General features: G+C 65.0%; 58 protein-coding genes (2 of these 58 cut by a window edge). 21 read left to right on the top strand and 37 right to left on the bottom strand.

What is annotated here, in order from left to right; all coding sequences use genetic code 11:
• On the bottom strand, positions 1-623 hold the start of the coding sequence (locus tag RH950_RS18200) for a phosphodiester glycosidase family protein (RefSeq protein WP_350059154.1). It extends 646 nt beyond the left edge of the window; only the first 623 of its 1,269 coding nucleotides appear in the window; its start codon is at positions 621-623; its stop codon lies off the left edge, out of view.
• Positions 617-1,048 carry a hypothetical protein gene (locus RH950_RS18195; RefSeq protein WP_350059153.1) on the bottom strand — a complete coding sequence of 144 codons (432 nt, stop codon included), beginning with the start codon at positions 1,046-1,048 and terminating at the stop codon, positions 617-619. The genes RH950_RS18200 and RH950_RS18195 overlap by 7 nt, the downstream gene beginning before the upstream one ends.
• A 246-nt stretch (positions 1,049-1,294) precedes the next feature.
• Between RH950_RS18195 and RH950_RS18190 the strand changes: the two genes are divergently transcribed.
• Positions 1,295-1,834, top strand: coding sequence for an MAPEG family protein (locus RH950_RS18190; RefSeq protein ID WP_350059152.1), 540 nt, complete (start codon positions 1,295-1,297; stop codon positions 1,832-1,834).
• A gap of 213 nt (positions 1,835-2,047) precedes the next feature.
• Here the strand turns inward: RH950_RS18190 and RH950_RS18185 are convergent, their stop codons facing one another.
• Positions 2,048-4,768, bottom strand: a complete 2,721-nt coding sequence (locus RH950_RS18185; protein WP_350059151.1) for a cation-transporting P-type ATPase — start codon at positions 4,766-4,768, stop codon at positions 2,048-2,050.
• Positions 4,769-4,887: 119 nt separating this feature from the next.
• On the opposite strand from RH950_RS18185, the gene RH950_RS18180 reads away from it, so the two are divergent.
• Complete coding sequence (locus RH950_RS18180; RefSeq protein ID WP_350059150.1) at positions 4,888-5,727, top strand: M23 family metallopeptidase; 840 nt, start codon at positions 4,888-4,890, stop codon at positions 5,725-5,727.
• An 85-nt stretch (positions 5,728-5,812) separates the two neighbouring features.
• On the opposite strand, the gene RH950_RS18175 is transcribed toward RH950_RS18180, so the two are convergent.
• Positions 5,813-6,868, bottom strand: a complete 1,056-nt coding sequence (locus RH950_RS18175; RefSeq protein ID WP_350059149.1) for a Gfo/Idh/MocA family protein — start codon at positions 6,866-6,868, stop codon at positions 5,813-5,815.
• A gap of 223 nt (positions 6,869-7,091) precedes the next feature.
• Between RH950_RS18175 and RH950_RS18170 the strand changes: the two genes are divergently transcribed.
• Complete coding sequence (locus tag RH950_RS18170) at positions 7,092-7,982, top strand: hypothetical protein (protein ID WP_350059148.1); 891 nt, start codon at positions 7,092-7,094, stop codon at positions 7,980-7,982.
• A 144-nt stretch (positions 7,983-8,126) separates the two neighbouring features.
• Here RH950_RS18170 and RH950_RS18165 read toward each other — a convergent pair whose 3' ends face one another.
• The 3 genes from RH950_RS18165 to RH950_RS18155 are packed head-to-tail and all read right to left on the bottom strand — an operon-like array spanning position 8,127 to position 10,096.
• Positions 8,127-8,423: a YciI family protein gene (locus tag RH950_RS18165; protein ID WP_350059147.1), complete on the bottom strand. Its 297-nt coding sequence runs from the start codon at positions 8,421-8,423 to the stop codon at positions 8,127-8,129.
• Positions 8,424-8,452: 29 nt separating this feature from the next.
• Positions 8,453-9,322, bottom strand: a complete 870-nt coding sequence (locus tag RH950_RS18160) for a prephenate dehydratase (RefSeq protein WP_350059146.1) — start codon at positions 9,320-9,322, stop codon at positions 8,453-8,455.
• A gap of 18 nt (positions 9,323-9,340) precedes the next feature.
• Positions 9,341-10,096: a 3-deoxy-manno-octulosonate cytidylyltransferase gene (locus tag RH950_RS18155; protein ID WP_350059175.1), complete on the bottom strand. Its 756-nt coding sequence runs from the start codon at positions 10,094-10,096 to the stop codon at positions 9,341-9,343.
• A 267-nt stretch (positions 10,097-10,363) separates the two neighbouring features.
• Here RH950_RS18155 and RH950_RS18150 point away from each other — a divergent pair, with 267 nt between their 5' ends.
• Both RH950_RS18150 and hisN read left to right on the top strand, forming a co-directional pair.
• The gene (locus tag RH950_RS18150; RefSeq protein ID WP_350059145.1) at positions 10,364-10,963 is read left to right on the top strand and encodes a c-type cytochrome; all 600 of its coding nucleotides are present in this window, start codon (positions 10,364-10,366) and stop codon (positions 10,961-10,963) included.
• 90 nt (positions 10,964-11,053) lie between these two features.
• Complete coding sequence (gene hisN, locus RH950_RS18145; protein ID WP_350059144.1) at positions 11,054-11,830, top strand: histidinol-phosphatase; 777 nt, start codon at positions 11,054-11,056, stop codon at positions 11,828-11,830.
• A gap of 501 nt (positions 11,831-12,331) precedes the next feature.
• Here the strand turns inward: hisN and RH950_RS18140 are convergent.
• Both RH950_RS18140 and RH950_RS18135 read right to left on the bottom strand, forming a co-directional pair.
• Complete coding sequence (locus RH950_RS18140; protein WP_350059143.1) at positions 12,332-12,526, bottom strand: type II toxin-antitoxin system HicA family toxin; 195 nt, start codon at positions 12,524-12,526, stop codon at positions 12,332-12,334.
• Positions 12,523-12,771 (bottom strand): DUF1902 domain-containing protein, encoded by a 249-nt coding sequence (locus RH950_RS18135; protein ID WP_350059142.1) that lies wholly within the window; start codon positions 12,769-12,771, stop codon positions 12,523-12,525. The genes RH950_RS18140 and RH950_RS18135 overlap by 4 nt, the downstream gene beginning before the upstream one ends.
• A 525-nt stretch (positions 12,772-13,296) precedes the next feature.
• Between RH950_RS18135 and RH950_RS18130 the strand changes: the two genes are divergently transcribed.
• Positions 13,297-14,148, top strand: coding sequence for a DUF8453 domain-containing protein (locus RH950_RS18130; protein ID WP_350059141.1), 852 nt, complete (start codon positions 13,297-13,299; stop codon positions 14,146-14,148).
• Between the two features lie 248 nt (positions 14,149-14,396).
• Positions 14,397-15,329 (top strand): 2-hydroxyacid dehydrogenase, encoded by a 933-nt coding sequence (locus RH950_RS18125; RefSeq protein ID WP_350059140.1) that lies wholly within the window; start codon positions 14,397-14,399, stop codon positions 15,327-15,329.
• Between the two features lie 26 nt (positions 15,330-15,355).
• On the opposite strand, the gene RH950_RS18120 is transcribed toward RH950_RS18125, so the two are convergent.
• Together RH950_RS18120 and RH950_RS18115 are read right to left on the bottom strand one after the other, a co-directional pair.
• On the bottom strand, positions 15,356-15,718 hold the full coding sequence (locus RH950_RS18120; RefSeq protein WP_350059139.1) for a MarR family transcriptional regulator: 363 nt from the start codon (positions 15,716-15,718) through the stop codon (positions 15,356-15,358).
• Between the two features lie 108 nt (positions 15,719-15,826).
• Positions 15,827-17,215 (bottom strand): leucyl aminopeptidase family protein, encoded by a 1,389-nt coding sequence (locus RH950_RS18115; protein ID WP_350059138.1) that lies wholly within the window; start codon positions 17,213-17,215, stop codon positions 15,827-15,829.
• 177 nt (positions 17,216-17,392) lie between these two features.
• Here RH950_RS18115 and RH950_RS18110 point away from each other — a divergent pair, with 177 nt between their 5' ends.
• Positions 17,393-18,052 carry a glutathione S-transferase family protein gene (locus RH950_RS18110; RefSeq protein ID WP_350059137.1) on the top strand — a complete coding sequence of 220 codons (660 nt, stop codon included), beginning with the start codon at positions 17,393-17,395 and terminating at the stop codon, positions 18,050-18,052.
• Positions 18,053-18,070: 18 nt separating this feature from the next.
• Here RH950_RS18110 and RH950_RS18105 read toward each other — a convergent pair whose 3' ends face one another.
• Both RH950_RS18105 and cbiB read right to left on the bottom strand, forming a co-directional pair.
• On the bottom strand, positions 18,071-19,387 hold the full coding sequence (locus RH950_RS18105; RefSeq protein ID WP_350059136.1) for an MATE family efflux transporter: 1,317 nt from the start codon (positions 19,385-19,387) through the stop codon (positions 18,071-18,073).
• Positions 19,388-19,511: 124 nt separating this feature from the next.
• Complete coding sequence (gene cbiB / locus RH950_RS18100; protein ID WP_350059135.1) at positions 19,512-20,492, bottom strand: adenosylcobinamide-phosphate synthase CbiB; 981 nt, start codon at positions 20,490-20,492, stop codon at positions 19,512-19,514.
• 290 nt (positions 20,493-20,782) lie between these two features.
• Here cbiB and RH950_RS18095 point away from each other — a divergent pair, with 290 nt between their 5' ends.
• Positions 20,783-21,016, top strand: coding sequence for a hypothetical protein (locus RH950_RS18095; protein WP_350059134.1), 234 nt, complete (start codon positions 20,783-20,785; stop codon positions 21,014-21,016).
• Between the two features lie 12 nt (positions 21,017-21,028).
• Here RH950_RS18095 and cobU read toward each other — a convergent pair whose 3' ends face one another.
• Complete coding sequence (gene cobU / locus RH950_RS18090) at positions 21,029-21,559, bottom strand: bifunctional adenosylcobinamide kinase/adenosylcobinamide-phosphate guanylyltransferase (protein ID WP_350059133.1); 531 nt, start codon at positions 21,557-21,559, stop codon at positions 21,029-21,031.
• 99 nt (positions 21,560-21,658) lie between these two features.
• Between cobU and RH950_RS18085 the strand changes: the two genes are divergently transcribed.
• Positions 21,659-21,862: a hypothetical protein gene (locus RH950_RS18085; RefSeq protein ID WP_350059132.1), complete on the top strand. Its 204-nt coding sequence runs from the start codon at positions 21,659-21,661 to the stop codon at positions 21,860-21,862.
• Positions 21,863-21,869: 7 nt separating this feature from the next.
• On the opposite strand, the gene RH950_RS18080 is transcribed toward RH950_RS18085, so the two are convergent.
• A complete protein-coding gene (locus RH950_RS18080) occupies positions 21,870-23,390 on the bottom strand; it encodes a gamma-glutamyltransferase family protein (protein ID WP_350059131.1) in 1,521 nt (506 codons plus the stop codon).
• A gap of 221 nt (positions 23,391-23,611) precedes the next feature.
• Between RH950_RS18080 and RH950_RS18075 the strand changes: the two genes are divergently transcribed.
• On the top strand, positions 23,612-24,610 hold the full coding sequence (locus RH950_RS18075; RefSeq protein ID WP_350059130.1) for a 2-hydroxyacid dehydrogenase: 999 nt from the start codon (positions 23,612-23,614) through the stop codon (positions 24,608-24,610).
• Between the two features lie 222 nt (positions 24,611-24,832).
• On the opposite strand, the gene RH950_RS18070 is transcribed toward RH950_RS18075, so the two are convergent.
• Positions 24,833-25,699, bottom strand: coding sequence for a LysR family transcriptional regulator (locus RH950_RS18070; RefSeq protein ID WP_350059129.1), 867 nt, complete (start codon positions 25,697-25,699; stop codon positions 24,833-24,835).
• Between the two features lie 154 nt (positions 25,700-25,853).
• Between RH950_RS18070 and acdA the strand changes: the two genes are divergently transcribed.
• Both acdA and RH950_RS18060 read left to right on the top strand, forming a co-directional pair.
• Entirely contained in the window at positions 25,854-27,089 is a 1,236-nt protein-coding gene (gene acdA / locus RH950_RS18065) for a 3-sulfinopropanoyl-CoA desulfinase (RefSeq protein ID WP_350059128.1), read from the top strand.
• A 24-nt stretch (positions 27,090-27,113) separates the two neighbouring features.
• Complete coding sequence (locus RH950_RS18060; protein WP_350059127.1) at positions 27,114-28,721, top strand: thiamine pyrophosphate-binding protein; 1,608 nt, start codon at positions 27,114-27,116, stop codon at positions 28,719-28,721.
• A 124-nt stretch (positions 28,722-28,845) separates the two neighbouring features.
• Here the strand turns inward: RH950_RS18060 and RH950_RS18055 are convergent, their stop codons facing one another.
• The 4 genes from RH950_RS18055 to ftsE form a co-directional block, all read right to left on the bottom strand.
• Positions 28,846-31,176: an adenosylcobalamin-dependent ribonucleoside-diphosphate reductase gene (locus tag RH950_RS18055; protein WP_350059126.1), complete on the bottom strand. Its 2,331-nt coding sequence runs from the start codon at positions 31,174-31,176 to the stop codon at positions 28,846-28,848.
• Between the two features lie 130 nt (positions 31,177-31,306).
• Positions 31,307-31,966, bottom strand: coding sequence for a YdcF family protein (locus tag RH950_RS18050; RefSeq protein ID WP_350059125.1), 660 nt, complete (start codon positions 31,964-31,966; stop codon positions 31,307-31,309).
• Positions 31,963-32,868, bottom strand: a complete 906-nt coding sequence (locus tag RH950_RS18045) for a cell division protein FtsX (protein WP_350059124.1) — start codon at positions 32,866-32,868, stop codon at positions 31,963-31,965. The genes RH950_RS18050 and RH950_RS18045 overlap by 4 nt, the downstream gene beginning before the upstream one ends.
• 4 nt (positions 32,869-32,872) lie before the next feature.
• Positions 32,873-33,613, bottom strand: coding sequence for a cell division ATP-binding protein FtsE (gene ftsE, locus RH950_RS18040; RefSeq protein ID WP_350059123.1), 741 nt, complete (start codon positions 33,611-33,613; stop codon positions 32,873-32,875).
• 202 nt (positions 33,614-33,815) lie between these two features.
• Here ftsE and RH950_RS18035 point away from each other — a divergent pair, with 202 nt between their 5' ends.
• A complete protein-coding gene (locus RH950_RS18035; protein ID WP_350059122.1) occupies positions 33,816-34,634 on the top strand; it encodes a zinc-ribbon domain-containing protein in 819 nt (272 codons plus the stop codon).
• Here the strand turns inward: RH950_RS18035 and RH950_RS18030 are convergent, their stop codons facing one another.
• From RH950_RS18030 to argH, 4 genes are all read right to left on the bottom strand, one after another.
• Positions 34,635-37,295: a TIGR02302 family protein gene (locus RH950_RS18030; protein WP_350059121.1), complete on the bottom strand. Its 2,661-nt coding sequence runs from the start codon at positions 37,293-37,295 to the stop codon at positions 34,635-34,637.
• Positions 37,296-37,462: 167 nt separating this feature from the next.
• Positions 37,463-38,710, bottom strand: a complete 1,248-nt coding sequence (gene lysA, locus RH950_RS18025; protein WP_350059120.1) for a diaminopimelate decarboxylase — start codon at positions 38,708-38,710, stop codon at positions 37,463-37,465.
• Between the two features lie 42 nt (positions 38,711-38,752).
• Positions 38,753-38,899 carry a hypothetical protein gene (locus tag RH950_RS18020; RefSeq protein ID WP_350059119.1) on the bottom strand — a complete coding sequence of 49 codons (147 nt, stop codon included), beginning with the start codon at positions 38,897-38,899 and terminating at the stop codon, positions 38,753-38,755.
• A gap of 23 nt (positions 38,900-38,922) precedes the next feature.
• Positions 38,923-40,338, bottom strand: coding sequence for an argininosuccinate lyase (gene argH / locus RH950_RS18015; protein ID WP_350059118.1), 1,416 nt, complete (start codon positions 40,336-40,338; stop codon positions 38,923-38,925).
• A 16-nt stretch (positions 40,339-40,354) separates the two neighbouring features.
• Here argH and RH950_RS18010 point away from each other — a divergent pair, with 16 nt between their 5' ends.
• On the top strand, positions 40,355-40,921 hold the full coding sequence (locus tag RH950_RS18010) for a TlpA disulfide reductase family protein (protein ID WP_350059117.1): 567 nt from the start codon (positions 40,355-40,357) through the stop codon (positions 40,919-40,921).
• A 52-nt stretch (positions 40,922-40,973) separates the two neighbouring features.
• On the top strand, positions 40,974-42,008 hold the full coding sequence (locus RH950_RS18005; RefSeq protein WP_350059116.1) for a TAXI family TRAP transporter solute-binding subunit: 1,035 nt from the start codon (positions 40,974-40,976) through the stop codon (positions 42,006-42,008).
• An 89-nt stretch (positions 42,009-42,097) separates the two neighbouring features.
• Here the strand turns inward: RH950_RS18005 and RH950_RS18000 are convergent, their stop codons facing one another.
• The 6 genes from RH950_RS18000 to RH950_RS17975 all read right to left on the bottom strand — a co-directional run bounded on the left by RH950_RS18000 (position 42,098) and on the right by RH950_RS17975 (position 46,110).
• Positions 42,098-42,325 carry a hypothetical protein gene (locus tag RH950_RS18000; RefSeq protein WP_350059115.1) on the bottom strand — a complete coding sequence of 76 codons (228 nt, stop codon included), beginning with the start codon at positions 42,323-42,325 and terminating at the stop codon, positions 42,098-42,100.
• A 138-nt stretch (positions 42,326-42,463) separates the two neighbouring features.
• Entirely contained in the window at positions 42,464-43,339 is an 876-nt protein-coding gene (locus RH950_RS17995; RefSeq protein ID WP_350059114.1) for a 3-hydroxybutyryl-CoA dehydrogenase, read from the bottom strand.
• Between the two features lie 91 nt (positions 43,340-43,430).
• Positions 43,431-44,366, bottom strand: coding sequence for an FAD-binding protein (locus RH950_RS17990; protein WP_350059113.1), 936 nt, complete (start codon positions 44,364-44,366; stop codon positions 43,431-43,433).
• Complete coding sequence (locus RH950_RS17985) at positions 44,366-45,115, bottom strand: electron transfer flavoprotein subunit beta/FixA family protein (RefSeq protein ID WP_350059112.1); 750 nt, start codon at positions 45,113-45,115, stop codon at positions 44,366-44,368. The genes RH950_RS17990 and RH950_RS17985 overlap by 1 nt, the downstream gene beginning before the upstream one ends.
• 125 nt (positions 45,116-45,240) lie before the next feature.
• On the bottom strand, positions 45,241-45,810 hold the full coding sequence (locus RH950_RS17980) for a cob(I)yrinic acid a,c-diamide adenosyltransferase (RefSeq protein WP_350059111.1): 570 nt from the start codon (positions 45,808-45,810) through the stop codon (positions 45,241-45,243).
• Between the two features lie 39 nt (positions 45,811-45,849).
• Positions 45,850-46,110, bottom strand: coding sequence for a twin transmembrane helix small protein (locus RH950_RS17975; protein ID WP_350059110.1), 261 nt, complete (start codon positions 46,108-46,110; stop codon positions 45,850-45,852).
• A gap of 373 nt (positions 46,111-46,483) precedes the next feature.
• On the opposite strand from RH950_RS17975, the gene RH950_RS17970 reads away from it, so the two are divergent.
• The 3 genes from RH950_RS17970 to RH950_RS17960 all read left to right on the top strand — a co-directional run bounded on the left by RH950_RS17970 (position 46,484) and on the right by RH950_RS17960 (position 48,397).
• On the top strand, positions 46,484-47,041 hold the full coding sequence (locus tag RH950_RS17970; RefSeq protein WP_350059109.1) for a J domain-containing protein: 558 nt from the start codon (positions 46,484-46,486) through the stop codon (positions 47,039-47,041).
• Between the two features lie 161 nt (positions 47,042-47,202).
• Positions 47,203-47,520: an ACT-like domain-containing protein gene (locus RH950_RS17965; protein WP_350059108.1), complete on the top strand. Its 318-nt coding sequence runs from the start codon at positions 47,203-47,205 to the stop codon at positions 47,518-47,520.
• A 28-nt stretch (positions 47,521-47,548) separates the two neighbouring features.
• On the top strand, positions 47,549-48,397 hold the full coding sequence (locus RH950_RS17960) for an NUDIX hydrolase (RefSeq protein WP_350059107.1): 849 nt from the start codon (positions 47,549-47,551) through the stop codon (positions 48,395-48,397).
• Here RH950_RS17960 and RH950_RS17955 read toward each other — a convergent pair whose 3' ends face one another.
• The gene (locus RH950_RS17955) at positions 48,398-49,102 is read right to left on the bottom strand and encodes an SDR family oxidoreductase (protein WP_350059106.1); all 705 of its coding nucleotides are present in this window, start codon (positions 49,100-49,102) and stop codon (positions 48,398-48,400) included.
• A 101-nt stretch (positions 49,103-49,203) separates the two neighbouring features.
• Between RH950_RS17955 and RH950_RS17950 the strand changes: the two genes are divergently transcribed.
• Positions 49,204-50,097 carry a LysR substrate-binding domain-containing protein gene (locus tag RH950_RS17950; protein ID WP_350059105.1) on the top strand — a complete coding sequence of 298 codons (894 nt, stop codon included), beginning with the start codon at positions 49,204-49,206 and terminating at the stop codon, positions 50,095-50,097.
• Positions 50,098-50,112: 15 nt separating this feature from the next.
• Here RH950_RS17950 and RH950_RS17945 read toward each other — a convergent pair whose 3' ends face one another.
• Positions 50,113-50,739 carry a gamma-glutamylcyclotransferase gene (locus tag RH950_RS17945; protein ID WP_350059104.1) on the bottom strand — a complete coding sequence of 209 codons (627 nt, stop codon included), beginning with the start codon at positions 50,737-50,739 and terminating at the stop codon, positions 50,113-50,115.
• Between the two features lie 34 nt (positions 50,740-50,773).
• Here RH950_RS17945 and RH950_RS17940 point away from each other — a divergent pair, with 34 nt between their 5' ends.
• Positions 50,774-51,859, top strand: coding sequence for a DUF2125 domain-containing protein (locus tag RH950_RS17940; protein ID WP_350059103.1), 1,086 nt, complete (start codon positions 50,774-50,776; stop codon positions 51,857-51,859).
• Here the strand turns inward: RH950_RS17940 and RH950_RS17935 are convergent.
• From RH950_RS17935 to RH950_RS17915, 5 genes are all read right to left on the bottom strand, one after another.
• On the bottom strand, positions 51,836-52,804 hold the full coding sequence (locus RH950_RS17935; RefSeq protein WP_502889812.1) for a prephenate/arogenate dehydrogenase family protein: 969 nt from the start codon (positions 52,802-52,804) through the stop codon (positions 51,836-51,838). The genes RH950_RS17940 and RH950_RS17935 overlap by 24 nt on opposite strands.
• A gap of 2 nt (positions 52,805-52,806) precedes the next feature.
• A complete protein-coding gene (hisC, locus tag RH950_RS17930; protein ID WP_350059101.1) occupies positions 52,807-53,931 on the bottom strand; it encodes a histidinol-phosphate transaminase in 1,125 nt (374 codons plus the stop codon).
• Between the two features lie 63 nt (positions 53,932-53,994).
• A complete protein-coding gene (locus RH950_RS17925; protein ID WP_350059100.1) occupies positions 53,995-54,786 on the bottom strand; it encodes a chorismate mutase in 792 nt (263 codons plus the stop codon).
• Between the two features lie 215 nt (positions 54,787-55,001).
• Entirely contained in the window at positions 55,002-55,286 is a 285-nt protein-coding gene (locus tag RH950_RS17920) for a putative quinol monooxygenase (RefSeq protein WP_350059099.1), read from the bottom strand.
• A protein-coding gene (locus tag RH950_RS17915) for a class I SAM-dependent methyltransferase (protein ID WP_350059098.1) crosses the window boundary here: on the bottom strand, positions 55,283-55,718 show its 3' portion. Its footprint extends 347 nt past the window's final position; the window shows 436 of its 783 coding nt (coding positions 348-783); its start codon lies beyond the right edge, outside the window; its stop codon occupies positions 55,283-55,285. Before RH950_RS17915 ends, RH950_RS17920 begins: the two co-directional genes overlap by 4 nt.

Below are 55,718 nucleotides of genomic sequence, written 5' to 3'. Positions count from 1 at the left end.
TCAAAGAAACTCCCGTTAACGGCAAAGCTTGAGCGGTAATATGAAGATTCCGCCCAGTCCGCAACCGTGGGCGCATTCTGATCCTGCGCGACGGTTCGCAACGTGTTCGGGAAATTCGCAATCCGGCTGCAGGTTGCCGGATAATCGAGGTTTGGCACCACGACGTCAGCCAACCGCAAGTCTATTTTCACGTAATAGCCCTCAGTCACGCGGTGCGTACCATCCATGAAATCGACCGTTGCCGGCCGTGAAATGTGAGAGGTTGGTTTGTGGCACTGGAGGTCGCGGCCAACAAAATTGTCGTCGTCGCATTGATCTGCCGTGTAATAGCAGCCGCCGCAGAACGAACCCCAGCAGCCATAGCACGGGGACCTGACTTTCTCGACTTTGCAGGGCACCTGCCCGTCGCCGCCGCACTTCGCATGGGCCGGTGTCGCCGCTGCAAGCGTGCCTGCGGTCGCCACGAAAAGAACGACCAGTATCCGGGCGAGTATCGAGCCGGCCAACCGGGAGACCGGCAGCAGCCGATCCGAAAGCTTACTTTGAGCGGGCATCGTGGCCTCCGGGAAAATATCTCGTTTCTGCCTGGTCCCTGACGAAGCGATCAGAGGAGCGCTCAACATCTCGGAGGCCCGTCACCAACCACGACCTGCGAGCCGCCAGAGGCCGCGACAAAGCTCGGGTTTCCCTGTGCATCGATGGTGACATCGACAAGCCCGCCGCCATCATAAAAAAATCCCCAGACCTGCTTCTTGAAGGTTATTTTCACACCCCAATAGGGCCGCGAACACGGCGTGTTGTGCCCTTTGTCCTCGAAATAGATGACCCCCGACCCGGGAACAACGATGGCAAGATCGCCTCTTCGGGCCAGCATTTCCCCAACCGGCGAATAAGACCCGGATCCAACCGGGAGAGTGAACGTTATTGTCTCTCCCCAATTATTGGTCAGCTTCCCAATCGACCAGAGAGCCCAACTGGGCGTGGGAACCGCCAACACGGCGATGAACGCAAGAAGCCCGACACATGGCCGGAGAAATTTTGTTTGCATTACAAGTCGCTCCTGAAAAACACTACTTATGCTTGAATTGATTATTTATAAAATAAAATCATAAATGAGTCCTAATAGAAAATAAAATTTTAGGGTGAAAATATTTGCGACATACACTTTTATTGTCCGTCGCAAGCGTATCGGCTTTTAGATACTGTCGTCACAACGGCGCGGCCGGGTGCCCGCTCCGGAACCGGCCTTTCAACCCGGCTTAACCGCGTTCCCCACACATGCTATCGTGTGTCCATGTCCCTCGATGGCAAGCAACGCGGCGTCCTGCGCAACATGCTGGCGGCCCTGGCGATCACGATCATCACCCTCGGCGCGCTGGTGCTCTGGCCGCAGGCCCTGCCCGCGCCGCCCGCCTCCCTGGCCGACCGGCTCGCCCTCACCCTGCAATGGGATTCCCTCGTCCTGCTCTGCCTCGTGCTGTCCATCGGCCTGCTGGCCCGGCACCGGTTCTTCACCCCGGCCGATATCGACGGCAGCGGGCTGACCGCGGGCACGGGCCGGGCGCATGTGCTGCAGGCGATGCTGCAGAACACGCTGGAGCAGGCCGTCATCGCCGTGCTGGCGCATCTGCTCTGGACCGCCGCGACCGATCCCGCCTGGTACGGGGCCGTGCCGGCGGCGGCGCTGATGTTCGTTGCCGGCCGGGTGCTGTTCGTCGCGGGCTATGCCGGCGGCGCCCCGGCGCGGGCCTTCGGCTTTGCCCTGACCTTCTATCCGACCGTGTTCCTGACGCTGGTCGCCATCGGCAGCATCCTCTTCAGGGCCCTGCATTAAAGGTCACGAATTAGGCGGACAGGCACCCTGATTGCTGGCCACACGTATTTCACACCCACGCGCTCCCCGTCATCCCGTCGCAGGACGGGATCCATGGATGACGCGTACCGCTCCACGATCGATGGACCCCGGCCTGCGCCGGGGTGACGGCGGGTTGTCGCGCGGTCATGGGGAACGGGTGTGATGCCGGAGGTTGCGCCCCCCCTCCTCAGCTCAGTCCGGCCCACGCTTCCAGATGCGCAGGCGAAGCTGCTTTTCGGTTTCCACGATGGCGAACAGGGCGACGCCGGTGGCGACGATCAGCACGCCGTCCGGGAACGGCACCGGCTGCGTGCCGAAGACGCCCTGCAGCGGCGGGGCATAGGTGATGAGGAACTGCGCCGCCGTGACGCTGGCGATGGTGGCCCAGACGACCTTCGTGCCGCGCACCGCCTTCCAGGTCAGCGAGGTTCCGTAGATGTTGCGGATGAAGAACAGGTGGAAGATCTCCATCACCACCAGGGTGTTCATGGCCATGGTGCGGGCCAGCTCGACGGGATAGCCGCGATCGATGGCGTAGGTGTAGATGCCGAACACGCCGCCGAGGAACAGGACGGAGACGAAGAGGATATGCCAGCCCAGCGCGCCGGTCAGCAGCGGCGCGCCGCGCCGGCGGGGCGGGCGGCGCATGGTGTCCTCTTCCGTCGGCTCGAAGGCCAGCGCCATGCCCAGCGTGATGGCGGTGATCAGGTTGATCCAGAGGATCTGCACCGGCGTGATCGGCAGGGTCATGCCGAACAGCAGGGCGACAATGATGGTCATGGCCTCGCCCGCGTTGGTCGGCAGGGTCCAGCTGATGACCTTCTTGATGTTGTCATAGACGGTCCGGCCCTCGCGCACGGCCGCCGCGATGGAGGCGAAATTGTCGTCCGCCAGCACGAATTCCGCCGCCTCCTTCGCCGCCTCGCTGCCCTTCAGCCCCATGGCGATGCCCGCGTCGGCGCGCTTCAGGGCCGGCGCGTCATTGACGCCGTCGCCGGTCATGGCGACGGTCAGGCCGTGCGCCTGCAGGGCCATGACCAGCCGCAACTTATGCTCCGGGCTGGTCCGGGCGAAGATGTCCGACTCCAGGATGCAGGCGGCCAGCGCGCTGTCGTCCATGGCGTCCAGGTCGGCCCCGGTCAGCACCCGGTCCGGGTTCTGCAGGCCGATCTGCCGGCCGATCGCGGCGGCCGTGCCGCGATGGTCCCCGGTGATCATTTTCACCCGGATGCCGGCGTCCCGGCATTCGCTCACGGCCGCGACGGCTTCGGGACGGGGCGGGTCGATCAGCCCGACCAGGCCAACCAGGATCAGGCCGGACTCGACGTCGGAAAACTCCAGCACGGTATGGCCGGGATCGACCGGGCGGACGGCGAAGGCCAGCACACGCTGCCCCTCGGCGGCGATCGCCTCGGCCCGGGCATGCCAGTCCTCCGCCAGCAGCGGCGCGGTGCCCCCCGATGCGGTGCGCTGCGTGCTGCACATCGACAGGATCCGTTCCGGCGCCCCCTTCACCGACACGAAAGCATGGCCGTCATGGTCATGGTTCAGGGTGGCCATGAAACGGTGCCTGGCATCGAACGGGATCGCGTCGGTGCGCCTCCAGGCGGCCAGCTCCGCCCGCCTGTCGATACCGAGCTTGCCGGACAGCGCCAGCAGCGCGCCTTCCATCGGGTCGCCCTCGACATGCCACACGCTGTCCCGTTCATGCAGCGCGGCATCGTTGCAGAGCGCCGCGGAACGGCCGAGCTCTTCCAGGACACGATGCTCGCCGACGCTGACGGCGGCATTGTTCAGCGTGATCGCGCCGCGCGGCTCATAGCCGGTGCCTTCCAGCGCGAAGGTATGCGCGCCGGTGGCGATGGAGGCGACCATCATCTCGTTCCGGGTCAGGGTCCCGGTCTTGTCCGTGCAGATCACCGAGACGGAGCCGAGGGTCTCGATCGCCGGCAGGCGGCGGACAATGGCATTGCGCCGCGCCATGGCCTGCACGCCGACAGCCAGGGTGATTGTCAGGACGGCGGGCAGGCCTTCCGGTATCGCCGCCACGGACAGGCCGACAACCGCCATGAACAATTCGGCAAAACCGGACTCCCCGACGAAATATCCGAAGAGCAGCAGGGCGGCGGCGATCAGCAGGATCAGAACCGTCAGCCACTTGGCGAAGGCGTTCATCTGCCGGACCAGCGGCGTGGTCAGGGTCTCGACTCCGGACAGCAGGCCGCTGATCCGGCCGATCTCGGTCCCGGCCCCCGTGGCGACCACGATGCCCCGGCCCTGTCCGCTGGTGACCAGGGTGCCGCTATAGGCCATGCAGACCCGGTCCCCCAGCGGGGCCTCGCGCTCCACCGGCCCGGTTTGCTTTTCCACCGGCACCGACTCGCCGGTCAGGATGGATTCCTGGATCTGCAGGGCATTCGCCCGAAACAGCCGCAGGTCCGCCGGCACCTTGTCGCCGGCCTCGAGCAGGACGATGTCGCCGGGCACGAGGCTGTCGCCGTCGACCGCGCGGCGCTCTCCCCCGCGCAGCACCGACGCCTTCAGCGCCAGCATCTTGCGGATGGCGTCCATCGCCTTTTCCGCCTTGCCTTCCTGCACGAAACCGATGACCCCATTGGCGATGACGACGGCGAGGATGACAGAGGTATCGATGAGATGGCCGAGCGCCGTGGTGATCGCGGCGGAACCGAGCAGCACATAGATCAGGATATTGTGGAAATGCAGGAGGAAGCGGACGAGCAGGCTGCGCCTCGCCGGTTCCGGCAGGCGGTTCGGGCCGTATCTTTCAAGCCGCGCCGCCGCGTCATCCTGCGACAGGCCGCCGGCATCCGCGCCGAGGGCGTCGAACGCCTCGTCTGCCGTCGCTGCGTGCCAGATGTTCACCGCTTCCCGCTCCATGGGATATTTCATCATCGGCCCTCTTCGCGCCCCCGATCCACGCTATCCTGCAGTCGCTGCATGCGGCATCATTCTAGCCACAGTCCAGACCCGCCCGTATCGGGGCATATTGGCTCACCACCGGGAAATACCTGATGAAATCAGCATCTCTGCCGGCTTTCCTGTTCTGCCTCTTCCTGCTCGCCCCGTCCCTGGCCGCCGCGGAGCCGTGCGCCGCCTGCGCCGGGCTCGACGGGTTCGTGCCGCCCGATGCGATCGACGGGGATCTCTATCTGATGGTCGGCAAGGCCAGGCGGAGCGACAAGGCCCGCAGCGTCGAGATCCAGGAGGCGCGCGGCGTGGTCCGGACCGGCCTGAAACCGGCCTTCCCCGATGAGCTCAGCTGCCCCGGGATCGATACCGAGGCCTGGGCCATCGATTACAGTGCCAAGCGGCCCTGGCCGGCGCTGCACAAGGGTGTCGACATCCCGCAGCCGCGCGGCACGCCGATCCGGGCCGTGGCCGCCGGCACGGTGATCGCGGTGTTCGAGAATGACGGCAACCGCAAGGGCATCGAGATCGCCCTGCGCCACACGCCGGAGCAGACAGGTCTACCCTTCTGGACCTACTCGCAATACACCCACCTGACCGAAATGCCGGCGCTTGCCATCGGTGACGCCGTCGCTATGGGCGCCGAGATCGGGAAAACCGGCAATTCGGGCAAGATGGGCCGGAACATCCGGCGCGACGCGCTGCATTTCGCCATCCTGTTCAGCGAAGTGCCGTCCTGGAGCAATGACGGCCGCGTGTTCGTGCCCGCCGACGGCTTCTTCATGGACCCGGTCGCCTTCTACCGGCCCGAAGGGCCCTATGTCTCGGCCGAGCTTGCCCAGCTGCCGTCGCCGGACAAGTCCGTGCCGGTCGCCTATCTGAAGCCGGACAGCACGCCGGTGCCCGCGGACGCCAGGCGGATCTGGCCCTATCCGTGCAAATGACGGACACAGCCCCACGATCCCATGGACCCCGACCTGCGTCGGGGTGACGGTGATGGGTGGCGTTTCGACGCGTGGAAGCCGCGTCCTAGAGCCCTTCCAGCAGCTCGGCGATATCCACCACCCGCTTTTCCTCCGCCGCGCGCATGACCGCGAGGATGACGGCGAGGCTGCGGGCGGCGTCCGCCGCGTCGATCACCGGCGGCTCGTCCCCGGTGATCACCTTCAGGAAGTGCGCGAGCTGGTTTTCGTAGGTCTGGCTGCCATCGAGCGGCAGGATTTCCCGCTCGAGCCTGTCCTGCCAGTCCCCGCCCTCCGGGCCGTGCGACCAGAGCGCCATGCCCGGGACCTCGAAGGATCCCGCGCGGCCGCCGATGAACAGGTAGTTCCCCGGCTGATGCGGAAAATACAGCGCCTGGCCGGAGGTTCTCTCCCAGCTATAGGGCGAGGCGACCGCGTCGCTGATGGTGAAACCGCCGAGCACGCCGCTGTCGAATTCGAAAGACACGCTGGCCGTGTCGGCGACATCGAGACCGCGCACGCCGTTCGAGGTGAAGGCGCCGACCCGGCGGATTTCGCCCAGGATGAAGCGCAGGCAGTCGACATCGTGGATCAGGTTGATCAACAGCGTGCCGCCACCCGGCTCCCGCCGCCAGGCGACGTCGAAATAGCTGTCGGGCTTGTCCACCCAGGCCATGCCGCTGACCGTCACGACCCGGCCGAGCGTGCCGCTTCGCACCACCCGGCGGGCTTCCCTGATGTCCGTGCTGTGGCGGCGGTGGTGGCCGACGAGAATGGGGACACCGGCAGCCTCGCTCGCCCGGGCCATGGCGAAGGCGTCGGCGAGGGTGGCCGCGACCGGCTTTTCCATCAGGCTCGGGATGCCGCGTTCGATACAGGCGAGAGCGGCGGATTTATGCAGCCCGGTCGGCAGGGCGACGATCGCCCCGTCCGGTTTCACCGCATCCAGCATGCTCTCGAGATCACCGAAATGCGGCACGCCGAGGCTCTCCGCAAGCTCCCGTGCTTCGGGTGCCGGATCGGCAATGCCCGCGATCTCGGCACCCGGATGGCCGGTGATCAGCTTGCAGTGCTCCCGGCCGATCACCCCGGCACCGGCAATTGCGATCCTGAATGTCTGCATATGTCCGGCCTCCTCGTCAGCGCCCGAGCGGCGATGCCCGGCCTCCAGTGTCGGAGATTGGGACGCCGCCGTCCACGCCCGGTTTCAGGACCGGGACATGCTGACGACATTGTCCGTCATACTCTGGTCGCCCAGCTCCGGCCGTCATCCCGTCGAAGGACGGGATTAGGTATCAAATGCACCTAAGTAGCGACTGCGTGGGGAAAGCCGGTATATTCGCCGAATGCGCGCGAAATTTCGATGGCTGTTTACGTTCCTCTTCGCTGGCGTTCTGTTGCCAGTCGTTAGTGAGTTTTTTATTGAACTCGCACGGCAGGACGGGATGTATGACGACCCTAAGCGCACCATCGACATTGTGATGGATTGGATCTCTTGGATCGCCAATCACCATCTGACCCACTACGCAATCGTTGGGCTCGGTGGGGTCACTTTTGGGCTCTGGGTAGACGCCCTGCTGCGACGCCGCGAAGAAACCGTTGCTAACAGCCAAGATCAGGTTGCAATAGATGAGGGGGCGGCCAACGAGAAGGGTTCTCTAACGGAAGCGGAGCAGCGCGAGGTCTATGAGGGCGCGCATGAAGAGTTAATGCTGTTCGTCGCGGAACGAGTTTTCCCGACATGTGAGGCTATTTACAAGCTTCAGGACGCCTTGCTTCGCAGGATCGTGGGGAGCAGTACGGTGGCGGACATGGCTATGTCAGGCGCGCGAGCCTCCTATTGGGTTCAACCCTACGCCGAAGGCATGGACTACTTGCATGGCTTGGTATCAAGCCCGTCTGAATATCTTTATTTTCGCGAGATGATCGAGGCGGTCGAGAGGGTCGAAAAAGGGTACCGCGCATATGTTGGCGTAGCGGCAAAACTGAGTGAAGAGGCCGGAATTATCCTGAAGGACGATCCTGATCTTAAGCGCCTGTATCATCAATGGCGCGCTAACCATCAAAGCATGTACGACGCTTATGACCGGATCAAAATAGATTCGCGCTTCAAGATCGATGCGAACTCAACCGGGCTGTTTCGCCCCGCCAGAAAGAGCCGTTGGGGTGAATTGGTGGGGGCTAGTTCGCTAAGTGTATCGTCTCAGTTCCTGAAGCCTGAAGACACGCCAGCATAGGTGCATTTGATACCTAATCCCGCGAAGGACGGGATCCATGGATGACGGATGCTGCCCCATGATCAATGGACCCCGGCCTGCGCCGGGGTGACGGTGAAGAAGGGCGCCGGGGACGATCAATGCTGGTGAGGCTGGTGCCGCAGTCTAGCCCTGCAGCGCCTTGTCCCAGATCGTCTTGCGCCAGGGCGTCACGATCACGGCCTCGAACACGCCGTTGAGGGCAAAGGGATCGTTCCTGGCGAAATCCTCGGCAACAGCCCGGTCCTCGGTGTCGAGGATCAGCACGCTGCCGTCCATGCTGTCGTCCGGCCCGCCGGTGGTGGCGCCGCCGGCCATGATCAGGTCGAGCTTGGATTTCAGATATTCGATATGGGCCGGACGGTGTTCCATGCGCTTGTCGAGGGCGCCGGGCTTGTCCCGGGCGATGATGGCGTAAGGCATGCGATGCTCCCTTGGTTTCAGCTTTGGCGTCAGGTGCCGTTCTTGGCCTGCTCCAGGCGGAACGGATGGGCCGGATAGGTGCCGAGGATCTTGACCGCGCCTTTCGGGCAGAAGAACTGCAATTCCTCCAGCGCCAGCTTCAGCGACGTCTCTTCGGGATGGCCCTCGGCATCGACATAGAACTGCGCCGCCGAGAAATGTCCGCCGACCAGATAGGATTCCAGCTTGGTCAGGTTGACGCCGTTGGTGGCGAAGCCGCCGAGCGCCTTGTAGAGCGCGGCGGGCACGCTGCGCACCCGGAAGATGATGGTGGTCACGCAGGGGCCGTTGCCGGTTGGCGGCACCACGCCCTCGCGGGCCATGAGCAGGAAACGGGTGGTGTTGTGCTCCGCGTCCTCCACGCCCTCGCGCAGGATTTCCAGACCATAGATCTCGGCCGCCAGCTTCGGGCCGATGGCGGCGATCGTCCGGTCCCCCAGCTCGGCGATGGAGCGGGCGGCGCCGGCGGTATCGGAATGCTGCACCGGACGGGCACCGAGTTCGGCCATCAGCAGCCGCGACTGGGCCAGCGCGTGGACGTGGGAGCGGATCTCCTTCACCTCCGAAATCTTCGTACCCGGCACGCCGAGCAGCATGGCGTTGATGCGCTGGTAATGCTCGCCGATGATATAGAGGCCGGATTCCGGCAGCAGGTGATGGATGTCCGCCACCCGGCCGGCGACGGAATTCTCCACCGGCACCATGGCGCAGAGCGCGTCCCCGGCCTTCACCGCATCCAGCATGTCCTCAAAGCTCTGGCAGGGCAGCGGCTCCAGGTCGGGGCGGACGGCCTGGCAGGCCATGTGGGAGTTGGCGCCTAGTTCGCCCTGGAAGGCGATTTTCTGCTTTGCTTCGGACACGGGGTCTGACTTTCGGGTTCAGGATTTTTCAAGAATTCTGCGGGCTTTTGCCAAGTCCGCCGGAGTATCGACACCGAGCGGAACCGTGTCAACGCGGGCCACGTCGATCCGCATGCCCGCTTCCAGCGGCCGCAGCTGCTCCAGCTTCTCGCGCAGCTCCAGCGCCGAGGGCGGCAGCGTGACGAAGCGTTCCAGCGCGCTGCGGCGATAGGCATAGAGACCGATGAAGTGGAACAGCGGCCCCGGCCCGAAGGGCACCGTGGCCCGGCTGAAATACAGCGCCCGGCCCCGGCTGCCATCCGCCTCCCACGCCACCACCGGCTTGGTCACGCTGGTATTTGTGATGTCGTCCTCGTCCACGATCAGCGCCGCGGGCGCGCCGATATCGACCTCGGCCCGGTCCAGCATGGCGAGCGCGGCCCGCGGCACCGCCGGGTCGAGCACCGGCAGGTCGCCCTGGATATTGACGATGGCATCGTGCCTGCCGTCCGGGTCGAGCTTGCACAATGCCTCCCAGATCCGGTCGGAGCCGGAGGGATGGCCGGGGTCGGTCAGCACCGCCTCGCCGCCATGATCGCGCACCGCGTCGGCGATCTCCTGCTCGGCGCAGGCCACGGCGACCCGGCCGAGATCCGCCTCTTCCGCCCGGCGCAGCACCTGCACGATCATCGGCAGGCCGGCGATTTCGGCCAGCGGCTTGTCCGGCAGCCGCTCGGATTTCATCCGGGCTGGGATCAGGACTATCGGGTTCGATGGTGCCGGGGTCGGGGCCATTTCATTCTCGCTCTTCTTCGTTCTCATCCTGGCCGAGCCCTGTAATCATGACATTTCTTGCGGCGAAATGTCGCGTGGCCGGGCCGCCCTGCCGGCACACCTGATCATGTCCGGACTTGCGTCTTTGAGGGCGGAACCTTATAGGAAACTGTTAAAGGACTGTCGCCTGCTGAATTTGGCCGGGTAGTCCGGATGTGAGATAGCTGGGCCGCGCGGCGCCTTACCGGGGCCGACGCGGCAGTAAACAAAGGCGGGACGGGGTTCGGCATGTCATCTTCTCTGGAATTCAACAAGCTGGCTGCGGGCGTTCTGTGTGGCGGACTGCTCCTGATGGGCGCCGGCAAGTTCGCAGGCGTGCTGGTGCATCCCGAGCCGCTCGAAACCAACGCCTACACGGTCGAAGTCGCCGAAGGCGCCGCAACCGCCGCCGCGCCGGCCGGGCCCGCCCCGATCGAGCCGATCCTCGGCCTTCTCGCCAGCGCCGATGTGGCCAGCGGCCAGAAGATCGCGAAGAAATGCACGGCCTGCCACAGCTTCGACAAGGGCGGCCCGAACAAGGTCGGCCCGAACCTGTTCGGTGTCGTGATGGCCGCCAAGGGCCATGTTGACGGCTTTTCCTATTCCGACGCCCTCCTCGAGTCCGGCGAGAACGACAACTGGACCTACACATCGCTGAACCATTTCCTGCTGAAGCCGAAGGATTACGCGCCGGGCACGAAGATGAACTTCGCCGGCCTGAAGAAAGCCTCCGATCGCGCCGACATGGTTGCCTATCTGCGCTCGCTCGCGGACAGCCCGGCGCCGCTGCCGTCGGCGGAAGAAATCCAGGCCGCGCAGGACGCTTTCACGGCCGCTTCCGGCGGCTGATCGCGGATCAGAATTCTGGATTGAGCCGGGCCCCGATATGGCCCGGCTTTTTCTTTTTTACAGCCCCGCTTTCTCCCAGGGAGCACTGACATGACCCGGCCCTCCACTTCAGAGCTTGCCAGCTTCGCCGCCTCCCTCGCCGATGCCGCCCGCGGCATCATCCTGCGCTATCACAATTTCGGCGTGAGCATCGAGGCGAAGGCCGACGAAAGCCCGGTGACCGTGGCCGACCGTGGCGCCGAACGGGCCATGCGTGCGCTGATCGAGGAGCGCTTCCCGGAGCACGGCATTGCCGGCGAAGAATATGGCAAGGTCCGCGAGGATGCGGAATTCGTCTGGTCGCTCGACCCGATCGACGGCACCAAGGCCTTCATCACCGGCAGCCCGCGCTTCGGCACCCTGATCGGCCTGGTCGAGAACGGCAAGCCGGTGCTCGGCGTGATCGACATGCCGGCGCTGGACGAACGCTGGATCGGCGGCCGGGACTACATGGCCCGCCTGAACGGCTCCCCGGTCACAGTCCGCCCGTGCGAGCAGCTCTCCGGCGCCATCCTCGCCGCCACCTCGCCCGCCATGTTCACGGGCAGCGAAGAGATCTACGCGAAACTCTGTGCCGGCACCCGCTACCAGGTCTATGGCGGCGACTGCCACAATTTCGCGACCCTCGCCGGCGGCCATGTCGATCTCTGCGTCGAGGCCGGCCTGCAGGATTACGACTTCCTCGCCGTGGTCCCGGTGATCGAGGCCGCGGGCGGCGTGATCACCGACTGGGAAGGCAGGCGCCCGGCGCCGGGCTCCACCAACCGCATCGTCGCCGCCGGGGACAAGCGGGTGCACGAGGCCGCGCTGGAGATCCTGAACGGCTGAACCTCCCCCGTTTCCCGGACCCGATCCGGGACCTCGGAATGACGGGCTGCGCTCCATGGCAACCAGGTCCCGGCTCTGCGGCCGGGATGACGGTCTAGGGATGGTGAAAGCGTAGTGACCTATCGGCGGACTGCTGTTTGGGCATAACTCCGGTGGCTGTCTGAGCCGCAAGGAGTTTCGCCAATTGATCGAATTGGTGAAACTCGAGATCCACCTCCGCGACTCGACTCGTGAAGATTGAATCTGTCACAATACCCATAACCATGAAGAGGGAAGGCCAGTGGCCAAAACCCAATTTATGGTGACGGCACCGACCTGCCGTGTGTCGCCCCATGTCGGGGGCGGCTAGGGCGCGGACTCAATTGAGCGCAGCCAATTCCGCGATGCCGCCAGGACAACGCCGGAAGAAACCTTTTCTGTGCATGCAGACGGTTGAAGAAGCGCTTACGCGAATAGAGGACACTGGGCGTGTTGCGTCGGGCAACCCCCTTGGATCACGTCCTAGAAAGCCTTCTTAAGCCCGGCTTGTTTCAAGGTTTCGTTCGCGGTGTGGCGCGATTTCATGGAGTTATCGACCGTGAACCGACGGCCCGAGATTGGAGACTCCCAAACCTCGTGATCGCCCTTGCCTTGGCGGTAGAACTCGCAACCGGCTTCTTGCAGAAGTTTTTTAACCAGCTTTGCGTAGCTCTTCATGCACGCGAGAGACGGAGATGCGAGGTACGCTCTGTCATAATATGCAGCGGAAGGCCGTCGGGCATTTCGAGCCACTCAGGATGGTTAAGCTCAATAAGCTCTGGAAGCACCTCATCAAGCTTGCGCTCGACTTCTTCTCTGGTCGCGGCCTCAATGGCAAGGCCAACGACATCTTCGCTGGAGACAGACCAAACCTGCGCTTCGTCGTCCCAAACAGCTCGGACGTTGATCGCTGACGGTTTCATAGATAGCTCCGCATATGGGGAAATCTCATTATGCACGTGACATCAATGTGCACAAATTCAATGTTTGCACGGCTCATATGAAGAAGCAGTTACCGTGCCAACGGTGCAACAAATGACGCAGTTGTTGCAGCTTTGTACCTAGAAGACCGCCCCTCGGCGCAGGCCGGGACCACCTCCCCTCCCCCAAAAAAAAATCGTCATCCCGGACCCGATCCGGGATCTCCTCATGACGGGCTGTGCTCTATGGCAAGGAGGTCCCGGCTCTTCGGCCGGGATGACGCTCTTCTGCCCCCACACCACCCAAAATCGTCACCCCGGCGCAGGCCGGGGCCCAGAGATCATAGAACACGATCCGCCATCCCTGGGTCCCGTCCTCCGACGGGATGACGATGATGCTGTGCTTCTCCACTACCGTCTTGGATTGGGCGCATCGTATATGCCCTCCTACGTAAACGCGCCGAACTCTTGGGCAGATATCTGCATTAAACTGTCGCGCGGAAAATCCTCCGCTGTATTCTTCTTTAGATGTCTATCCGCTATTGGTTGTACGCACTTGTCCTTGGGGGATGCCTGAGCCTTGGCGCCTTTGGCGGCGCCAATGCAGATCACCATCCACACCCAACCGGCAGTGAGAATCAGCGAGACGGTACCAACACTCAAAGCAATAGGGCGCCTGAGAAGGAAACGGGCACCCAAAATAGTCGCGCTCTCGTAAACCAAGAACGCTGTCTGGAAGCCGAGGACGCCGGGATTATCCTCAATGAATGTCAGCAGCGAGAGATCGCCATCGCGGCTAATCGACAAGCTGACGCCACCGATGAACTTTTGAGGCTCACTAATTTTGAGATCTGGCTGTTAGCGGGAACTCTCGGCCTCTCGGCCGGAGCCACAATTGTCGCCATTTGCGCTGTTCGCGTTACCTCCAAAACCGCTAAAGCCCAACTGCGTGCTTATATCGTCGTGACAGACATCATTCTGGAGGAAGCTGACAGCGAGTTTGTCCCTACCATCCAGGTCGGCATCAAGAATGTCGGACAGACCCCAGCCTACAGGGCCAAGATCCGGTACAAATACTCTGCCATGCGTAATGGCAAAGAAGACTTCAGTTTCGAGAATTTGAAGTTCAGTGATCTCATGGACATCGGCCCAGATCGGGATCTCTTCAGGCAGAAGCACATTGATCCGAATCAATGGGGTCTCATTATAGCGCACATTAAAACCGGAAATTACACGCTTATTGTCTATGGCGAATGCGTTTACTTTGATGCTTTCAAGGTGCGTCGCGAAACTAAGTTTCGGTTCTATCTTCCCACTCCAAATGGGTTCCCCGAAGACGGCAGTCTTGCAATTTCCAGAGAAGGAAACACAAGCACATAAAGCCGCCAACAGCGCCACCACCTACACATTGTCGTCTAGGTACATTCGATACCGTCACCCCGGCGGAGGCCGGGGTCCATAGATCATAGAGCGAGTCCGCCATCCATGGATCCCGTCCTTCGACGGGATGACGGTGCTGGTTTCGGCGCCGCTGAAACCACGCCCCCCGCCCGTCCAGCTTTGCCCCCGCAGCCTCCCCGTGCTAGGACCGACTCCCCGCCCTGTTGAACAGATTTCCGGAGACCACCATGCCCGCCGTTTTGTTCCGGTCCACCAGCGATTCCGCCCCTGCCTGGGACGAGATGCTCAAGCAGCGGATTCCGGGTCTCGATTTCCGGGCCTGGCCCGATATCGGCAACCCGGAGGACATCGAGTTCGTGCTGGCCTGGAAGATGCCCCAGGGCACGCTGGACGGCATGCCGAACGTGAAATGCATCTGTTCCCTCGGCCAGGGCGTGGATCACATCTTCGCCGATCCGACCCTGCCGCAGGGCGCGCAGATCATGCGGCTGGTCGATCCCTGGATGTCCCAGGCGATGAGCGAGTGGGTGCTGCTGCATGTGCTGCGCTACCACCGCCAGGCGCCGGAATATGAAGAGCTGCGGAAGAGCAAGACCTGGACCTCCCTGCCGGCGCCGGACACGGCCAGCCGCAGGGTCGGCATTCTCGGGCTTGGCGCGCTCGGCGCGGATGCGGCTTCCAAGATCGCCGCGCTCGGCTTCGATACCGCCGGCTGGAGCCGGACGGAGAAACAGATCGACGGCGTGAAGAGCTATTACGGCGAGGACCAGCTGATGGACTTCCTGGCCCGGACCGAGATCCTGTGCTGCCTGCTGCCGCTGACCAAGGCGACCGAGGGGGTGATCAATGCCAAGACCCTCGCCGCCCTGCCGAAGGGCGCCTTCGTGATCAATTCCGGCCGGGGCGGCCATGTGGTCGAGGAGGATCTGCTGGCGGCGCTGGATAGCGGGCATATCGCCCATGCCGGCCTCGATGTATTCCGCATCGAGCCGCTGCCCCAGGACAGCCCGTTCTGGGAGCATCCGAAGGTCGATCTCTGGCCGCATGTCTCGGCCCAGACCAATCCGAACAGCGCGGCCGATCAGGTCGCCGATGCCATCGGCAAGGTGTTCCGGGGCGTGGCGCCGGACAATCTGGTCGATCCGAAAGTTCAGTATTAAAATCTGATCGGGAGTGGCGGCCGGACTCAGTCGGCCGCATCTGCCTCGAACCGGCTGCCGCGCGAGGCGCTGACCACCAGGTCGCCGAACTCGGTCAGGAAGACCGAGCCCTTCACCGTGCGCTGCACCAGCACGCTGCGCCGGTCCGTCTCGTCCGGACGGCGGCGGACGAAACCATATTCGCCGAGCCGGTCGAGCGCCCTTGTAATGGCCGGTTTCGAAACGTTCAGGGCGGATGCCAGCCCGCGCACCGTGTGCGGCGGGTTCTCGATATAGACGGTCAGCAAGACCGCCAGTTGCCGGGCGGTCAGGTCGGGGGTATCGCGCCGGACGCTCTCGACCAGGGCTTTGCGCCAGATACCAAGGGCTTGTATCGAATCCACAGCCATTTTCGCTACCGGCAGAATCCTGTTTGTTACGAAGTCGATTTGACAATACAGGGCGCAACCGAAAGGCGCAACGACAGATCGTTCGCAAAGTGCGTATTTATCAACCTGTTAACTATAACGTTTACGCAACATTTTATAAAAAGCCCGCATACCCATGGCCTCGCCGCCTTCCGGACGGCCGGGCCGGGATTTCAGGTTCCAGGCCATGACATCGACATGGGCCCATCGTGTCTCGGGCGAAATGAAATGCTCCAGGAACAGGGCCGCCGTGATGGCGCCGCCGAAGCCGCCGGAGCCGGTGCTGGACAGATCCGCGTTCGGCGATTTCAGCATCTCCCGGTAGGGCTGGTGCAGGGGCAGCCGCCAGAGCGCGTCCCGCATCTCCAGCCCGCCTTCCAGCAGATCGGCGGCAAGATCGTCGTCATTGCAGAACAGCGCCGGCAGGTCGGTGCCGAGCGCCACCCGGGCCGCCCCGGTCAGGGTGGCGAAATCGAGGATCATTTCCGGCGTCTCGCTGTCGGCTTCGGTCAGCGCGTCGGCCAGCACCAGCCGGCCTTCCGCATCGGTGTTGCCGACCTCGACGGTCAGGCCCTTGCGCGAGGACAGGATGTCCATCGGCCGGAAGGCATTGCCGGAGATCGCATTCTCCACCGCCGGGATCAGCACCCGGAGCCGGACCGGCAGGCCCGCATCCATGACCAGCCTGGCCAGCCCCAGCGCATGGGCCGAGCCGCCCATATCCTTCTTCATCATCAGCATGCCGGAGGCCGGCTTGATGTCCAGCCCGCCGCTGTCGAAGATCACGCCCTTGCCGACGATGGTCACCTTCGGATGGCTCTTCTTGCCCCAGCGGATATCGATCAGCCGCGGCGCCCGGTCGGCGGCCCGGCCGACGGCGTGGATCATCGGGAAATTCTCGGCCAGGAGCGCCTCGCCCTCGATGACGGAGAATGCCGCCTTGTAGGTCTTGGCAAGCGCGGCGGCCGCTTCCGCCAGCTCTTCCGGGCCGAGATCGTTGGCCGGCCGGTTGATCAGGTCGCGGGCCAGGCCGGTCGCCTCGGCCAGACGGCGCACCTCGTCCCGGTCGGCCCCCTCCGGCCAGACCAGATCCGCCTTGAAGACGGTCTTTTCCTTGAACCTGTCGAACTGGTAATGCGCCAGCGCCCAGCCGGTCGCGGCGCTGGTCGCCGCCGCTGGGCTGAGCGCCGCGTCGAGATAGTAGCGGCCCTTCGGCAGCACGGCCGGCAGCGGCGCCAGATCCCACAGGCCGCCGCCCGGCTCCGCCTGCTCCTCGACCCCGAACAGCACCCGCTCGAGCCCGCCCTCCGCATCCGGCACGAGGCAGGTCGCTCCCGGCGCCGCGGAGAAATCCGATTCGCCGATCCAGCGCGCGGTGCGGGCCTCCGCCGCCTTCAGCCAGGCCGTAAGAGTGGAGGCGCTGACCGGGGTCAGCGGGACGGATTTCGGGGTCGCTTTGGCAACAAGGCGGAAGGGCATCGGAGGAGCTCCAGGAAACAGGGGCGGTGCCCCCGTTCTAGCCCGCGCGGGGGAGCCGCTCAAGCGAAGCCGCCATCCGGCGGCGCCGGGTCGGGGGGCGCTCCCGCACCTCAGAGGTTGCATGCCGACCCCGGGCCGGTTCAAATGGCGGCAACAACGCTCGGAGGGAGCATCACCATGGCGCCGTACAGCCTCATCATTGGAAACAAGAACTATTCGTCCTGGTCGATGCGGCCCTGGCTGATGATGAAAGCATGCGACATCCCGTTCGAGGAAACCCTGATCGCGCTCGATACGCCGACCACGCGCCAGGAGATCCTGCGCTATTCCCCGTCGGGCTGGGTGCCGGTCCTGAAGGATGGCGAGCTGACGGTCTGGGACAGTCTCTCGATCGGGGAATTTCTGGCGGAGACGCATCCGGACGCGAAACTCTGGCCCGCCGATCCGGTCGCCCGGGCCCGGGCCCGGTCGGTCTCGGCGGAGATGCATTCCGGCTTCGCCGCCGTGCGCAAGAACATGCCGATGAATGTCCGCTCCAGCTTCCCGGGACACGGGCGGGGCCCCGGCGTGCAGGAAGACATCAACCGGATCACCGCGATCTGGCGCAATCACCGGCGCCGGGTCACCGATCCGGCGGACGGGCCGTTCCTGTTCGGCCATTTCACCATCGCGGACGCCATGTTCGCGCCGGTGGTCTCGCGCTTCCGCACCTATGCGGTCGAGCTGACCGACGAGGCGGCGGCCTATGCCGAGGCGGTCTGGGACATGCCGGCCATGAAAGCCTGGGTCGAGGATGCCCGGAACGAGCCGATGGTGATCGACCGGCACGAATTCTAGGCCGCCCGAACGAGCGGGCTATCCGGCGAGACCGCGCTCCAGCCTCGGATAATACAGCGCCAGGATCGCCGCCCGGACCAGCAGGAACAGGCTGTAGGCGGCCCACAGGCCGTGATTGCCGTAGAGATCGATCAGCGGGTAGGCCGCCGCGACGAAAACCGCGAGGGCGATCAGCATGCCGTTCCGCATTTCCGCCCCGCGCGTGGCCCCGATGAACACGCCGTCGAGCTGGAAGGACCAGACCGCGAACAGCGGCATGGCGGCGGCCCAGAAGAGATAGGTGCGGGCCACATCGCGCACGCCCTCGATGCTGGTCATAAGGTCGATCAGGGTCGTCCCCGCCACGGCGAACAGCACGCTCATCAGGACGGCCAGCACGGCGGCGCCCTTTGTCGTGGCCACCACCGCCAGCCGGAGCCGCTGCCGCGAACGCTGCCCGACCGCCTCGCCGACCAGCGCCTCGGCCGCGTGGGCATAGCCGTCCAGGCCGTAGCCGGCGACGCCCTTGAAGATCAGGAAGACCGCGTTCGCGGCCAGCACGATGTCGCCGAGCTTCGCGCTCTCGTTCATGAAAAAGGCGGAGGCGGTCAGCACCGCCAGCGTCCGGATGAAGATGTCCCGGTTCACCGCCATCATCGCCTTCAGCCGCCGGATTGCGGCCAGCTCCCCGAAGCGGGGCCGGCGGACAGCTTTCGGCGCCAGCCGCCAGACCAGCACGGCGCCGACCAGCAGCCCGGCATACTGGGCGATCACCGTCGCCAGGGCGACACCCTCGATGCCCCAGCCGAGGCCGAGCACGAAGGTGAGATTGAGGGCGATATTCACGCTGTTGATGACGAGTTGCTGCACCAGCCCGCCGCGCATGGCCTGCATGCCGAAGAGCCAGCCCAGAACGGAGAAATTGCACAGGGCGGCCGGGGCGGCCCAGACCCGGATCATGAAATATTGCCGGGCCGCCTCCTCGACCTCGGGGCTGCCGTCGAGGATGGAGAAGGCGACATCCGCCATCGGCACGGTCAGGACAAGGCACAGGCCGCCGAACAGCAGGGACAGGATCAGGGCCCGGCCGAGGCTGGCCAGAATTTCCGTGCCGTCGCCGGCGCCTTTCGCCTGGGCGACAAATCCCGTGGTGCCCATGCGCAGGAAGCCGAAGCCCCAATAGATGTAATTGAACAGCAGGGTGCCAAGCGCCACGCCGCCGATATAGTAGGCCGCGTCGAGATGGCCGACCACGGCGGTATCCACCGCGCCGACCAGCGGCACGGTCAGGTTCGACAGCACGACGGGCCAGGCGAGTTTCCAGACCCGGCGGTTGATGGAAGGATCAATGGTCACGGTACTTGCTGCCTTCGAATGCCCGGGGTGGCGGGGTGTAGGACGGTGCGCACCATAGAGACAAGCGCGGCGGGCCGGTCCGAATAAAATCGAACGGCGGCCCGCCAGATCTGTAGAGCCGGCGTCACGCCGCCAGCGCCATGACTCCCGCAAGCAGGATCAGCGCGCCGCAGGCCAGGCGGAACAGCACGAGCGCCCGGCGGATATCCGCCGGCCCGGCATCGCCGCCCTCGGCCCCGCCCATCCAGGCATCCTCGACCATCTTGCCGCCATAGACCCGCGGCCCCGCCAGGCGCAGGCCGAGGGCCCCCGCCATCGCCGATTCCGGCCAGCCCGCATTCGGCGAACGGTGCCGCCGGGCATCGCGCAGGGTGGCCCGGACCGAGGCCCGGACATCCGCGCCGGGGGCCAGCAGTGCCGCGGCCCAGAGCAGCAGGGCGGACAGTCGGGCCGGGATCAGGTTCGCCAGATCGTCCAGCCGGGCGGCGGCCCAGCCGAACATGAGATACCGGGCAGTCTTGTGCCCGATCATGCTGTCGGCGGTATTCAGCGCCTTGTAGGCCAGCAGCCCCGGCAGCCCGGCCACCAGATACCAGAAGGCCGGCGCCACGACGCCGTCGGAGAAATTCTCCGCCGCGGTCTCGATGGCGGCCCGGCTTACACCGCCCGCGTCCAGCTGCTCCGGATCCCGGCCGACAATCATGGACACGGCCCGGCGGGCGCCCGGCAAACCGTCCGTCGCGAACGACTCGGCCACCGCGGCGACGTGATCATGCAGGCTTTTCTGGGCCAGGAAGACAGAGGCGATCAGCGCTTCCAGCAGCCAGCCATAGCTGACGAAGGACAGCATGCGATGCAGCAGCCAGCCGGCGAGCGCGGCCGCGACAAGCAGCAGACCGGTCAGCAGCACGCCGCCGCGGCGGCGGTCGGCATCGCTCGCCCCCGGCCGGTTCCAGCGCCCCTCGCCCCAGCCGATCAGGCTGCCGAACAGGACCACCGGATGCGGCAGCCGCCGCCACAGGGCCGGCGGATCGCCGATCGCGGCATCGAACACCAGCGCGAGGCACAGGATGCCGCCCGTGCTTTGCAGTGCCGCCTCGATCATCTCCATCTTCCTCGCCAGCTCGCAGGTCCAGGCCGAATGACACCATTTGCGGCTGGGTTTCCAGCGAAATCTGATGACGGTGAAAGCAAGGGATCATCAGCCGGAGAACAAAAAAACGGCCCGGTCATGACGACCGGGCCGGTTCGATTCAAGTGAGTTCTCACAAGGAGAATCGGCTAAGGGACTCACCACATATAATTCTACGCCTTCCGATTTTAATTTACAATACGTAAAAACATATCGTTTAATTAGCTAAATCGTCTCTTCATTTACGTTTGAAAGGTATGCTGATGGGACGGCGTTATTTTACACGCAGACGGCACGCCATCAAGGCAAGCCGTTTCTGGGTCAGGATCACGACGTGGATTGCCGCGCCGTGCCTCATATCATGGCTGGCTTACAAAGCTGTCACGCATGGCGCGCTGGATTTTGCCGCCGTCGCCGTGATTGCCGTTCTGGCCGCCATTTATCTGGTTTCGGTCCTGCGCGTGCGCGGACTGTCCGGCGAGTGGACATTCTTCTGAGGAAACCGCCCGTCAGCGTCCCTTGACCTCGACCGGAAGCCCGGCAACGACCAGAATCACCCTGTCCGCCAGTGCCGCAATACGCTGATTGAGCCGCCCTGCATGGTCGCGGAAGGCGCGGGCGAGCCTGTTCTCCGGCACGATGCCGAACCCGACCTCGTTGGCAACCAGCACCACATCTCCGGAGGACGCGCTGACGGCGGCGCAGAGCCGGTCGATCTCCAGGTCAATATCCGCGTCGCCAAGAAGCTGGTTCGTCAGCCACAGGGTCAGGCAATCGACCAGCAGGACGCTGCCGGGTGTTGCCTCAGCTTCCAGGATGCCGGCGAGATCCCGCGGCTCCTCGATGGTCCGCCAGCCATCCGCCGCCCGGTCCGACCGGTGCTGCGCGATACGGGCTTTCATTTCGTCGTCACGGGCCTCTGCCGTCGCGACATAGATCAATGCCCCGCCTGCTTCCCGGCAGATAGTTTCGGCATGACGGCTCTTGCCCGAGCGCGCGCCGCCCAGTACCAGGGTCACCGATCCGCTGCTTTGAATCATGCTGGCTGTCCTTCATTCGCCTGTTCCGCGGGCACGGAGCAGGGTACACTTTGAGCAGGCCCGGCCCCAACCCGGCCGGTCGGCAAACAGGAGCAAGACATGCCACAAGACGATCTGACCATGAGCGCCCAGCTGCTTCTGGAATCTGTCGAAGAAGATAATGCCGACCTGCACGAGGCCTGGGAACAGCTGCAGCGCATCCTCAACACCATGCGCGCCGAAGGGCTGCAGCCGCCGGACGACCTTCTGAAACTGGAAGAGCGCATGCAGGCCGATTTCGCGGCCGATAGCGGCACCGCCTGAGCGCCTGCTAGCGCACCATCCCCGAGGCCCTGGCCCGGGGATCGCCGACGGCGGCGAGCGTGCCGTCATCATTCACCGCCACCGCCTGCACCGAGGCCAGCATCGGGTCCCGGCCCGGGCTGAGCTTGAGCTGCAGATTGCGCGCTTCGGCGATACCGGCGACCGCCTCCTGAAGCTCCGCATCCGCCAGCAGCGTCTCGGTTTCCGCATGCAGCCGGGCCCGGCCGACCGCATCCGGCAAGCTGTCGCCGAGCACCAGGCGGTTGAACAGCACCTGCATGATCGAGGTCGGGATCCGGGTCGAGCCGGACGCGCCGATGGCCATGCGCACCTTGCCGTCCCGGAACATCAGGCTCGGCATCATGCTGGAGACCGGACGCTTGCCGCCGACCACCTCGTTCGGATTGCCGGGCCAGGGGCTGAACAGCATCATCTGGTTGTTCAGCAGGATACCGGTCCCGGGCAGAACCACACCGGAATGATTGTTGTTGGAATAGGTGATGCAGGCCGCATTGCCTTGCCGGTCGATCACGGCCAGGCTCGTGGTCTCGCTCGACTCCCCGACAGCCACCTTCACGAAGGCCGGGTCGCCATAACCGGCGGCCCGCTTCCGGAACATCTCCAGCATCGCACCCGCCAGCGGATCGTAATGCGCACCGTCCGTGACGCTCTCATGCTCCAGCGCCGCCAGACCGGCAAAGACCAGCCCGCCCGAGGAGGGCGGCGGCATGGTCGCGACATCATGGCCCTTGAAACGGGCCGTCGCCGGCGCCCGCCAGATCGCCTCGTAACTCTCCAGATCGGCGCGGCTGAGAAAGCCGTCATGGGCCGCCATCTCGGCCAGCAGCAGATCCGCGAGCGCGCCCTTGTAGAAACAGTCGGGCCCGTCTTTGGCGATCATCCGGAGGGACTGGCCATATTCCGGATTGGCCATCTCCTCGCCGGCCTTGTAGAGGCTGCCGTCCGGCTTCAGCAGCAGCTTGCGGGTCGCTTCGGTGAGGGTGAGCAGTCCTTCGGTGCGGGCCATGCGCAACGCCGCCTTGTGCCCGACCCGGAAGCCGCCTTCCGCCAGGGCGATGGCCGGCGCCAGCACATCCGCCATCGCCAGCCTGCCGAACTTCGCCTGCGCTTCCCCGAGCCCGCGCACCGATCCCGGAACCGCGACCGAGCGATGGCCGCGCTCATTCTCGCGGCCCTTCACCCGGATGATGTAGTCGTTGCCGGTATCGATCGAGGGATAAAGCTCGTAGCGCGCCGCCATCGGCGCCACGCCGAGGAAATCGACGGCTTCCGTCTTGCCGGACGCGGCGTCGTGCAGGATCATGAAGCCGCCGGCACCGATGCCGGAATCCAGCGGCTCCACCGTGCCCATGACATAGGCGGCGGCAACCGCCGCATCGATGGCATTGCCGCCCGCCTCGAGGATGTCGAGGGCAGCGCGGCTGGCATCGGCATTGCCGCACGCCGCCGCACCCGCCGCCGGCGTGCCCTGTTGCCATGTCGTGACGCTCGGTTCCCGTTCGGCCATACCGTCCTCTGATCGCAAGTCTGAAAAGCCGCTGAGTGTGGCCGATAGTCGGGGATCCTGTACACAGATATTGCGACACTCCGAATATACGGAGCGGCATTGATCGCGCTGCTCGCCGACAATCATGCGCGCCCCGGCTATTGTCCGGCGCGCGCCACCGGTCTATGTCGGAGCCTGACCCCATGCCGCCTTCATGATCCGCGCCGAGAAAGAGATATCCCGTGTCGAAAACCCATCGCCTGCTCCTGACCCAGCCGAAAGGCAGCCCGCGCTACGAGATGCTGAAGGACAAGCTGGAAACGGACTGGGAGATCAGGACCTGGTCCAAGGATGACGGCGAGGACGCGTTCCGCGAAAGGGTTGCCGATGTGGACGTGCTGGTCGGCGGCGGCGTGCCGGACCTGCCCCAGGGCATTCCGCTGAAGCTCTTCCAGATCCCCTTCACCGGCTACGACTGGACCGGGCCGGAGAAGATCCCGGCGGGAACCGTGTTCTGCAACACCTTCGAGCACGAGACCACGATCGCCGAACATGTGCTGGCCGGCATGCTGGAATTCCAGACCGGCCTGATGCGCGAGACCCATCCGATGATGAAGGAAAAATCCTTCAACGGCCGGGACATCTCGAAGGGCCCGATGCACCGCGAGATGCGCGGCGCCACCGTCGGCATCGTCGGCTACGGCCATATCGGCCGCGAAGTCGCCAAACGCTGCAAGGCCTTTGACATGCGGGTCATGGCACTTTCCCGGACCAAACGGGACGAGCCGGACGTGGTCGACTGGTACGGCACCCTCGACGACATGGACACATTGCTGGCGGAAAGCGATTTCGTCATCGTTACCGCACCGCTGAACGATGACACCCGCAGCATGATCGACCGGGAAGCCTTCGGAAAAATGAAGCCGGACGCGGTGATCTGCAATGTCGGGCGCGGGGCGGTGGTCGACGAGGCGGCGCTTTACGAGGCGCTGTCGAGCAAGCAGATCCGGGGCGGCATCATCGATGTCTGGTACACCTACCCGTCGAAGAAGGACCCCAATCCCTGGCCGTCCAAGTTCCCGTTCCAGAAGCTCGACAACATCATCATGTCGCCGCACAACTCGGCCTGGAGCAACGAGATGGCCAACCGCCGCTGGGCCTTCGTCGCCGCCAATCTCGACCGCTTCGCCCGGGGCGAGGAGCTGCAGAATTTCTGCTTCGAGGGCACCCGCCAGGGCTGAGCGCCCTTCGTTACCCCGACACACTGAAACCACCCCACACACCGTCGTCATCCCGGACCTGATCCGGGATCTCGGTGTCATGGAGCACGGCCTGTCACAACCAGATCCCGGCTCTATGGCCGGGATGACAAATGAGGGAAACAGGATGAGAAATAGGAAATCGGGATCGCGATGCAGCAGCGGCAAGGCGAGGGTCTGAGCAAAACACGCCAACCGAGAACGCTAAAGCAAGCCGGTTAATGCTTTCACCAGAACGGCGGTCAGCGCGGCCCGGGTTGAGGCATGCCGCTCGACGACAATGACCCGGCGCGTCGCAACGGGATCGCCGAACGGCAGCACCCGGATCGCGTCCCGCGTCACGGGATCGAGCGCATAGGCCGGCACCACGGCGACGCCGAGCCCGCAGCTCACCATCTCGATGATCGGCTCGATCGCATCCAGCTCCATCGCCTCATCCACCGCGAGATTGCGGTCGCGCAGGGCATGCTCGATGATCCGGCCCACGCCGGTGCGCCGGTTGAAGCGGATGAAGGGATGACGGGTCAGCAACGCCGCATCCGTCGCGCCGGTCAGCCCCGGCGGGGCGATCACCGAAAGCGGCTCCTCGAAGATCAAATGCCCGTTCAGCTCCGGCGGCAGCCGCTCCGGCGCGGTCAGGATGGCGGCATCCAGCTCCCCATGCGCGACCCGGCCGAGCAGGCCGGTGGAAAGCCCGCTTTCGATCCGCACCCGCAGATCCGGATATCTCTCGTGCAGGCCGGTCAGTGCGCCGGGAAGAATACCGGTGCTGGCGGTCTGGATGACGCCGAGGCGGAGCGTGCCGGCGATATGGCCGTCCGGCTGCACCGTCTGCTTCAGGTCTTCATACTGGGTCAGGATCGCCCGTGCCTGCGGGATCAGTGCGGCGCCCCGGTCGTTCAGTACCGGCGGCCGGCGGGACCGGTCGAACAGGTCCGCGCCCAGCTCCTGCTCCAGGGTCCGGATCTGCATGCTGACGGCGGACTGGGCCAGCCCGAGCCGGTCGGCGGCAGCGGCGAAGCTGCCCCGGGAGGCGACTTCGAGAAAGATCTGCAGGCGGCGCAGGGACATCGGCTTTTCTTCACTATTCCTGACTTTAACTATCAGAAATATGCGCTTGCCTGAAGTTATTCCCAACCGCACACTTCACGGCACCGTGAGAAGCGCGTGAGAGTCGCGCCGCCGGAACACATGCCGCCCGAGAGAGGCGGCGAGAGGAAATGCCATGTTTTTCGACCTGACCCCGGAGCAGAAAGACCTGCAGGCCCGCGCCCGCGCCCTTGCGGTGGATGTCATCGCCCCGCGCGCCGCCGAGGTGGACCGCACAGAGCAGTATCCCTGGGACAATGTTCAGGCGCTGACCGATGCCGGCTTCATGGGCATGACCGTGCCGAAGGACTATGGCGGGCCGGGCCGGTCCTATCTCGACACGGTGCTGGTGATCGAGGAGATGGCGGCGGCCTGCGGCGTCACCGGCCGGATCACGGTCGAGGGCAATATGGGTGCGATCTCGGCCATCATGACCTACGGCACCGAGGCGCAGAAGAAGCTCGGCGCTGAACATGTCCTGTCCGGCGACAAGCTGGCGATCTGCATCACCGAGCCGGATGCCGGCAGCGCCGCGACCCTGATGAGTACCCGGGCCGACAAGCGCGGCGATACCTATGTGCTGAACGGCAAGAAGCACTGGATCACCGGTGGCGGCGTCTCCCGCCTGCACCTGATCTTCGCCCGCGTCTTCGACGAGGACGGCACCGAGCTCGGCATCGGCGGCTTCCTGGCCGACAAGGACAAGGCGAGCGGCCTTGTCATCGGCACCCGCGAGCCGACCATGGGCCTGCGCGGCATTCCGGAAACCGAAGTGATCTTCGAGGATCTGGAAATCCCGGCTTCCATGGCGCTGCTGCCGCCGAGCGGTTTCAAGCGCGGCTTCGCCGACCTGATGAGCGCCTATAACGCCCAGCGCGTCGGCGCCGGAACCGTGGGCATGGGCATCGCCGCCGGCGCCTACCGGCACGCCCTCGCCTTCGCCGCCGAGCGCGAGCAGTTCGGCCGCCCGATCGCCGAATTCCAGGGCCTGCAATGGATGCTGGCGGACATGTCCGTGCAGCTTGAGGCCGCCCGCTCGCTGATTTACCGGGCGGCGGCCAGCGCCGAGGGCCCGAGCGCCCCGTTCCCGGATGCGACCCTGGCGGCGCAGGCCAAGATCATGGCGTCCGAGATGGCCATCAAGGTGACGACGGACGCCCTGCAGGTGTTCGGCGCGCGCGGCTATTCCCGGAACTATCCGATGGAACGGATGCAGCGGGACGCCCGCATGTTCACGATCGGCGGGGGCACCGCGCAGATCTTGCGCACCGTCGTCGCCTCCCGCATCCTCGAGCGGAAATTGCCGCAGACCCGCGACGGCCACCAGCGCCTCGCGGAAAAAGAAACCGCCGCGCGCCTCGCCGCCGAATAGGCCCCGTTAGACAGGAACAACCTGATGCGTATTGCCGATGTGATTGCCCGCCGCCTGTACGAGGCGGGGGTCCGCTATGCCTTTGGCGTGCCGGGGGGCGAGGTGCTGACCCTTGTGGATGCGCTGGAGAAGGCCGGGATCAGGTTCCTGCTGGCCAAGCACGAGAATGCCGCCGGCTTCATGGCCGAAGGCGTCTGGCACATGACCGGCGCGCCGGGCGTGCTGGTCTGCACCGTCGGTCCGGGCGCGGCAAACGCGGTCAACGTCACCGCCAATGCGGAGCAGGACCGGGTGCCGCTGATCGTGCTGACCGGCTGCGTCGATGCGGGTGAGGCCGTCACCTACAATCACCAGGTCTTCGACCACACGGCACTCTTCGGCCCGGTCTGCAAGGCCAGCGTCACCATGCCGGAAAAGAACGCGGACGCGCTGATCGACAAGCTGGTGCGCCTCGCCATGGCGGACCGGCCGGGCCCGGTGCATATCGACCTGCCCATCGCCGTCGCCGCGAAAGAGATCGCGGATGCCAGACCGGTCAGGCGCCCCACGCCGCAGCCCTCCGCCCCCGCACCGGGCGCCGCGCTGGATGCCGCCCGCGCCGCGCTGGCCAAGGCGGAACGGCCGCTGATCGTCGCCGGGCTGGATGTGGTCAATCAGGATGCCGCCGACACACTTGCGGAGTTCGCCCGGAAATTCGGCGCCCCGGTGATCGCCAGCTACAAGGCCAAGGGCGTGCTGGCGGAAGACGATCCACTATCCCTCGGCGGCGCCGGCCTCTCGCCGCTCGCCGACACGCATCTGAAACCGGTGATCGCGGCGGCGGATTTCATCCTGCTCGCGGGGTACGATCCGATCGAGATGCGCCCCGGCTGGCAGAACCTCTGGGACCCGGCGGAAAAGACCGTGGTCGAGCTGCTGGCCGCGCCCGAATATTCCTACATGCATGACGCCACGATGACCTTCCACGCCCATGTCGGCGAAAGCCTGAAGGCCCTCGGGGACGGCGTCGCGCCGCGGGCCACCTGGGACGGAAGCCTGATCGCCGACACCCGCTCCGCTCTCGCAGGCGCCTTCGGCCAGAACGAGGCCTGGGGCCCCGCCGCCATCACCACCACCGTGCGCGCCAACACCCCGCGCGACGCGGTGCTGACCGTCGATAGCGGCGCCCACCGCATCCTCGCCAGCCAGGTCTGGGAAGCACAGGTGCCGCACGCGGTGCTGCAATCCACCGGCCTCTGCACCATGGGCTGCGCCCTGCCGCTGGCCACCGGCGCCAAACTCGCCGCGCCAGACCGGGCGGTCGTGGCCTTCACCGGCGACGGCGGGCTGGAGATGGTGCTGGGCGAGCTGGTAACCCTGCGCGACCTGAAGCTGCCCGTGGTTGTGGTGGTCTTCGTCGACGCCTCGCTGGCCCTGATCGAGAAGAAGCAGCGCGAGATGAAATACGGCAATGCCGGGGTGGATATGGTGGAGACCGATTTCGTCTCCATCGCCAATGCGCTCGGCGGCCGGGGCGTCTGGTGCGAGGACCGGGAAACGCTGGCCGAGGCGGTCAGAACCGGCCTCGCCGCCGACACCTTCACCCTCTGCGCCTGCCGCATCGACCGGCAGAGCTACGACGGCCGGATCTGACCCCCGCTCCCTCCGCCGTTTTCCCGGCCACCGAGCCGGGACCTGTCAGATCGTGGAGCGGAATCCGTCCAGAAAAGGTCCCGGATCAGGTCCGGGAAAAGAGCAGAGGTGACGCCTCAGCCCCTCACCCGCATTTCGAGTAGCCGCAGCTGGTGCACAGGTCGCAGCCTTCCTGCTTCATCAGGGAGACATCGCCGCAGGTCGGGCACTGGGCCGGGATCGGGCCGCCGACGCCGCGGCCGTCCATGGCGACGACCTTCTTCTTGCCGCCGAAATCCATTTCCAGCGTGTCCGGGTCCTTCAGGAAGCCGATATCCTGCAGATGCTGCTCGATCACGCCGCCGATGGCCGCGAGCAGGGAGGGCACGTATTTGCCGCCCATCCAGCAGCCGCCGCGCGGATCGAAGACCGCCTTCAGCTCCTCGACCACGAAGGAGACGTCGCCGCCGCGCCGGAAGACGGCGCTGATCATCCGGGTCAGCGCCACGGTCCAGGCGTAATGCTCCATGTTCTTGGAATTGATGAAGACCTCGAACGGACGGCGGCGGCCGGCCTGCATCACGTCGTTGATGGTGATGTAGATGGCGTGGTCGCTCTCCGGCCACTTGATCTTGTAGGTCTTGCCCGGCAGCTCTTCCGGCCGGCCCAGCGGCTCGGACATGTAGACCACATCCGGGTCCGCGGCGGGGTCTGTCGTTGCTGCCGCTTCCTCGTTGGTGTTGGCGGGCGTGGCCGCCGGTGACGCCTCTTCCTTCTTCTCGTCGGTCATGGTCAGCACCGAGCCGGTGATCTCGTTCGGCCGGTAGGTGGTGCAGCCCTTGCAGCCCTGCTCGTAGGCCGAGAGATAGACGTCCTTGAAATCCTCGAAGGAGATATCGACCGGCACGTTGATGGTCTTGGAGATCGAGCTGTCGATATATTTCTGCACGGCGGCCTGCATCGCCACATGGTCTTTCGGCGTCAGGGTCTGGACACTGACGAAGGCATCCGTCAGCGCCGCATCCTCGCCCTTCAGCTGCTTGTACATCCGGTAGGCATAGTCCGAGACCTCTTCGGTCTTGCGGCTGCCGTCCGGCATCAGCACGGTGCGGTTATAGGAATAGCTGAAGACCGGCTCGAGGCCCGAGGACACATTGTCCGCCACCAGAGAGATGGTGCCGGTCGGCGCAATCGAGGTCAGCAGGGCGTTGCGGATGCCATGCTCCCGAATCGCGTCCTGCACGTCCTGGTCCAGCTCCTTCACCGATTCGCTGGCCAGATACTTGTCCGCGTCGAACAGCGGGAAGGCGCCCTTCTCCTTCGCCAGATCGACCGAGGCGAGATAGGAGTGGCGGCGCAGCGCGGCCATCCATTTCTCCGTCATCGCCACCGCGTCCGGCGAGCCGTAGCGCAGCCCGCAGAAGATCAGCGCGTCGGCCAGACCGGTGACACCGAGGCCGATGCGGCGCTTGGCCTGGGCTTCATGCTCCTGTTCCGGCAGCGGGAATTTCGAGGCGTCGACCACATTGTCCATCATCCGGACGGCGAGCGGCACCACGCGGGCCAGCTCGTCCAGATCCAGCTCCGCATTCTCCTCGAACGGATTCTTCACGAAGCGGGCGAGATTGATGGAGCCGAGCAGACAGGCGCCATAGGGCGGCAGCGGCTGCTCGCCGCACGGGTTGGTGGCGGCGATGGTCTCGCAGTAATGCAGGTTGTTCCGCTTGTTGATGCGGTCGATGAAGATCACGCCCGGCTCGGCATAGGCATAGGTCGCAGCCATGATCTTGTCCCAGAGATCGCGCGCCTGCACGGTCTTGTAGACGGTGCCGTCGAAAACGAGATCCCAGGGATCGTCCTGCTTCACCGCATCCATGAAGGGATCGGTGGCCAGGACGGAGAGATTGAACATGCGCAGCCGGGCCGGGTCGTGCTTCGCCTCGATGAAGGCTTCCACGTCCGGATGGTCGCAGCGCAGCGTCGCCATCATGGCGCCACGGCGGGAGCCCGCGCTCATGATGGTGCGGCACATGGCGTCCCAGACATCCATGAAGGAGAGCGGGCCGGACGCATCCGCCGCCACGCCGTGCACCCGGGCGCCGCGCGGCCGGATGGTGGAGAAGTCGTAACCGATACCGCCGCCCTGCTGCATGGTCAGGGCCGCTTCCTTCAGCCCCTCGAAGATCCCGGCCATGTTGTCCGGAACCGTTCCCATGACGAAACAGTTGAACAGCGTGACCTGACGGCCGGTGCCGGCACCGGCGAAGATCCGGCCGGCGGGCAGATAGCGGAAATCGGCGAGCGCGGTATAGAACTTCTCGGCCCAGGCTTCCTGGTCGGTCTCGACCTCGGCGAGGGCGCGCGCGACACGCTGCCAGCTCTCCTCGATCGTGCGATCGACAGGCTCGCCGTCTGCGGTCTTCAGGCGGTACTTCATGTCCCAAATCTGCTGGGAAACCGGGGCAATTGAAGTCATTACGGGTTCGTCCGTTCTGTCTCGTCTAACACTATATATAGCGGCGCGCTATTTGAAGAACGCTATATATATGCATCGTGATTGCATGTCCATTGCTGCACGCCCGAAAACGAGCTTAACACGAAAACCCTCATCCAGGCATCATGGAAGCCGCCGTCACCCGCAGCCAGGCCGCCTGGTACTTGATGTATTCCGACAGCATCAGGGCGCGCGATTGCGGCGATTTCCACCATTCCTCAAGACCGGGACCGGCCGGCCGCACCGGGTATTCGCTGATCCTGATCTCCGGCATGGCGGCATGAAACTCGATGCGCGAGCGGGGCATGTGATAGTTCGAGGTGACGAGAATCATCGAGTGATAGCCGCCCGCCCGCATCCAGCCGGCCGCTTCCTCCGCATTGCCGATCGTGTCATGCGCGCCGTAGCCGAGCGCAACGCAGCAGGCCATTGTCCGCGCGTCGACCGTGACGCCGCTCTCCGCCACGGCGGCAAGAAATTCCCGCGGGCTGACGATATCGTTCACCCCGGTCACCAGCAGTGCCCTGGCATGACCTTCGAGCAACAGGGAGACCGCGACGGGGACCCGCCGGCTGCCGCCCGTCAGGACCACGATGGCGTCTGCCTGCGTCTCGCCTTGCGGCCCGTCCGAGGGCATGGCGGCCAGGAACCAGAAAAACCCGCCGGCCCAGAGGCCGGCCGCCACGAGGATCGCGGACAGCCCGCCGGCGAGCCAGCGCCGGACCGGGCCGGCCGCCCAGCCGCGTCCGTGCCGCCTGCCCGCGGCGCTCACGGGTTCAGCTTTCGCAGGGCGCCCAGCACGGAAAGCCGGGCGGCGATCCAGGCGACAAGGGCCACCAGCACCGGCGCGGACGCGATCAGGATCCATTCGACGATTCCGACCGGCAACCCGCCGAGCAGGGTCGGGATCAGGTTGGCGCTGTCGATCGCCGACGGCTCCAGCGCCGCCGCCATGCCGGCCAGCGTCGCAACAGCGAAAAGCCCGCCGACCAGACCGCCGCGCAGCGCCATCTTCAGGACATGGGCCTGGAACTCGGAGGCGATATAACCGTCCCGGGCACCGATCAGGTGCAGCACGGCGATCACGTCGCGATGGATCGAGACCGAGGTGCGCACGGCGAAGATCACGGCGACGACCGAGGCGCCCATGACCAGGGCCAGCACCGTCAGGCCGAGCGCCTCGACCGCCCGGGTCAGTTTCGCCACATGGCTCATCCACTGGGTATGGGCCTCGACCAGGGCGCCGGGAAAGAGTTCGCCCAGCCGGGCCTCGAACTGTTTCAGATCCAGCTCCGGCAATGTGGCGAAATGCAGGTCGAACAGGCGCGGCACCGGCAGGTCGGCGGCCAGTTCGGCGCCCAGCCAGGGCGCCAGCAACTCTGCGCTGCGCGAGGTATCGACCCGGACCAGCCGGAGGATTCCGGGCAGCTGCCGCATCATCCGCTCCGCCTGGCTCAGCCGCGGCGCATCGGCATCGTCGGTCACGGCGGCGGGGATCTGCACTGTCACCACGCTGCCGAGGGCGAAGTCCCAGCGGGCGGCAAGCTGGTGCGAGGTCACGGCGCCGACCGAGGCCAGCACGGCGAAATAGCACATGATGCCGAGCAGCCAGGGCAGGTAGCGGGCGGACGGGTCATGGGACAGCGGGATGTCGCCGCGGGTCATCAGGGCCATGCCGTCAGCCCCCGCGCTGCTGTTGGCTGGCGTTGGCGCTTCCGGCAGCACCGACCGGCCGCGGCGCGCTGCGCCGGTTGCCCGGACCGCGGACACGGGCGACCCGCCCGCCATCGACATTCAGGCAGGGATAGGTAAAGCGGTCCACCAGCGCCCGGTTATGGGTCGCGATCAGCACCGTCGTGCCCATCTTGTGCAGTTCCTCGAAGAGATAGAGCAGCCGGACGGCCACGCCATCGTCAACATTGCCCGTCGGCTCGTCGGCGAGCAAGAGCTGCGGTCGGCCGATCACCGCGCGGGCGATGGCCACGCGCTGTTGCTGACCGCCGGACAGGGTGTGCGGCAGGGCATCGAAATGGCCCGACAGGCCGACCCATTCGAGCAGCTCGGGGACATATTCGCGGATCGCCGATTCGCGGGCGCCGGCGATTCGCAAGGGCAGCGCCACATTGTCCAGCGCGCTGAGATGCGGAATCAGCCGGAAATCCTGAAACACGATGCCGATACGACGGCGCAGCGCCGGAATGCCGTCCCGGCCGATGCCGGCGGCGTTCTGGCCGAACAGGGACAGCTTTCCGCGCGACGGCTTGAGGCCGAGATACATCAGCTTCAGCAGGCTCGACTTCCCGGCTCCGCTGGCCCCGGTGATGAACTGGAAGGAGCCCTCCTCGACCGCGAAACTGACATCGCTGAGGATCGCCGGGCTCCCGGGATAGCGGAGTTCCACTTTATCAAACTGGATCACGGCGCGATGCGCCTCCCTCTCCCGGACACCGGATGGCATGCGTTATGTCAGTACGCATGATTTTCCGGTTGCTCAAGTCAGCATGATTTCAGATCGTCACCGGCAATGAAAGCGTAGCGGGCAATGAAAGCGTGGCGGGCAGTAGGCGCGACCGGCGGCTTTGCCCTATACTGGCCGGAGCGTCAGTGGACAACAGGACCCCATGAAACTCACCTGTCCCGAATGTACCCAGCATTTCAGCGTACCGGACAATGCGATCGGCCCCAAGGGCCGCAAGCTCCGGTGCAGCAAGTGCGGCCATCAATGGCACCAGACCCTGGAAATGCTTGCCCAGCAGAAGGCGCCGAAACCGGAGCCCGCCGCCCTGCCGGCGGCGGCCGAATCGGCGCCGGCCGACAGCGGGGAAGAAGAGGTTGTGCCGTTCGGCCGGTTCGGCAGCGGCGAGGCCGATCCCGATGCGGAACCGGATCCGGCGGGCACAGACGAGGAAGAGGATCAGGAAGGCGTGTTCGGCGCGCCGCCGATCCCGCGCGGCCGCATGCCGCTCTCCCGCCCCCCGAAAACCAGGAGCAAGCGCCTGATCGCCATCGCCGCAAGCGTCATTCTTGTGGTCACGCTCGGCATCCTGTTCGGCGCCCGGGGCTCGCTGGTCGCCGCCTGGCCGCCGATCGACCGGCTCTATGCCACGATCGGGCTCGGCGTTCCGGTCATCGGCGAGGATCTGGTGATCCAGAATGTTGCCGCATGGCGCAAGACGGACGGCTCCATCGAGCTGCTGATCATCAAGGGAGAGATCCGCAACCCGACGGAACAGATGCAGACCGTTCCGACCCTGGCCGGCAAACTCACGGGCACGCAAGGCGACATCATGCAGGAATGGCTGTTCCGGGCGGAAAACCAGGTGATGCTGCCGGGCGAGAAGACCGACTTCGAGTACGAGCTGCCGCAACCCGGCGCCGATGCGGCGGAAGTCACCGTCACCTTTTCGGAACGCGCGCTCGGCGGCGGTCTCGGATACTGATCAGAACCGCTTGAGCAGACGCTCGATATAATCCAGCTCCAGGCTCGGCCGGGAGCGGTCCCCGGAGCGGTCGCGCAGCTCGTCGAAGATCCGCCGGGCCCGCTGGATATCGCTTTCCGTCGGGATCTCGACATCGCTGTTGTCGTTGAACCCGTATCCGGTGCGCCGGCGGTTCAGGGGATCGCCGTCCTCGCTCTCGAAATCATCCTCGTCGGCGCTCTGCGCGTTCGGGTTCTGCTGGCCCTGGCCGTTGGCCATCTCACGCAGGGCCTCGTTCAGGGCATCGGCGCCCTGCTGCATCTGGCTCAGGGCATCGCCCTGCGGCCCGACCGCCTGGCCCGGCGCATTTTCGCCAAGCGCCTCGGTGGCATCCCGCATGGATTGCTCGGCATCGCCAAAGCCGTCCGGGATCTGCCCGAGCCCCTCGCCGACCTTGCGCATGAACTCGCCCAGCTGCCGGCGCAGCCGCTCCTGCAGTTCCGCCAGTTCCGTCGCCATTTCCTCGGCCGTCATCTGGCCGTCGCCCTGGCCGGGTGACTGTCCCGGCTGCTGGCCGCGCTGGCCCTGCTGGCCGGGTCGCTGGCCGGGCTGCTGGCCCGGTTGTTGGCCGCGCTGCCCCTGCTGGCCCTGTTGCTGGCCCCGCTGACGCTGCTGCTGCTGGAAGGTCCGGTCCATCAGGTCGCGCTGCTGCTGGGACAGCTCGTTCAGCTGCCGCATCATCTCCTGCAGGGCCTGCTGCTGCGGCGACATCTGCTGCTGCTGCATGCCCATCCGCAGGTTTTCCATCATCTGCTGCAGCTGCGACAGCATCTGCCGGGCGGCGTCGCGGGCACCGGTCTTCGCCATGTCCCGCATCTGGTCCAGCATCTTCATCAGGTCTTCGCGGCGCAGCACCTGATTCGGATCGATCTGCTGGCGCTGCATCTGCTCGCCGCGCCGGGCCTGTTTCATCATCTGCTCGGCCATGGCCCGCAGATATTCGTCGATCGCCTGCTGCATCTCCCGCATCAGGCGTTCAATCTCCTCGTCGCTGGCATCGCCGGCCAGCGCTTCCTGCAGCTTGCGCTCGAGATCGCGCAGCTTCCGCATGGCGGTGGACACCTCGCCATCCTCGATGCGCAGCGCGATGTCCCAGAGCAGACTCTGCAGCGCCTCCAGGGAGTCTTTCTCCAGCGCCGTGAAATAGAGCCTGTTGGCGGCCGTCTTCAGCCCGAGGAAAACGACGATATCGTGGAAATAGCGGCCCGGCCGGGCGGCAATCGTGAGCAGCATGTCGGAGATGTCGATGCGCTCTTCCGGCTCGGTCACAAGACGCTTGCGCTGCGCAATGACGGCAACCGCCACCGGGTGATTGAAGATCCGCTCCGGCAGCACCATCTCGGCCGGCGCGCTTGTGCCGGTCTGGCCGAGATCGTCCGCCGCCTGCAGCGTGATCTGCACGGGCTGACCGGCCCACGGATGCGGGGTCAGGTCGTTGAAACTGCGCCCGGTGATTTTCCGGCGCTCGCCGGCAACGGTCGGCATGGTGATCTCGATCGGCGCCTCGTCCGTCACGGCGCCATCGGCAACCCGGCGCACCAGCGCCCGGACGGAAACGACGCCGTAATCATCTTCCGCCTCGTAGCGCAGGATCAGGGCCTGTCTTTCGGAGCCGGCGGGCGGCTCGACGAAATCGACGGACGGCACGAGATCGGGCAGGACATTGATCCGCCACTGGGCCAGCGGCGCGCCGTCCTGCATCACCGCCAGCCTTGTGCCGCGGGAGATCGGGGTCTGGATCTGATGGCTTTCGGGCGCGATGGTCTCGAAATCGACCTGCTCCGACATGCCCTGTCCGGCGCCGTCCGCGGTGCGGTCGGCAGCGCCCGCCCGGACACCATCCTCGATCACCAGCTCCGGCGTGTCCTCGCCGCCATTGACGGTCGCCAGGAACCGGCTGCCGACCGGGATCGCCACCGTTTCCGGCTCGGCGGCCTCGGCCGCCGCTACCGCGGCGACCGCAAGCGGACGGGAGAGCAGGATCGGTGCCATGCCGGTATAATCCGGCGGGCTGACCCAGACATCGGCGAGAGAGGAAGGGGCGGCGCCGCCGCCCTGCAGCTCCGGCGTCACGGCAGCCCGCAGGCGTTCCCCCGGATTCTGCCAGCCGGCGACCAGACCAATCATCAGGATCAGTCCGACGAAGGCGCGCAGGCCGAACGGGTCGAGCCGCGCCGCGACCGGGTCGGGGCCGCCGACATGCACCTGGCGGCGGACATCGCCAAGCCGTTTCAGATGGGCGTTCCAGAGCGCCGCCTCGGTCCGGCCGCCGCCGGCGACCGCATCGCTCAGGGCGGAGAGCGGTCTGTGCCGGAGACCCGACCAGCTTTCCAGCCGGCGCAGGATCTGGCTTTCGCCGGGCCAGGAAAAGGCGATGATGGCGCGCCGGAGGGTCCAGAGAAACAGGCCGAGCGCGATGACCAGGAACGCGGCCTGCAGCCAGCCGCCGCTGATCTGCCCCAACGCCTGGGGGAGTTCGATCAGGGCAAAACCGAGGAACAGGCCGAGCAGGGCGAGCGGAAAGCGGAAGGCCGGGAAAAACCTCTCCCAGGCCAGCACAAGGCCGGTGGTCCAGACTTTCAGCCGGTAGGAGAAGGAGAACACCCTGGCATCGTCACGCATGCAAAGACCCATCCCCGGCATAAAGCCGTGTCATCAGGGACGGATCCCGACCGCCTCCCCCGCTGGCTGAACCACCCGCGGCGGCACGGGAACCTGTCGATAATTCATACTCTCCCGGAGTGGAACCTTCCGGTCAAGCCTGCGGCAGGACAGCTAGCCCGGCCGGGCTACTCTTCAAGGGCCAGCATTTCATCGAGCGACTGGCGCCGGCGGACGACTTTGAAGCTGTCACCGTCGACCAGAACCTCCGGCACCAGCGGCCGCGAATTGTAGTTCGAGCTCATCACCGCACCGTAGGCGCCCGCCGATTTCAGCACGATGAGATCCCCGTCACTGACCGGACCGAGACGCCTTCCGCGCGCCAGATAATCGCCGCTCTCGCAGATCGGGCCGACGATATCGGCCAGACTGTCTTCCTGACCGGCAACCGTTTCGGAGACGGTGACAATGTCGTGATGGGCCTCATAGAGGGTCGGGCGGATGAGATCGTTCATGGCGCCGTCGACAATGACGAAGCGCCTTGCCCCGCCCTGCTTCACGAACAGCACCCGGGTCAGGAAATAACCCTCGTTGCCGACCAGATACCGGCCCGGCTCGACCGACAGCCGGCATTCGAGGTCGCCGACCGTGTCCTTGACGATCGCCGCATATTCGGCGAGATCCGGCGGCGTGCTGCCGTCATAGGAAATGCCGATCCCGCCGCCGAGATCGAGGTGATCGACCTTGTGGCCCTGCTGGCGCAGATTGAGCGTCATGCCCCGCAACCGGTCGTAGGCCGCCCGGTACGGGGTCACGTCCATCAGCTGGGAGCCGATATGCACCGACATGCTGCTGAGGCTGATATTCTCCAGCCCGGCCGCCAGCGCGAACATGTCCGGCGCCCGGTCTATATCGATGCCGAACTTGTTCTCCTTGCGGCCGGTCGTGATCTTCGCATGGGTCTTGGCGTCGACATCCGGATTGACCCGGATCGCCGCCGGCGCGATCACGCCCTTCGAGGCCGCAACCTGGTTGAGAAGCCGGAGCTCGCCTTCCGATTCCACGTTGAACTGGTGAATGCCCGCATCCAGGGCCGCCGCCATCTCGTCCGCCGTCTTGCCGACGCCGGCGAAAACAATCCGTTCCGCCGGGACACCGGCCCGCAGGCTGCGCTGCATCTCGCCGCCGGAGACCACATCCATGCCCGCGCCCAGCGCGCCGAACAGCCGGATCACCGCAAGGTTCGAGTTGGCTTTCAGGGCGTAGTAGATCGAGACGGGAAGGCCCGCGAGCGCCCCCTCCAGCGCGCGGTACCGCGCGGTCATTCCGGCCCTGGAATAAACGTAAACGGGGCTGCCCACATCGGCGGCGACACGGGCGAACGGCACCTGCTCAACAGTCAGGGCGCCGTCCACGTAGGAGACTTGCTCGCTCATTTCATCAAACTTTCGGTCGGCTGACGTATTCTGGCTAATGCGTTATTGCGTCGGATAGGTGCGCGGATAATCGGAAGATTGTCCGGAGGGCGGTTTGAGCGTGCCCTTCTTGCCGCAGGCGGCCTGGCCGACAGCCAGACCGGCGAACAGGACCGCAAGCAGTCCGAACCGGGTCATCCGTTTCAACATCGCCCCTCTCCCCTGTCCGTGCGTCAGCCGAGGAACCGGTCGCGGGCACGGGCGACCTGTTCACGCACATTGTCCGGCGCAGTCCCGCCATAGCTGGTCCGGCTCGCCACAGAGGCATCCACCGTCAGCACGTCGAACACATCGCCGGTGATCCCCGGCTCGATCGCCTGCATTTCCGCCAGGCTGAGATCTTCTATACCGCAGCCCTTGTCCTCGGCCAGCTTGACGATGGCACCGGTGACATGATGGGCCCGGCGGAACGGCATGCCCGCCGCCCGGACCAGCCAGTCGGCCAGATCGGTCGCGGTCGGGAAGCCCGCTTTCAGGGACGCCCGCATGGGGTCCGCATTCGCCTTCATGTCGCGGATCATGCCCGCGGTCGCGGCAATGCAGAGACCGAGCGAGTCGACGGCGTCGAACACCGGCTCCTTGTCTTCCTGCATATCCTTGCCATAGGCCAGAGGCAGGCCCTTCATGACGATCAGCAGCGCGTTCAGATCGCCGATGATGCGGCCGGATTTCGCCCGCACAAGCTCGGCCGCGTCCGGATTGCGCTTCTGCGGCATGATCGAGCTGCCGGTGGTGAAGGCATCGGACAGCGTGATGTAATTGAACTGCGCGCTGGTCCAGATCACGATCTCTTCGGCCAGGCGGGAGAAATGGATGGCGCAGATCGACATGGCGGACAGGAACTCGAGCGCGAAATCCCGGTCGGACACCGCATCGAGAGAGTTCGCCGCCGGCCGCGCAAAGCCGAGCGTTTCCGCTGTCCTGTGCCGGTCGATCGGGAAAGAGGTGCCGGCCAAAGCCGCCGCACCGAGCGGACATTCGTTCATCCGCTCCCGGCAATCCCGGAACCGTCCGAGATCCCGGCCGAACATCTCGACATAGGCCAGCAAATGATGCCCGAAGGTGACCGGCTGTGCCGTCTGCAAATGCGTGAAGCCCGGCATCACCACATCGGCATTGCGCTCGGCCTGGTCGACCAAAGCCTCGATCAGCCCGGTCAGGCTGGCATCGACGGAGTCGAGCGCGCCACGGACCCAGAGCTTGAAATCGGTCGCCACCTGATCGTTTCGCGAGCGTGCCGTATGCAGCCGCCCCGCCGCATCGCCGATCAGTTCGGCCAGCCGGTTCTCCACATTCATGTGGATATCTTCCAGCGCACGCGAGAATTTGAAGCTGCCGTCGCGGATCTCCGTGTCGATTTGCTCTAGACCCAGGCGTATCGCCTTACCATCTTCTGGGTTAAGCACCCCTTGCGCCACGAGCATCTCGGCATGGGCGATCGAGCCCTGGATGTCCTGGGCCGAGAAGCGCTTGTCGAAGCCGATCGACGCGTTGATCTCTTCCATGATCGCCGCCGGGCCGGATGCGAAACGTCCGCCCCAGATCGTGCTGGCGCCGTCGTTCTTGGGGTCGTTGTGCCGTTTGTTCATTTAGGGAGTTGCCCCGGTGTCTTGGATTTCATCAGTAGCGGTCAGGAAAACGCTTTTCGCCGGACTGCTCGCCGCCTGCCTGACCGTGATTGCCGGTTCCGCCGAAGCCGAGCCCCCGCTGGTGGGCGACATGGTCAAGTTCGTGCCCAGCGCCGGGGACCGGACCGCGCCGGACATCCCCTTCATAAGCGCCACGGGCGAACCCATCAAGCTGGACTCGTATCGCGGGAAGACCATTCTGCTGAATTTCTGGGCCACATGGTGCGCGCCCTGCGTCAAGGAGCTGCCGGCACTGGATCGATTGAGTGCCGAACTCGGGAGCGACAGGTTCGCGGTTCTGCTGGTTTCAATCGATCGTGGCGGCGCCCGTGTTTTCGAGCCTTTCCTGGAAAAACTCGGGATCCACAACCTAGCCTCCGCCGCCGACCAGAAAGCCGCGCTGTTGCGGGCCTTCAAGGCGCCCGGCCTGCCAACCAGTTTCCTGATTGCGCCCGACGGCACGGTCAAGGGCCGGCTGGTCGGAGACGCGGCGTGGGATTCCGCAGCTGCGAAAGATCTGATTAACTATTATGCTTCAAATTGACAGTCGGTATAGTCACCTCCATTACCCACCGCCTGATCAAGACCGGAAGACGATGACGCAGATGCCCCGCCCGTACTTCATCCTGATTGTCATGATCCAGGCTGTGGTGCTTGCCGGAAGCGCGGTCATCGGCAGCAGGTCCGCCACCGCCCAGAACCAGATGATTTTCTTCCAGGTCGCCACCGGCGGAGTGGACGGCACCTATTATCCGCTCGGCACTGCGATCGCGAATGCCATTTCCCGTCCGCCCGGCTCCCGCCCGTGCGGCGCGGATGAAGAGTGCGGCGTGAAGGATCTGGTTGCCTCGGCCCAGAGCTCGAGCGGCTCGGTCGATAATGTGGCAGCGGTCGATTCAGGGCTGGTCAGCTCCGCCTTCGCCCAGGCGGATATCGTCTATGCCGCCTATTCCGGCACCGGACCCTTCGACGGTACACCGCCGATGACGAAGTTGCGCGGCCTGGCGCATCTCTATCCCGAGGTGCTGCATGTGCTCGCCCGCAAGGAGTCAAAGATCACCAGTGTGCGGGATCTGGTCGGCAAGCGGGTGTCGATCGACGAGCCGGGATCGGGGCTTCTGGTGATGGTGCGGGATATTTTCCGGGCCTACGACATCGACGAGAACCAGATGGTCGCGTCCTATCTGAAACCGGGGCCGGCGGTGGACATGCTGGCCCGGGACGAGCTTGATGCGTTGTTCCAGATCTCCGGGATTCCAAGCCAGCTGGTCGCCACCACTGCGGAAACCCATGATATCGACCTGCTGACCCTGAACGGTCCGCCGGTCGGCAAACTGCTCGACACACACCGGTTCCTGACGCGATACACCATTCCGGCGGGCACGTACCAGGGGGTGGCGGAAGTGGAAACACTCTCCGTCGGCAGCCAGTGGATTGTCTCGGAAGACCTGCCCGAGCAACTGGCATACGACATCTGCCGCGCGCTCTGGAACAGGAACACGCGCAAGATCCTGGACGACGGCCATCCCCAAGGCCGCAACGTCAGGCTCGAATCTGCACTCGACGGCATTGCAATCCCGCTGCACATCGGGGCAGAGCGCTGTTATCGCGATCTCGGTGTCTTACGGTAACAATGAGGCACGGGAGAAACCGGTGAGATGAACCAGTCGGTTCACACCGGTTGCCAGTCCCCCGAAAACAGCGCGTCTGGCCTGCTCTGTCAGTGCACCGAGAACGTTTGGGCCTCGTTGATTGCGTGCCCTTTTATGCGTTTGCGCTTGTAGAGATCGAGTGTGTCAAAGCGCTGTTGCGCAAAAATCAGGTCGAGGGCACTTCCCGAATTGAGGGCAGCACTAAGAGCGGCCGCGACTTGACTATCGCGTCCGTCGATATCCGCAACTGAGATCTGGAGCAGGCGTAATGCCTTTTCAGCAACCGAACCGGTCATTGGTCTAATCCTTCCTTCTAAAGGATGTTTAATCCCCGCCGTTTTGGCAGGCCTGGAATTTATAGATAAAATTTTACCGAATTGCAAGGAACTTTCTGCCTATCCGGCAATTTGTGCCGGGCGGCCACCGCCGGCTGCTCAGCGCGTCGGCACGGGCTCCTCGCCGGAATAGTCGTAGAAACCGCGGCCCGTCTTGCGGCCGAGCCAGCCGGCCTCGACATATTTCACCAGCAGCGGGCAGGGCCGGTACTTGCTGTCCGCCAGCCCGTCATAGAGCACATGCATGACGGCGAGGCAGGTATCGAGACCGATGAAATCGGCAAGCTGCAGCGGCCCCATCGGGTGATTGGCACCAAGCTTCAATGCCGTATCGATGGAGTGCACGGAGCCGACACCTTCATACAGGGTGTAGATCGCCTCGTTGATCATCGGCAGCAGGATGCGGTTCACGATGAAGGCCGGAAAATCTTCCGCCACGGATACCGTCTTGCCCAGCGCCACGGCCAGCGCCTGGACCGCTTCGAACGTGTCCTGCTCCGTGGCAATGCCCCTGATCAGCTCGACCAGCAGCATCGCCGGAACCGGATTCATGAAATGCATGCCGATGAAACGGCCCGGCCGGTCCGTGACCGCGGCAAGCCGGGTAATGGAAATCGACGAGGTATTGGTGGCGATGATGGCATCGGCGGAGAGGTGCGGCACCAGGGTCTTCAGGATCTCGCGCTTGATCGACTCATCCTCGGTCGCCGCTTCGACGACCAGATCGCAATCTGCGAATATGGCATAGTCGGTGCCGGTCGAAATACGGCCGAGGGCCGCGTTCACATCGTCGTCGCCGACCTTGCCGCGCGCCGCCTGGCGGCGCATGTCGTTCTCGATCTTCTGCCTGGCCTCGGCCAGCCGGGATTCTTCGATATCGAGCAGGCGAACATCGAATCCGCCAAGCGCGCAAACATGGGCGATACCGCCGCCCATCTGTCCGGCTCCGATCACACCGATCGTGCGTATGTCCATAGATACTTCTCCCCGGTCTTTCCGGGCGGCCGCTCGGGGCCGGCCGGTGACGGGCAGCATGGGACGCCCGTCACCGCTTGGCTGTCAAGTCTTAGCCGTCCAGTTCCTTGCTCAGGGCCGGAACGGCCTCGAACAGGTCTGCGACGAGGCCGTAATCGGCGACCTGGAAGATCGGCGCTTCCTCGTCCTTGTTGATGGCGACAATGACCTTGCTGTCCTTCATACCGGCAAGATGCTGGATCGCGCCGGAAATGCCGACGGCGATATAGAGGTCCGGTGCCACGACCTTGCCGGTCTGGCCGACCTGGTAGTCGTTCGGCACGAAGCCCGCATCGACGGCGGCGCGCGAGGCGCCGACGGCGGCACCCAGCTTGTCCGCAATCTCTTCCAGCATGGCGAAGTTCTCGCCGTTCTGCATGCCGCGACCGCCGGAGATGACGATCTTGGCGGAGGTCAGCTCCGGCCGCTCAGAGCTGCTGAGCTCGGCACCGACATAGCTGCTGAGGCCGGAATCGCCCTTGGCATCGGCGGCTTCGACGGCGGCAGAACCGCCGTCGGCAGCAGCGGCATCGAACGCCGTGGTCCGCACGGTGATGACTTTCACCGCGTCGGAGGACTTCACCGTGGCCATCGCGTTACCGGCATAGATCGGACGCACGAAGGTGTCCGCATCGACAATGCCGGAGATCTCGGAGATCTGCTGCACGTCGAGCAGGGCCGCCGCACGCGGCAGCACGTTCTTGCCGAAGCTGGTGGCCGGGGCCAGGACGTGGCTGTAGCCGGCGGCGAGAGCCACCACCAGTGGCGCGACATTCTCCGCCAGGCCGTTGGCATATTCCGCAGAGTCCGCATGCATAACCTTGGAAACACCGGCGATCTTGGCGGCAGCGTCCGCAGCGGCGGCAGAGCCGCTTCCGGCCACGAGCACGGTCACGTCGCCGCCGATTTCGGCAGCGGCAGTCACGGTGTTCAGGGTGGCGGGGGCGATTTCCGAATTATCGTGTTCGGCAACGACGAGAACGCTCATCAGATCACCTTTGCTTCAGTACGCAGTTTCGCAACCAGCTCGGCGACGTCGGCGACCTTGACGCCGGCTTCGCGCTTGGCCGGTTCCTCGACCTTGAGGGTTTCCAGGCGCGGCGCCGGATCGACACCGAGATCGGCCGGCGCATACTGGTCGATCGGCTTCTTCTTCGCCTTCATGATGTTCGGCAGCGAGGCATAGCGCGGCTCGTTCAGACGCAGATCCGTCGTCACGATGGCCGGCAGCTTGAGCGAGACGGTCTCGAGGCCGCCATCGATCTCGCGCGTGACCTTGGCTTCGCCATCGCCCATTTCGATCTTCGAGGCGAAAGTCGCCTGGCCCCAGCCGAGCAGCGCGGCCAGCATCTGGCCGGTCTGGTTGGCGTCGTCATCGATGGCCTGCTTGCCCAGGATGACGAGTTCCGGCTGTTCCTTGTCGACCACGGCCTTCAGCATCTTGGCGACGGCCAGCGGCTCCAGGTCGCCGTCATGCAGCACGTGGATACCCCGGTCGGCGCCCATGGCGAGCGCGGTACGGATGGTTTCCTGGCACTGCTGGACGCCCAGCGATACGGCGATAACCTCGGTCGCGGTTCCGGCTTCCTTGAGACGGATGGCCTCTTCGACGGAAATTTCGTCGAACGGATTCATGGACATCTTGACGTTGGCGAGCTCGACCCCGGTCTGGTCCGCTTTGACGCGAACCTTGACGTTGTAGTCGATGACCCGTTTGACGGGCACAAGAACCTTCATGGCGACCCCGGTATAGATTTCAGTTTCAACAGCGGCACTCGGTCATAGGCGAAGCGTTTTTCGCCTGTCAAGCTGGCGCCGCCGCCTTATACCCTCTATCCGACATCCGGCGACAGGGTGACTTTTCAGCGATTCCCGCCCGGTACCCACAGCACGTCCCCTGCTCCGTCATCATTGATATGCCGAGCGAGCACGAACAGATGGTCGGATAAGCGATTGATAAACTTGATGGCATCCGCGCTGACCGGCTCTTCCTCGGCCAATGCGGTCATGGCCCGCTCCGCCCGTCGCGCCACCGTGCGCGCCAGGTGCAGATAGGTTGCGGCAGGCTTGCCGCCGGGCAGAATAAAAGAATCCAGCGGTTTCAGGTTTTCGTTCATGGCATCGATCTCCCGCTCCAGGCGGTCGACCTGGGCGGTAACGATGCGGAGCGGCGGCCATTTCGGGTTTTCCTGCTCCGGTGTCGCCAGATCCGCGCCCAGATCGAAGAGATCGTTCTGAATCCGGGCCAACATGGCATCCACCTCCGGATGCCCCTCCGTATGCAGCCGGGCCAGCCCGATGACACTGTTCGTCTCGTCGACAGTACCGTAGGCCTCCGGGCGGAGCGCATGCTTCTTCACCCGGGTTCCGTCCCCCAGGGAGGTTTCGCCGGCATCGCCGCCGCGGGTGTAGATCTTTGTCAGCCGAACCATCTGAACGCCCCCGAAACTATTTTGCGTGGCGCTGCCGCGTCAGCGGCTGATGGCCAGTGCGATCATGAAAAGAACAACCGCAACGAATTGAAATAACACACGATATCGCATCAGCTTGTTCGAGCGGCGGGGAGCGCCAGGGCCGCTGCGGGCCATGGACACGAGGCCGCCGAAGAGCGTGCCAAGCACGAGCAGCAGCGAACAGGCCATCAGGATGATTACGAAAACAGACATGCGGTGGATATAGAACGGCGGCATCCGGTTGACCAGTGCCGAACCGGCATGGCGGCAATCCGCCACAGCACAGCCGCGAAACGATTTGACGAAAATGCCATATAATTCCGCGGTAAAATTTACCTGCCGTTAAGGAATCAGACCGAAACCGAAACAGATTCCGCACTTCGTAACTCTTTTATGAGTTGATTCGGTCACTTTTTCCGAAATACACTTCCGGAATGCCCCCAAGATTTGCTATTCGAACCCTGTGAACCCCAATTTGTAGTAGGATATGTGACTCCTCATGCCTGACGATTCAGCCCTGAATTACACAGCCGCAGATTATAAAAATGATGCTATTTCAATTAATTACAAAAAGAGTCAGTCCTACATCATCCCCTGCTCGAGCGGTTTCCGCGACCGTGTAACGGCATTTGCAGATTCACAGGGCGCCAGTGTGGCCGATCTGGCGCGCGGCGTGCTGCTGCTGGTGCCGAACGAGACGGTCATGGCCACCGAGGATCCGGGAGAACCGGCGCCGGGCGACCGTGAGGTCGTCAGGCTCCAGTCCGGGCCGTCGAAAGGCCGCACCCTGCGCCGGAAACCGCGGCTGCAGCTGCGTCTGCCGATCGGCTACGACATCGCCCGGCTGCGCCGGGCGCTGGCCCTGGCCCTGAAGATGTCGGACGGTGAGAAGACCATCAGCGTCGAATCCGCCGACGACCGGAAGAAGCGCGGCGACGATCGCGCAACCCGCGCCCGGCTCGAAGAAGATATCGAGCAGTTACAGCGCATTATCGGCGATCTCGCGTTCGAACCCCTGCGCGGGGGAATCACCAGCCGGAGCGAGGCATTGCACGTCATGGGCTTCGCCCCGTCCGCCGTTCCGGACCAGAAGGCCATTCGCGGACGGTACCGCCGCCTGGCGCTCGTGTTCCATCCGGATTCCCCTTTTGGCGACCATCAGCGCATGAGCCAGCTCAACGAGGCGCTTGAGAAACTGACACGCGCTTGACGCCGGCGCCGCCGCGCCATACCTTCAGCGCCATGATGAACTGCACTCTCCGGCATCTGGCCGGTCGAATTATCGGGCGAATTAGCAACCCGGTCCTCTGACAGGGCCGGGCCAATTGCTGTTTTCCCTTGTTCGACCCCCAAAGCCGGAGCGGTTTTGTCATGCAAGACGTTGTCACGTCCCAGTCTGTTTTCCCGAATTCTCCCGAACCCCGCGTCGAAACCGACGTGACTGCCTGTTTTTCCGTGCAGGCCGTCGCGGATCCCTCGGTGATGCCGCGCGTTCTCGAACTGTTTGCCAAACGCGGCCTGATCCCGTCACGGTGGCACAGCGATCTCGGCGGCCGGCGCCGGGACGAACTGACCATCGACCTGCAGGTCCAGGGCCTGACCGATTCCCAGCGCGACCATACCGCGGCCATCCTGCGCGGCATGGTCTGCGTGACGTCGGTCCTGGTGTCGGAAAAACTCTACACCTGATCCACCCCGCCGGCGGAAAGGTCTGCCGGTGAGCGGATATCTGCATTATCTGAAGCTCTGCAACGCCCATGATCCGGCCGATTACCGTCCCTGGTCGATTTCAGGGATGGTGATCGGGCATGTCCGGCACGCGGTCGCGGAGCGGCTCCCTGAATTTGGCTTCCGGGATAAAGGCGACGGCCTGACCCTCGCGCCGGCTTCCTTCGAGGCATTGAGCGAAACCCTGGCGAAAGCGACAGACGGGCTGCGCGCGGCCGGTCTCGCGGCCCCTGCCCGGGGCGAGCTCTATCCGCTGCTCGCCCATCCGGACAGTGCGCCCCTGGCAGCGCTGGACCGGGGCGCCGCCACCGAATTCGGCATCCTGAACCGGGGCTTTCACCTGAACGGCATTGTCCGGCGGGTGGACGGAACCTTCATGTGGGTCGCCCGCCGGGCCCGCAACAAGACGACCTATCCCGGCAAGCTGGACAATATGGTCGCGGGCGGTCACCCGCTCGGTATCTCCCCATTCGACAATCTGCTGAAGGAGTGCCACGAGGAAGCCGGCATCCCGCCGGAAATCGCCGCGACGGCGCGGCCGACCGGCACCATCAGCTACCGGATGGGCATTCCCTCCGGCCTGCGGCGTCACATGTTCTACACCTACGACCTGGAGCTTGATCCGGATTTTGTGCCGCAGCCGCTCGACGGCGAGGTCGAGAGCTTCGAGTTGCTGCCGATCGGCCAGGTCATGCAGATCGTCGAGAACGACCCGGACGCGTTCAAGTACAATTGCAACCTGGCGATCATCGACTTCCTGGTCCGGCACGGTTTCATCGCCCCGGACCATCCGGATTATTTCGAGATCGCAACTGGATTGCGGCAGCCGCTCTTCTGATCAGACGGCACGGGTGACCCCGCCGTCGATCCGCAGGTTCTGGCCGGTCATGTAGCCGCCCTCGTCCGAGGCCAGCCAGGAAATCAGCGAGGAGACCTCCTCGGCACGGCCATAGCGGCCGAGCGGAATGCGCGCCTTTCGATCCTCTTTCTCCGGCAGGCTGTCGATGAAACCCGGAAGTACATTGTTCATCCGGATATTGTCGGCCGCATAGCGGTCCGCGTAGAGCTTGGAGAAGGCAGCGAGACCGGCCCGGAACACCCCGGATGTCGGGAACAGCGGGTCCGGCTCGAAAGCGGCGAAGGTCGAGATATTGATGATCGCGCCGCCGCCCTGCGCCTGCATCAACGGCGTGACCAGCCGGGTCGGGCGAACGACATTCAGAAGGTAGACCTCCATCCCGTCGTGCCACTCCTCGTCCGTCAGATCCAGAACCGGCCCCTTCGGCCCGTGTCCGGCAGAATTCACCAGCACATCGACCCGCCCCCAGCGCTCGACGGCGCCATCGACCAGCCGCTTCAGATCCTCGACCGACCGGTTCGAGCCGGTCACGCCGAAGCCGCCCAGCTCCTCGCCGAGGGCTTCGCCCTTGCCGGACGAAGACAGGATGCCGACGCGAAACCCGTCCGCCGCCAGCCGGCGCGCTGCATCAGCGCCCATGCCGCTGCCACCAGCCGTGACCAGTGCAATTTTTTCTACAGCCATTGAGATTTTCCTCCGAGGAATTTACCTGCTGGAGCAGTATATGCGCGGGAAGTACGGCGCGAGCCAGCCAGTTCCTCTATCTTGTGAAAGCAGAAAATCTATTGGCTGAGAAAATCCACCTTCCGCCGGTCAACGGGCTGAAAGCCTTCGACGCCGCCGGACGTCACCTGAATTTCCGGGCCGCGGCGGAGGAACTGGGGGTGTCCCAGGGCGCCGTGGCGCAACATATTCGCGGCCTCGAGGCCCATCTCGGCCTCAAGCTGTTCGACCGGCATTCCAAGGGACTTGCCTTCACGGCCGAGGGGCGCGGCTATCACCAGCAGGTCGGCGCCGCCTTTGCCATGCTGCAGGAGGCGACACTCCGCCTTGCCCCGACGCCCTCCAAGGTGACCATCAGCGTCACCCCGACCTTCGCCGCCAAATGGCTGATACCGAACCTGCCGAGCCTGACCGCCCTCCATCCGGAAATCGACCTGCGGGTTCTCGCAACCGACAGCGTGCTGAGCTTTCATGGCGACGGTATCGATCTTGCCATTCGTCAGGGATTTCCTCCCTTCGGAGCCGCGATCGACGCCCGGTTACTGTTCCGCAGCACCATTGTCGCGATCGCGGCTCCGGCCCTGGTGCAGGGGCGAAACCGGCCGCTCGCGGCGCATGACTTCAGCGAATTGCCGTTGCTGCAGGACACACATGACCTGTGGCCTGCCTTTCTGCGCGAGGTGCTCGGGGTCAAAGACTGGGCGGGAAAGAACAGACTGAGCTTCAGCCAGACATCTCTCAGCATCGACGCAGCGCTGGCCGGTCAGGGAATTGCCCTGGCCAGCCGTTTTCTGGTGGAACAGGATTTCCTGGCGGGACGTCTGGTCGAGGTTGCGGACGGCTCTTTCCATGGCGGGCGGGATTTTCATCTGCTGGCACGGAAGACCGCTGCCCATTCCCCGGCCGTCGCGGCGGTGATGGACTGGCTTCTCGGCAAGAGCGAGATGCCGGAGTGATGGTTTGCGTTCCGGTCAGATCGCCGTTTTCGGCCGGGCGCCCGGATGATTGGCCGGGTGGGCCGGCGGCCCGGCCGGTACGGGCGGGACCGCAAGATCGCCCGCCAGCATGGCATCGACCGTCTTCAACAGAGTGCCCAGCCGCCGGTCCGGCATGCCAAGCTCATCGAGATGGGCCACCGTGTTGGCGAGATAGTCCCGGCACGGCCCGGCCGTGCCGACCCCCTGGATCACCAGGGCCGCCCGCTGCTCCAGTGTCAGGCCCGCCGCATATTGCGCGTGGCTGCGATCGACGACATAGGCCTGGGCCACGACGCGGCGGCCGGACAGGGGCTCGATCACCGGCAGAATGCGCGGATCGTACACTCCCGTGACCATTTCGCGTTCATGCAGATAGGCCAGCACCGCGTCCCGCTTGTCCGGGGCAATCCGGTAGGCCATGCCGCGGCAGGACCCGCCCCGGTCCAGGCCGAGCACCAGCCCGGGCCGCTCCGGGGAGCCGCGATAACGGTGCGACCAGACACAGAAATCGCGGTGATATCCGTTGAGCCGGACAGGCAGCCGCGCCACATAGTCGAAACCCGGCCGCCACATCAGCGAGCCGTAGCCGAAAACCCATAGATCGCCGCGCTCGGGAGTCATATCTTTCGGGACACTCGGAAAGTGATTGCACCAGATGCACAACGAAATAACCACACCACCGGCTCCGCACAAGCGCCCGCGACGCATCGGTACCGTTCTTTCCTTCGTGCTGGCCCTGGCGGTTCTGACCTATGTCGGCAACTGGTTCGCCGCCGCCTTCTGGCTGGAAGGCCGGATCGAGGACTGGGCCGCCGCGGAACGGGCCAGGGGCAACGAGGTCGTGTTCGGCGACTTGCGCTTCGAGGGCTTCCCCTTCGCCATGAGCATTCTTGCCCCGGATGCGCTGTACCGGCGCCACCGGGGCGCCGTGGTTGAAACCGTGACGGCCGAGCGGCTCCGGCTGTCCGCCAGGCCATGGGCGCCGCTCGACATGACGCTGACGGCGGAACGCGGCCTGACGGCAAGCCAGGCGGTTCCGGACCGCGGCACCCTCGTCACCCTCACGGCGGCACCGGACACACGGGTCGATGCCTATTTCCACAGCTCCGGCGTTCTGAAACATGCCCGGCTGAGCGCGGCCGGCGGCCGGCTGGTCTCGGCCCGCGACGGGGACCCGGCCGGGCCGCGCGAGGCGGCCCGGGTCGGCGCGACGACGGCGACGCTGGATCAGGCCGACGCCATTGTCAGCCACATGGATGCGGCCGCGGTTGTCAGCCTGACCGCCGCCCGCGTCGAAACCCCGGCCCTGAGACAACTGGGGACGGACGCGGACCATGCCGCCCTGTTTCTCGAGGCGACGTTGCGCGGCGCACTTTCCGGCACCGGCGCAACGGATCTCGCGCTGTGGCGGGATTCCGGCGGCACCGTCGATATCGACCGGCTCACCCTGTCGATCGATCCGGTGGCGCTGAAACTGAACGCGACCTTCGCGCTGGACCGGCTGCTGCGGCCGGAGGGCGCCGGCACGCTGGAGATCAAGGGCTTCGACGAGGCCCTCGAGGACCTGGTCGGGGCCGGTCACCTGAAACGGGACGCGGCGGAAATCGCCCGGCTCGTGCTGGGCGCCTTCAGCCGCAACAGCAGTGCGGACGGAACCCGCATCGTCAGCATGCCTGTGGCAGCGCAGGACGGGCGCGTCAGCGCCGGCCCCTTCACCCTATTCCGGTTTCCCGCCCTCTGAGCCCGGCTCCTTGCCATTGGCAGCCGGTCCCCAGGGGTTGGTGCCTTCCTGGTGGGCCTCGACGACGCTGCGCCGGACTTCCCGCGTGCGCTCGAAGAATTCATACAGCTTGTCGCCCTCGCCCCAGCGGATCTGCCGCTGCAGGGCGGTCAGGTCCTCGGTGAAACGCTGCAGCATCTCCAGCACCGCTTCCTTGTTGTTCAGGAAGATGTCGCGCCACATGGTCGGGTCCGAGCCGGCAATCCGGGTGAAGTCCCGGAAACCGCCGGCGGAGAACCGGATCACGTCCTGCCGCTCCTGTTCCTCCACATCGAAGGCCGTGCCGACGATGGTGTAGGCGATCAGATGAGGCAGGTGGGAGGTCAGGGCCAGCACCTTGTCGTGATAGGCCGCGTCCATCACCTCGACGATGGCGCCGACCCGTGACCAGAGCGCCTCGACCTTCGCAATCGCGCCGGGATCGGTCCCCTGCTCCGGCGTCAGCAGCCAGAAGCGCCCCCGGAACAGCTCGGCAAAACCGGCGTCGGGCCCGGATTTCTCCGTCCCCGCGACCGGATGGCCGGGCACGAAATGCACGCCCTCCGGCACCAGCGGCGCCACATCGCGCACCACCGCCATTTTCACCGACCCGATATCGGTCAGGACCGCGCCCTGCTCCAGGTGCGGTGCGATCTCCGCCATGATCCCGGCATAGGCGCCGACCGGTGCGCACAGCACGGCGCCATCGGCGCCGGTCACGGCCTCGCCGGCTGTTTCATGCACGCTGTCGACGATGCCGAGCTCAAGCAGCCGGGCACGGACCGCCGGGTCCCGGTCGAAGGCCGCGAGATGGGCCGCGCCATTGCCCGCCTGCCTTACGGCGCGGGCGATGGAAGAGCCGATATTGCCGACGCCGATCAGCGCCAGCCGCCTGAAGACAGGCTCGTCCTGCGAAAGATCTGTCATGCTCATGATGCCGGCCTTTCCTTGCCGAGAAAGTCCGCCAGCGCATCGACCACGGCGCGCATTTCCTCGCCGGTGCCGATGGACAGCCGGACCGTGTCGGGCACGCCGTAGCCCGCCATCTCCCGCACCAGAATGTTCCGGTCCGCCAGAAATGCGCGGGCCGCTGCGGCATTGCGCCCCTCTTCTTCCGGGAAACGCAGCAGCAGGAAGTTGGTCACGGTCGGCAGCGCCTCAAGACCGAGCTCGGCGAACTTCTCCACGCTCCAGGGCAGCCAGCGGTTGTTGCTCTCGACCACCGCTTCCTGAAAGGCCAGATCCTCGACCGCGGCGATCCCGGCCGCGATGGCCAGCGAGTTCACGCCGAACGGCTGCTTGATGCTTTCCAGCGTCGCCGCGATGTCCTTCGGCGCATAGGCCCAGCCGAGCCGCAACCCGGCCATGCCGTAGAGTTTCGAGAAGGTCCGCAGCATCACGACATTGTCGTGCGCCTCAACCAGCTCGATACCGCTGTCGAAATCGTTCTTCGTTACGTATTCGCAATAGGCGGCGTCCATCACCAGCAGGATATCGTCCCTGAGCCCGGCCCGCAGGCGTTTCACCTCATCCTGCGGGATATAGGTGCCCGTCGGATTGTTCGGATTGGCCAGGAACACCATGCGGGTGCGGTCGCTGACGGCGGCGAGGATGGCATCGACGCTGACCGTATAGTCATCGTCCGGCGCCATCACCGGCACACCGCCGGCGATCCGGGTCGCCATCGGGTAGACCAGAAAGCCGTATTGGGTGTGGATCGCCTCGTCGCCCGGCTCGAGATAGGCGAGGCAGAGGGTCTGGATCAGCTCGTCGGAACCGCAGCCGAAAACGATGCCCGCCGGATCGATGCCGTTGCGCTTGGCCACCGCCTCGGCCAGCCGGCTGGCGGCGACGGCAGGGTAGCGGTGCAGGTCAGGGTCCGCCATGTGCATGGCCGCCAGCGCCTTCGGGCTCATGCCGAGGGCGCCTTCGTTGGCGGACAGGCGGATCACCCGTCCGGACCTGGTCGCGCCGCCGTGGTTCGGCGTGTAGCTGACCATGGTCGCGATGGAGGATTTCGGTTTGATCGACGATGTCTGATTGTTCGAAGACATGAGTTTTTCAGTTCAAAAAGCGTACAAGGAGATCGAAGCCGGGTCCGGCGGCGGGCCGAGAAATCAGCCGGCGTGAACCGGGACCGCGTAAGCGCCGATGCGATAATAGGGCACCTCGCCTTCGCGGCCGCCCAGATGTCGCTCCAGCCCTTCCGGGATCTCCAGGAACCCGTCCTGCTCGATCAGCCGGTAGCCGTCGCCTGCATCAATCGTCTCGCCCGCGATCTCGACGCCGTCGCGCACGGCGAACAGGGTCTTGTCCTCACCGGAGGCTTCCGGCTCCTGCCCGGCGACGATGAAGGCATCGCCGGCGAAGCCGTTGACCCCGACGGCAGCACCGGTCTCGCAAAAAGGAAGCCGCGCAATGATGCGCGGCGTCGCCAGACCGGGTCTGTCGGAGCACAGCTGCGGCCACCATCGGGCGGCCGTCATCGGAAAGCCGGGCAGCACGCCGAGCGTGGCGGCGCCATTGGCAACCGCGTCCAGCACGGCGTCCGCGCTGTCCATCCGCTCGATCGTCGCCGAAATCCCGCAATGGTCGCGCGCCAGATCATAGACCTTCTCGGCGCCTTCCGGCAGGTAGACGGCGGCATGGACATGGGTCTGCATGTTCAGGTTGGCGCTCAGGATCTCGCGCCAGAACCGGATCAAGGTCGGGATGTTCAGGTAGGATTCGTTCCGCGCGACAAGGCGGCGGATGATCTGCGCCTCGCGGCCCGGGCGGAAATAGGGACCGCGATCGCCGCCCTTGGCATCGGCGACCTGCTTGCCGATCTCGACACGGCGCATCAACAGATCGTGCAAAGCCACGTCGATCCCGTCGATCTCCCGCCTCAGATCATCAAGCGTGCTCACCGGACCAGCCTTCCAATCGAACCCCGAACGGGTCCTGCCGGACCCGGAAAAAAGAAATGCACCGCACGCCGTTATTCCGCGCGCGGCGGCTAGCAATAGCCGTGGCAGGCGCCGAATTCAAGCAGGCTGAGAACCGGTTGGCGGAAATTGGCCATGACCCGCAGCCGGGCGGTTACCCGGGCAACCGCCGTCTTTATGCTGAAGATGCCGCCCGGTCAGGCAATCTGATCGCAGATCGCCAGCACCCGGTCCTTGATCAGCGGCGTCGAGAATTCCCGGAAATCGGCCATGAAATCGGCCGCCTTGTGTTCCTCGAACGCCGCCATGTCGGTGTAGGTTTCCCAGAGCTGGAAGGCGCCGGGATTTTCCTGGTCGCGGGCGACAAGGAAGCCCTTGCAGCCGTCCTGGGTCAGGCTGTTGGCGGCATGTTGCTTCAGCCGGGCCTCGAAAGCGGCGGCATCAGTCTCGGCAACAACCAGTTTCACGGCGATCACGATCATGTCTGTTTCCCTCTCTGTAAATTTCCAGCCATGCGGCCATGGCCGCCGGCAGTATTCAGGGCCGGCACACGGCGGCCCGGCAGCGGCAGCAATTGCCTGATTTTCACCGCCCGCCCCTTCGGCCGGGCATAGATCTGTTTCGTTGCCTCGATCAGTACCACGCCTGAGAACCGGTTGAACCAGCGCTCGCCGAGTTTTTCCACGGCGGAGGCGGAGCGCAGCAGCAACGGCGAGTTCGACGGCGGCATGAACAGCGCATGCGCGGTCAGGGACGGCGCGAACATATTGTCCTTCAGCAGGCGCGAGAGCTGCGAGGGGGAATAGGGATGGCCGTGTCCGAAGGGGGTGCGGTCGAGCCGGGCCCAGATGCCACGCCGGTTCGGCACCACCACCAGCAGCTTGCCGTTCCCGGCCAGCACCCGCCAGATCTCC

The organism is Nisaea sp. (assembly GCF_040217065.1).
Taxonomy (GTDB): domain Bacteria; phylum Pseudomonadota; class Alphaproteobacteria; order Thalassobaculales; family Thalassobaculaceae; genus Nisaea.
Note: the sequence above shows the minus strand (reverse complement) of the source record. Positions and strands in the feature narration are given on the sequence as shown.

Coding starts and splice junctions, on each gene's coding strand:
- RH950_RS18195 (WP_350059153.1), bottom strand. CDS start 1,048: ATGCAAACAAAATTTCTCCGGCCATGTGTCGGGCTTCTTGCGTTCATC.
- RH950_RS18190 (WP_350059152.1), top strand. CDS start 1,295: ATGTCCCTCGATGGCAAGCAACGCGGCGTCCTGCGCAACATGCTGGCG.
- RH950_RS18185 (WP_350059151.1), bottom strand. CDS start 4,768: ATGATGAAATATCCCATGGAGCGGGAAGCGGTGAACATCTGGCACGCA.
- RH950_RS18180 (WP_350059150.1), top strand. CDS start 4,888: ATGAAATCAGCATCTCTGCCGGCTTTCCTGTTCTGCCTCTTCCTGCTC.
- RH950_RS18175 (WP_350059149.1), bottom strand. CDS start 6,868: ATGCAGACATTCAGGATCGCAATTGCCGGTGCCGGGGTGATCGGCCGG.
- RH950_RS18170 (WP_350059148.1), top strand. CDS start 7,092: ATGCGCGCGAAATTTCGATGGCTGTTTACGTTCCTCTTCGCTGGCGTT.
- RH950_RS18165 (WP_350059147.1), bottom strand. CDS start 8,423: ATGCCTTACGCCATCATCGCCCGGGACAAGCCCGGCGCCCTCGACAAG.
- RH950_RS18155 (WP_350059175.1), bottom strand. CDS start 10,096: ATGGCCCCGACCCCGGCACCATCGAACCCGATAGTCCTGATCCCAGCC.
- RH950_RS18150 (WP_350059145.1), top strand. CDS start 10,364: ATGTCATCTTCTCTGGAATTCAACAAGCTGGCTGCGGGCGTTCTGTGT.
- hisN (WP_350059144.1), top strand. CDS start 11,054: ATGACCCGGCCCTCCACTTCAGAGCTTGCCAGCTTCGCCGCCTCCCTC.
- RH950_RS18140 (WP_350059143.1), bottom strand. CDS start 12,526: ATGAAGAGCTACGCAAAGCTGGTTAAAAAACTTCTGCAAGAAGCCGGT.
- RH950_RS18135 (WP_350059142.1), bottom strand. CDS start 12,771: ATGAAACCGTCAGCGATCAACGTCCGAGCTGTTTGGGACGACGAAGCG.
- RH950_RS18130 (WP_350059141.1), top strand. CDS start 13,297: ATGTCTATCCGCTATTGGTTGTACGCACTTGTCCTTGGGGGATGCCTG.
- RH950_RS18125 (WP_350059140.1), top strand. CDS start 14,397: ATGCCCGCCGTTTTGTTCCGGTCCACCAGCGATTCCGCCCCTGCCTGG.
- RH950_RS18120 (WP_350059139.1), bottom strand. CDS start 15,718: ATGGCTGTGGATTCGATACAAGCCCTTGGTATCTGGCGCAAAGCCCTG.
- RH950_RS18115 (WP_350059138.1), bottom strand. CDS start 17,215: ATGCCCTTCCGCCTTGTTGCCAAAGCGACCCCGAAATCCGTCCCGCTG.
- RH950_RS18110 (WP_350059137.1), top strand. CDS start 17,393: ATGGCGCCGTACAGCCTCATCATTGGAAACAAGAACTATTCGTCCTGG.
- cbiB (WP_350059135.1), bottom strand. CDS start 20,492: ATGATCGAGGCGGCACTGCAAAGCACGGGCGGCATCCTGTGCCTCGCG.
- RH950_RS18095 (WP_350059134.1), top strand. CDS start 20,783: ATGGGACGGCGTTATTTTACACGCAGACGGCACGCCATCAAGGCAAGC.
- cobU (WP_350059133.1), bottom strand. CDS start 21,559: ATGATTCAAAGCAGCGGATCGGTGACCCTGGTACTGGGCGGCGCGCGC.
- RH950_RS18085 (WP_350059132.1), top strand. CDS start 21,659: ATGCCACAAGACGATCTGACCATGAGCGCCCAGCTGCTTCTGGAATCT.
- RH950_RS18080 (WP_350059131.1), bottom strand. CDS start 23,390: ATGGCCGAACGGGAACCGAGCGTCACGACATGGCAACAGGGCACGCCG.
- RH950_RS18070 (WP_350059129.1), bottom strand. CDS start 25,699: ATGTCCCTGCGCCGCCTGCAGATCTTTCTCGAAGTCGCCTCCCGGGGC.
- acdA (WP_350059128.1), top strand. CDS start 25,854: ATGTTTTTCGACCTGACCCCGGAGCAGAAAGACCTGCAGGCCCGCGCC.
- RH950_RS18060 (WP_350059127.1), top strand. CDS start 27,114: ATGCGTATTGCCGATGTGATTGCCCGCCGCCTGTACGAGGCGGGGGTC.
- RH950_RS18055 (WP_350059126.1), bottom strand. CDS start 31,176: ATGACTTCAATTGCCCCGGTTTCCCAGCAGATTTGGGACATGAAGTAC.
- RH950_RS18045 (WP_350059124.1), bottom strand. CDS start 32,868: ATGGCCCTGATGACCCGCGGCGACATCCCGCTGTCCCATGACCCGTCC.
- RH950_RS18035 (WP_350059122.1), top strand. CDS start 33,816: ATGAAACTCACCTGTCCCGAATGTACCCAGCATTTCAGCGTACCGGAC.
- RH950_RS18030 (WP_350059121.1), bottom strand. CDS start 37,295: ATGCGTGACGATGCCAGGGTGTTCTCCTTCTCCTACCGGCTGAAAGTC.
- lysA (WP_350059120.1), bottom strand. CDS start 38,710: ATGAGCGAGCAAGTCTCCTACGTGGACGGCGCCCTGACTGTTGAGCAG.
- RH950_RS18020 (WP_350059119.1), bottom strand. CDS start 38,899: ATGTTGAAACGGATGACCCGGTTCGGACTGCTTGCGGTCCTGTTCGCC.
- argH (WP_350059118.1), bottom strand. CDS start 40,338: ATGAACAAACGGCACAACGACCCCAAGAACGACGGCGCCAGCACGATC.
- RH950_RS18005 (WP_350059116.1), top strand. CDS start 40,974: ATGACGCAGATGCCCCGCCCGTACTTCATCCTGATTGTCATGATCCAG.
- RH950_RS18000 (WP_350059115.1), bottom strand. CDS start 42,325: ATGACCGGTTCGGTTGCTGAAAAGGCATTACGCCTGCTCCAGATCTCA.
- RH950_RS17995 (WP_350059114.1), bottom strand. CDS start 43,339: ATGGACATACGCACGATCGGTGTGATCGGAGCCGGACAGATGGGCGGC.
- RH950_RS17990 (WP_350059113.1), bottom strand. CDS start 44,366: ATGAGCGTTCTCGTCGTTGCCGAACACGATAATTCGGAAATCGCCCCC.
- RH950_RS17985 (WP_350059112.1), bottom strand. CDS start 45,115: ATGAAGGTTCTTGTGCCCGTCAAACGGGTCATCGACTACAACGTCAAG.
- RH950_RS17980 (WP_350059111.1), bottom strand. CDS start 45,810: ATGGTTCGGCTGACAAAGATCTACACCCGCGGCGGCGATGCCGGCGAA.
- RH950_RS17965 (WP_350059108.1), top strand. CDS start 47,203: ATGCAAGACGTTGTCACGTCCCAGTCTGTTTTCCCGAATTCTCCCGAA.
- RH950_RS17955 (WP_350059106.1), bottom strand. CDS start 49,102: ATGGCTGTAGAAAAAATTGCACTGGTCACGGCTGGTGGCAGCGGCATG.
- RH950_RS17945 (WP_350059104.1), bottom strand. CDS start 50,739: ATGACTCCCGAGCGCGGCGATCTATGGGTTTTCGGCTACGGCTCGCTG.
- RH950_RS17940 (WP_350059103.1), top strand. CDS start 50,774: ATGCACAACGAAATAACCACACCACCGGCTCCGCACAAGCGCCCGCGA.
- RH950_RS17935 (WP_502889812.1), bottom strand. CDS start 52,804: ATGACAGATCTTTCGCAGGACGAGCCTGTCTTCAGGCGGCTGGCGCTG.
- hisC (WP_350059101.1), bottom strand. CDS start 53,931: ATGTCTTCGAACAATCAGACATCGTCGATCAAACCGAAATCCTCCATC.
- RH950_RS17920 (WP_350059099.1), bottom strand. CDS start 55,286: ATGATCGTGATCGCCGTGAAACTGGTTGTTGCCGAGACTGATGCCGCC.